This is a genomic window from Botryobacter ruber, from assembly GCF_003347595.2.
GTDB classification, from domain to species: domain Bacteria; phylum Bacteroidota; class Bacteroidia; order Cytophagales; family Hymenobacteraceae; genus Pontibacter; species Pontibacter ruber_A.
The window spans coordinates 1-57,671 of the sequence record NZ_QCZK02000027.1; the positions used below are offsets into that span (position 1 = coordinate 1).

Here is a 57,671-nt window from a genome sequence, read left to right on the forward strand (position 1 = left end):
AGTCTTAAAGTGTGAATGAGTTGAGACAATTAGTGAGAATACCGTAGCGCCAACCAAACCTATAGTGCATAAACGCACCATAGCTAAGCCCGTTAAATCCGGCATTGGGATTATTTTCAAATTTTAAAATGGCGGGTATTTCAGGCTTTTTGGGCTGGTAGGCATCAAAGGTCACTAAAGCGGCAAAAAAAGAAAAAAAGCCAAAGGCATGAATCTTTGATTTAGGGCGTTAAGTCTTGCTGCGGCGGTGCCGGGAGAAAGTCCTTCAACTTTCGGACGGGAGCGTCCCTGCAAGACTTAGGAGGAGCCAAGTTAAATTTTTTAAAGGAGAAAGTCAAGGAATTTAACATGGCTACGGTGGCTTGTTTTCTTTTTTTGCGGCAATAGAGAGACCAATGATTGGATGTCTTTTTTGGCCAGCCTGAGCCTGCCGCCCCTGGCAACGTTGTCGATCACCCAATCAACAGCTTTGCCAGTGGCTAAATCCGCCATTTAGAATTAAATTTAAGAGGAGAAAATAACCCAACGCTCAGCTTTGTTTTTCCCTTGAAATTCCCTTCATTGAGTACTCAAAAAAGGAAAAACAAAGCACGGATAACTACCCGAAGAAGGCATCAATCCTCACTAAACCGACAGGACGCCTCCTTCCAACGTATGTTACGGGAAATAAGGAATCATAAAAGAAGAATATTTTTTTATAGTTTATAGTAACTTTTAAGTTACATTTACTGTTGAAAATATAGCAGATGGAGAAAATTAGAGAAATCATCGCTTACAAAAACTACTTTGAAGATTTCTTGAAGGAGCAACCCGTTAAGGTGCAGGACAAGATTTTCAAGATTTTGGAAGCGATAGAAACACTTGAGCGAGTGCCTCAAAATTATCTGAAGCACTTAGCAGGTACGGACGGCCTATATGAGGCAAGGGTGCAGCTCGGTTCTAACATCTGGCGAGTGTTCTGCTTCTTTGATGAAGGCAAATTGGTAATACTACTGAATGGATTTCAGAAAAAGACGCAAAAAACACCAAAGAAAGAAATTGACAAGGCACTACAATTAATGGCTGAATATTATGAAGGGAAAAAATAAACAAAAAGAAGTTAGTTCTTGGGCAGACATCAAAAACAGAGTGTACGGAGTTAAGGGAACAGAGAGACGCGATAACTTAGATAGGGAGTTCGAATCATTCAAGATAGGACTCGAATTAAAAAAGGCGCGTGAAGCAAGGCATCTTACCCAACAGGAATTAGGCGAAATCATTGATAAGAAAAGAACTTATATTTCAAGAGTTGAAAACGATGGGAGTAACCTTACGCTCAAAACCTTATTCGATATTGTTGAAAAAGGCTTGGGCGGAAAAGTAAAAATATCTATTGAGCTTTAAAAGAAGAATTACTACCCCGTAACCCTATACTGCATTAACTCTCGCTTCACTTCGAGCACATGCAGTACAAGCCGTTGGCAATAATTCTAAAGCATGGAAATTAAATTTTTCTCACACTCATTCATGAATGGCTAATGAAAAATGAAAGAATGAGTTCAAGTACATTCATGCAAGGTATGATGATTCCGCCTTTACTGATGGCATTTATCCTTTTTATAGGCTTTATCACTTTCGAACGGTCAAATTCAGATGATTCATTAAAATATATCTATATGTTAGGTGGTATAGAAGTATTAACACCTTTTATTTTAGTCACTCTTTACTTTAAATTAAGAGATGTTGAAAATGGAAAGGCTAAAGGGTATTTGTATTCCTCATACTTCTGGATACTGTCTTTACTGATGATGATTTGGTTCTTATTTATTTATAATTAATCATCCGAATCAGTAGAAGAATAATACTTGCCAACAAAGTTCAGCCTTTGTGCTCGGCTTCGCCTCGCCCATCGGCTGCACAATCACCGTTACCCACAATAGGAACTATTAAAAGTTTACACATAAGGAAACTTTTCTCTATCTTTGGAGGTATCTAAAGATAAGCACTAAATGCAACAAAAATTTGAAGTTGACTTGCTGGAGGAAGCTTTCAAGTATTTGGAATCGCTTGAACTGAAGCACCGGGAGAAAATACTTCAGAATATCCGGAGAGCCCAGTTCCACACCGACCCCAAGCTGTTCAAGAAGCTAACGAATGAAATCTGGGAGTTCAGGACTCTTTATGCCGGGCTGCAGTACAGATTTCTTGCCTTCTGGGATAAAACTGACAAGCAGGAAACACTTGTACTCGCTACGCATGGTTTCGTCAAGAAAACCAGCAAAGTAGACAAAAAGGAAATTGATAAGGCCGAACGTATTCGGGAAATCTATTTTAAAGAAAAGTAATCATGAAAAGATATTCATTAAGCGAAGCCGAGGATAAGCTTATCGGTGTAAAAGGAACGCCAGCGCGTGACAATTACGAGTTCGAGCTTAAGCTGGAACTGATTGGGGACATGATTCAGGCAGCAAGAAAAGAAAGAAACCTGACGCAGGAACAACTTGGGCAACTAGTGGGAGTGAAAAAAGCCCAAATATCCCGACTTGAGAATAATGCGACCAACGTAACAATAGATACCATTCTTAAAGTCTTCAATGCACTTGAAGCAAAGGTTAATTTCAAAGTTGAACTTCTCAACAGGCAAGTGAGAGTCGCCTAAAAGAACCAAAGTGGGTAACCCAGTGCAGCCTTAACCCTTGCTACGCTACGGGCTTCGGCTGCACTAATCCGTTAGGCTGCATTTCAAATAATAAAATTACAAAACTTTTTAGTGTTAAACTTAATACTTACTTTTGGCGTTAGTAACGCAATAAGTGAGCATGATTATATCTTTTGGGTCAAAGGAAACTGAAAAAATCTGGAATGGGGAAAGGGTAGCGAAGCTGCCTATGGAAATCCAGACGATTGGCAGACGTAAATTAAGAATGCTTAATAACTCTCAAGACATTGCTGACCTTCGCATTCCTCCCTCAAACAGATTAGAGAAGTTAGCTGGAAACTTGAAAGAGTTCTACAGTATCAGGATAAACAGCCAGTGGAGAATCATCTTCCAATGGAGTAATGGCCAAGCATCAGAAGTAGAAATTATAGATTACCACTAAGAAGAAAGAAATGGAACGATTACCCAATATTCATCCAGGAGAAATACTGCAGGAAGAGTTTCTTGTTCCTTTAAACATTACAGCCTACAGGCTTGCGAAGGACATTGGAATACCGCAAACCAGAGTGTCTGAGATTATCAAAGGGAACAGACGCATCACAGCAGATACAGCCTTAAGATTAAGTTACTACTTTGGCAACTCCCCTAAATTCTGGCTCGGGCTCCAAGACGACTACGACTTGGAAGAAGAAATGACAACAAAGCAAAAAGAGCTGGAAACGATAAAGCGCTTTGAGAAAAACGCAGCCTAACCAAGCACTGCTTAAACCTTCGCTACGCTTCAGGCTCATGCAGTACAAACCGTTTTGCGGCATATAAGTTATGAAAAGAAATAATTGATTCTTTCGTATCTTTGAAAGAAAATGCCAGAGTTAAGCAGGTTCTATGGAATCATAATATATATGTTTACCAAAGATCATAATCCACCCCATTTTCATGCAAAATATGGGGAATTTATTGGTGTTGTAAATATTAAAACTGGAGAATTGATAGAAGGCGAATTGCCTAGAAGAGCTTTGCGTTTGGTTCAGGATTGGACAGAATTACATAAAGAAGAATTAATTCTCAATTGGGATTCAGCTCAATCAGAAAACCCAGAATTTAAGCGTATAGAACCCTTATCCTAATGAATGATGATACACTTAATTAAAGAGATAGTTGGCGTTGAGCCTTTTAAAATAACGGTACGTTTCAACACAGGAGAAGTAAGGCTTATTAACTTAGCTGATAAGTTAAATGAATGGGCAACTAGTCCGCACTCAAAATTTGCTGAACTGAAAAATTACGAAGTATTCAAGCAAGTAAAACTTGATAGAGATTTTGAAACTTTGGTTTGGGAGAATGGTATTGATCTATGCCCCGATGTTCTGTATGAAATTAGTACAGAAATTAGCAAGAAAAACGTGGCATAACCCAGCACTGCTTAAACTCTCGCTTCGCTTTGAGCTTAGGCAGTACTAACCGTTAGGGTTTATTATAGTAATCAAATTGAAAAATAAGCTTCTGGTGCAGTCCAAGATTCAGAGCCAGTAGCAGGAGCCGCAGCGACAGCCAGCGATTGAATAAAATGGTTTCTGCTGCTCCAACCAACTTCCGCTTCACAGGCTGCCCGAGTGACGGATCAGCAGGTGTAATATAATTTACGCAGTCCGTGCAGATTGATTTAAATTGATAACAGTCCACGTTCAGCTGCCAGCGCGACACATCGATTCCCCACAGCATGTTAGCCTCAGCGGCTGCCGCTGCTTCAACTGTAGGGTCGTTATTGTCCGTGCCTTTTCAGGGCTCGTTGGCGAAGGCCTGCAGGCTGACAAGCAAAGCACACCGAAAGCACCTTCCGTGTTTTGTGATAGAGCGAAACATAAAACATAATGGCGGCTAAAAAAATACAAGAACTACGCAATAATAGACCGAAAATCAAACGCTAAAATCCATTTGCTGCTTTTAATTTTTGTAAGTCGGTAACGGGCGCGTTTCTTGTGCTGCAGAAGAAGCTGCAGGCGCTGTTAATTTTTTGAGTTGTTGCTGCCGCGGCTTCAGTATTTCGGAAATCAACTTATTTTAGAATCAGATTTTGCGTCCGTATAAAGAGGTGCTGCATGCCAGTAGCCAAACCAAAACCCCTGTCTACCCAAAGATGCCAGTCCGGAAATGTCATTTCACCGGGAGTGCCTTTTCACAGAAATGAAGCAATTGAATCCGTCTGTATCAGAGGAAAAAGGCTAAATTTTACTGGATTAGGTAATTTTTTCATAATCTTAACTAACATTTGGTATCATTTGTAGCGCATATTCCCTAACAAGTAGTAACTTATAGCGTTAAAAATGTAGGCCACACCAGCCTCTTCCCGTCAAACAATATTCTTCGTCTTCCTAATGTTAAACCCGGCAGATGAAGAGGTCACTTACTGTATAAAGCATGAAGTTAAACCAAGAAATGAAGCGCCTCTCCTGGCAGGCAGGAGTACTGACTTTTTCCCTCCTGATCATCACCTGCACCACGCAGAAAAGCACTCCCCCGCCGGAACAAGCGGACACAAAAGCAGCCTTTAATCCCACGCCAAGCCCCGCCTTTCTGTCGCCTGAAGAAAGCCTGAAAACATTCCAACTGCCCAAGGGCTATCGCCTGGAACTGGTGGCGAGTGAGCCGATGGTAGAGGAGCCAGTGGCCATCGCTTGGGACGGCAATGGCCGGATGTATGTGGCCGAAATGCTTACTTACATGCAGGATGCCAACGCTTCGGGCGAGCAGGAACCTCGCAGCCGGATTTCGCTTCTCGAAGACACCAACAACGACGGCAAAATGGACAAAAGCACCGTGTTCATCGACAACCTGCTGCTGCCCCGCATGATCCAGTGCGTAGGGGACGAGCTGCTGGTAAACGAAACTAACACGATCAACATCTGGAGCTACCGCGACACCAACAACGACGGCAAAGCCGACCAAAAGAAGCTCGTTTACGAAAATGCTGGTTATAGGGCAAACGGGGCCAACATGGAGCACCAGCGGAGCGGGCTGGACTGGAACCTGGACAACTGGATGTACATGACATATGAGACAATCCGCCTCCGGTACACCCAGGGCACCATGCGGGCCGACACCATCGTGAGCGGCTCCGGGGGCCAGTGGGGGCTCACCCACGACAACTACGGCCGCCTGTTCTACTCCAGGGCAGGGGCCGAGATACCCGCACAGGGCTTCCAGCTAAACCCTGTGTATGGTTCCCTCGATTTCCAGGATCAGTACAGCAAGGAATTTATGGCCGTATGGCCTATTATTGCCACCCCCGACGTACAAGGCGGCCGGTATCGGTTGCGGCCCGACAAGACCCTGAACCACTTTACGGGTGCCTGCGGCCAGTCTATCTACCGGGGCGATCGCCTGCCTGCCGACCTGGCGGGAGATTACCTGGTGTGTGAGCCGGTGGCCAGGGCTATCCGACGGGCTAAGGTTCTGAACGTAAACGGGAAGCGGGTGCTGGAAAATGCTTACCAGCAACAGGAGTTTATTGCCTCCTCCGACATGAACTTCCGCCCTGTTAACACTGCCACCGGTCCCGATGGCAATCTCTATGTGGTGGATATGCACCGGGGCATTATCCAACAGGGCAACTGGACCAGGCCAGGCAGTTTTCTGCGCCAGCAAATCGATAGCCTGGGGCTGGACAAGAACGTTGGCCGGGGCCGTATTTACCGGCTGGTGCACGAGGGCCACAAGCCAGGCCCAAAACCTGCCATGCTGCGCGAGAAGGGCACTCAACTGGTGCGTCACCTGGATCACCCCAATGGCTGGTGGCGGGATAACGCGCAAAAGGAACTGGTAGCCAGCGGGGATCAAACGGTGGTACCTGCCCTGAAAGCAATTGTAGCCGGGCAGCGTGCCTCACTGGCGAAGGATCCCAGCCACCTGGCCCGAATCCATGCTCTTTGGACCCTCGACGGGCTAGAAGCCATAGAGAAGGAGGTACTCCTCCGAGCCATGCAGGATGAGCACCCGCAGGTACGCCGTGCTGCCATCTGGATAAGTGAGTCCTTTCTGAAAAAAGGGGATTTGCAGCTGATAGAGGCGGTGAGCCAGTTGAAAGATGATGCCGATCCGGATGTGCGGGTGCAGGTGCTGTTGTCGCTGTATGGCAATAAAGCGGAGCAGGCGAAAGCGCTGGTGAAAAGGCTGGTAGAGGAGAATGCCACAAACGAAATGATAGGCGCTACCAAGACTGCTCTCGATAAAAACGAAGACGTGCGCACCTTCGGTAGCCGGCTGGGCCGGTTGGCCGCCACTGACCGTAATTCCATTCTAAACGGAGCCGTTACCTTTAAGTCGCTATGCGCCAGCTGCCACGGCGGAGACGGCAAAGGAATCGCGATTGGGGGGGCTTCTATGTCTGCTCCTCCCCTGGTAGGATCAAGACGGCTGACTTACCCGGAGACGAAAACAACGATCCGCATCCTGCTGCACGGATTGGCAGGACCGATAGATGGCAAAACATATTTGGGTGTAATGCCACCCATGGAGGCCAACAGCGATGAGTGGATTGCCAATGTCGCCAGCTACCTGCGTTATGAGTTTGGCAACAGGCTTCCCCAGGGAGCATCGCCTACCGTTAAGGCAGCTGAGGTCAGACAATTGCGGGAGACCCACGCCGGCCGTAAAAAAACCTGGACGCTGGAAGAACTGCAGCTGGTAAGCGCCGCTGAGAAAGCAGCTGAAGGTACTACAGGTCGGTAGAACCAGTGCGAAGGAGGAGGTCCTTTCTATTAATAGTCACAAAAGAAGAGACTGAAATGCACTATATCCTAAAATTAGAAAATAGTGTTATTGCGAATGGTTCGTAACAGGGAAAAACTTTCTCAACGAATATAAGCAGCAATTATAAATAAATTTTTCAGATAAATGCTCTTTACAGTTTTTGCTTCTGTCTCTGTAATTCATAATTGAGCAGAAGCAAAAACTTATTTATCTTCTGGACTAAGCTTAATTTAAATTTCCGAGAATCTAGCAGAATCTGCTTTGCACCATTCACAACAGACTTAGCTCAAGACTTTAGTGGTAGTTGCATAATTAAAAGAAAAATGTGCACGGAAGTTGGGAGCTCAGCAGCAGGAGCTTGGAGCAATGGAAAAAAAGGAGGTAACTTGAGCAAGAGAAAATCAAACCCTAACCCAGCACTACATAAACTCTCGCTCCGCTTCGAGCACATGCAGTACAAACCGTTGCCACAACACAAAAATGACCCTAAAAAACCACAAGGCTATCCTGATTTCCATGAGTGGCGTGCGCGTGCATAACACGAGGCTTATGGAGCTTGGACTGACGTTGCCTGGATTTGTGGAACGTAGCAATGTTATCGCAAGTCTGCCAAGTTTAGGATTACTTTCGATAGCGGCCTATACGCCTGCTAATTGGGAAATTGAGTACCTGGAGCTCGACCAGTTGCATGACGAGGAAATAAACCAGCTCATAGACCGGCAGCCCGACCTGGTTGCCTTCTCAGCCCTGACAGCAAGAATTAACGAAACCTACCTTCTATCGGCAAAATTCAGAAAGGCAGGAATTACCGTCGTTATCGGTGGACTGCATGCCTCCGCACTGCCTGAAGAAGCGATGTTACATGCCGACAGCGTGATACAGGGCGAAGGGGAGCTAATCTGGCCCGTGCTGCTACAGGACTTTGAAAACCGGAATTTAAAGCCGCTCTACAGTTCCCTGAAGGACAAAGCCTATGTGTGTAACCTGAATGAATACAAGACACCCCGGTACGACCTGCTTGATATTGCCCGCTATAACCGGCTGACCCTCCAGACAACAAGGGGCTGTCCGCTGAATTGCAGCTTTTGCGCAGCATCACGCACAATCAGTTCCTACAAGAAAAAGCCCATCCGGCAAATAGAAAAAGAACTTGATACACTGCATGAGATCTGGCCCAGGCCTTTTATTGAACTGGCAGACGATAACACCTTCGTTGACAAAAAATGGTCGAAAGACCTGCTGCGGCTTTTCAGGAAGTACAAAATGAAATGGTTTACCGAAACAGACATTTCCATTGCCTATGACGATGAACTGCTTCAGCTGCTAAAAGAATCGAATTGCGCGCAGGTGCTCATTGGCCTGGAAACAGCTACACAGGAGAGCCTGCACAAAATAGACAGAAACAACTGGAAGTACAGGCAGTTCGACAATTACTACAAAGCCATTGATAAAATTCAGTCCTACGGCATTTCGGTAAACGGCTGCTTCATTCTTGGCTTCGATACCGACACCACTGCCACTTTTGAGCGGACGGAGCAGTTCATTAAAAACAGCAACTTATCGGAAGTACAGATTACCATTTTGACACCGTTTCCGGGCACAGGTTTATACAGGCAGCTAAAGCAGGAAGGCCGGCTGATTTCCGAAAACTACTGGGAAAAATGCACCCTGTTCGACGTAACCTACAGGCCAAAGAACATGACGATGGAGGAGATGACGGAGGGATTTCAGAAGTTGATGCAGTCTATTTACAGCCCGGAAGAAGTTAAAAAGAGAAAACAAAAGTTCAGAGATTTAATCAAAAATAAGTATACATTGCCCTTATGAAAATTGCCAGGGACATTGTCAGGCTACTGACTTTTAAGATGACACGCGACGAGTTGTTGCAGCTCAATTACCAGCATTTAATCGTTGGTATAATCGGCACCTGGCTGGTGGGCATGGGACGGTACTGGGATGATCCGGGAGCGCATTTGCTCCAGCACCTTGGCCTTGGCTCCGTCATCTATATTTTTGGAATGGCACTCTTTATCTGGCTGGTGATAAAACCTTTCTTTGTTGAGAAGTGGTCGTATTTTACCGTTCTGACTTTTGTAAGCCTGACCTCATTTCCGGCAGCTTTTTATGCAATACCTGTAGAGCGTTTTTTCTCCGTGGATGTTGCCGCCAGTATAAATGCCTGGTTTTTAGCTATTGTAGCAGCCTGGCGACTGGCCCTGCTTTATTCCTTCCTGCGTAAGTTTACCCGATTGGGGCACCGGTATATCCTGGTCGGAACACTTTTACCGATTTGCGTTATTATCGTAACCCTCACGGCGCTGAACCTGGAAAGAGCTGTTTTCAATATTATGGGGGGGATCCGCGAAAATACAAGTAAGGATGCTGCCTATGGCGTACTTATCTTCCTGACATTTTTGTCTTCACTGGCTGCCATACCATTAGTGGTAGGCTATGCCGTTGGCGTTTATCATAGGTGGGAAATTGTAAAAAAGAAAAGATACACAAAGTCCTGACATGGTCCTCGTGCAGTTAATACTGTATTGGGGTGCAAAGGCTATGGTGGCAACTGCAGAAGATATTTCCATAGTAGATTGGCCAGGGGAGAAGGGAGGATGTAAACAACCGCAAACGCAGAGGCTACAGGGGCAAAACTCAGGAGCTTCTGGTAAGGAAAAGGTTAGAGATACAGGCAATAAAAAGAGGCTGTCCGAATGGGGCAGCCTCTTTTTATTGCCTGATGTTGGTTAAAATATACAACTTACACTAAGCTTGTTGCACCTATTTCCAGCCGCCACCTAATGCCTGGTAGATATGGACCATGGCATTCAGTTGCTCCATTTTCGTTTCAATCAGGTCGAACCTTGACTCCAGGGCATCCCGCTGCGTCAGCAGAACCTCCATGTAATCGGCCCTTGCCGAGTTGAACAGTTCATTCGAAATGCTAATGGACTGGGTAAGTGCCTGTACCTGCTGCGCTTTCAGATCATAACTTTTTTCCAGGTTATCAAGCTTTGCCAGCTGGTTGGCAACTTCTATGTACGCTTTCAGAACAGTACGTTCGTAATTGTATACCGCCTGAATCTGTTTGGCATTGGCACTAAAATAAATGGCTTTTATGGCATTCCGGTTGATTAAGGGTGCCGTTATGTCGCCAGCCAGCGAATACAGCAACGATTCAGGTGTTTTGAGCAGGTAAGACGGATTAAATGCCTGAAACCCTATGCCTGCCGTAATAGCCAATGACGGGTAAAAATTCGCCCGCGCTACCTGCACATCCAGTTTGGCTGCCGCCAGGTCCAGTTCAGCCTGCCTGATGTCCGGCCTGTTTTCCAGTAATTGGGCAGAAACTCCGGCATGAATGGGAGCTGGCGTTAAACTGCTGAAAGTCTCGGGATTCCGTTGGACATGCTGCGGGTACCTTCCCACCAGGAAGTTAATCCTGTTTTCGGTTTCTACTATTTGTTGCTGAATGTCGTACTGCAGGCTTTTGGTGCTGAGTACCTGTGCCTCGAACCGGCGTACGGCCAGTTCGTTTACCCGGGTAGCCTGCTTCTGCACCTTCACTATTTCCAGGGCATCATTCTGGATGTCGATGTTCTGCTTCACAATAGCCAGCTGGTTGTCGAGCGCCAGTAGTTCGTAGTACGAGCCAGCGATTTCGGCAACCAGGTTTGTCACCATAAAATTCTTCCCTTCCACAGAAGACAGGTACCGGGCTACGGCCGCCTTTTTGGCATTGCGCAGCTTATGCCAAATATCCACTTCCCAGGTGGCAAAAGCGCCTGCAAGAAAATCCGGCAGCGGCTCCGGCATTTCCCTGTCCTTGTCAATGTTGGTGGTGGCTTCCATAGCCCCGATGTTGGTGTATCGCGGCACTTTATCAAGACCGGCGGCTCCCTTCAGGCCGACAAAGGGTAAGTACTCACCTTTCCTGGCCCGCACTTCGTTTCTGGATATCTGGATTTCCTGTAGCGTGATGTTCAGTTCCTGGTTATTTTTCAGGGCTGTATCAATCAGGGCCGCCAGGTTTGGGTCCGTGAAATAATCCTTCCACTGCACCTGGGCGGTATTGGTGGTATCCTGCGCGTTGCTAAAACCTGCAGGTAGGGCAGCGTTCACTGATTTTTCTGGTACTGCCGGAACCTTGCAGGCCGTAAAGCCAAAAGACATGCCGATAGCTCCCAAGCCAATATATATTATTCTTCTAAGCATTGTACTCAACTTTTTCGGTTAAAAGTTTTACATCTTCATTGTCTCTGTTCCCCATTCCCTCGGATAAAGGACTTTCATGTTCATCGTTTATCAGGTGACGGCCATCAGCCAGGTGGGCAAAAATGTAATAGAGCCCGGGCACGATGATGACACCGAAAATGGTACCGAACAGCATACCGCCAAGAGACGCAGCACCAATAGTGCGGTTACCGATGGCGCCTGCCCCCGTAGCAATAATTAACGGTATCAGGCCGGCAATAAAGGCAAATGAGGTCATCAGGATAGGGCGGAAACGTACTTTGGCTCCTTCTATGGCGGCATCGAAAATGGAGGCTCCTTCCTGGCGTTTCTGCACGGCAAACTCCACGATCAGCACCGCGTTTTTGCCTAACAGACCCACCAGCATGATGAGGCCGATCTGGGCATAAATGTTGTTTTCGAGCCCCATCAGCTTAAGCAGCATAAACGAACCGAATACCCCCACCGGCAGCGAAAACACTACCGCCATCGGAATAATAAAACTCTCGTACTGGGCCGCCAGCACCAGGTACACAAACAGTACCACGATAATGAACACGTACAGCGCCTCGTTCCCCCTGCTGGCTTCGTCGTAGGAGAGGCCTTCCCAGGCGATGTCGTAGCCTTGTGGCAAGGTCTCACGGGCAACTTCACGTACGGCCTCGATGGCTTCTGCAGTCGTGTATCCTTTGGCTGGAAGGCCTTGGATGGCTGCTGAATTGTACATGTTGAACCGGGTAACTTCGTTAGGTCCCTGCGTTTTCTTAAGTTTCATAAACGCCGAGTAAGGCACCATTTCGCCTTCTTCATTTTTGACGAACAGCTTCATCACATCGGAGGGCAGCCTTCTGAACTGGGGGTCGGATTGTACATACACCTTGAAGAACTGACCAAATTTAATGAACCCTTGCTCGTAGGTACTGCCAATTAAAATATTGAGGTTTTCCATGGCGGTCTCGATGGATACTCCTTTTTGCATGGCCAGTTTGTTGTCAATCTCTAACTCGAACTGCGGATAATTGGCGGCGAAAAAGGTAAACAAGCCGGTTAGTTCTTTTCGCTTTTTCAAATTATCCATGAATTCCTGGTTGATCTTATCAAACTCGTGGTAATCGGTGTCGGTCGTTTTATCGAGCAGGCGCATCGAGAAACCACCTGAAGAACCAAAGCCTGGGATAGCTGGTGGTTCGAAGAACTCGACAATAGCCCCCAGGCCCTGCGACTTCTCTTCCAGTTCTTCCATGATTTCTTTTACGGTATGGTCGCGGTCCGACCAGGGTTTCAGATTGATGAGGCAGGTACCGGCATTGGAACCCCGGCCTTCAGTCATGATTTCGTAACCTGCCAGCGATGACACGGATTCCACGCCTTCAATTTCTTCACATATTTTCTGAAGTTTCTGCGATACCTGGTTCGTTTTTTCGAGGGTAGAACCCGGAGGAGTCTGGATGATGGCGTAAATTGTGCCCTGGTCTTCGTTCGGAATAAAGCCTGCCGGCAGCACCTGGTTTTCGTAGAAAATACCTGCACCGAAGGCCAGCAATACCCCGAATGTAAGCCATCTTCTGCTGACGATGGATCTGAGCAAGCCAACATACTTTCCTGTCAGTTTATCAAACCCCCGGTTAAAGCTATCGAGCGATCTGGTGAGGATGTTTTTCTTCCGTTCCTGCCCATGATGGTTCTTCAGCAACATGGCGCAGAGTACCGGGGTGAGGGTAAGGGCTACCAAGGCCGAAATCACAATGGAGCTGGCCATGGTAATGGAGAACTGGCGGTAAAAAGTACCTACCGGTCCCGACATGAACGAGATAGGCAGGAACACCGAAACCATTACAGCCGTGATGGCGATAATCGCCCCACTGATTTCCCCGAGCACTTTCTGCACAGCCCTGTAAGGCGTTAGGTGCGGCTCTTCCTCCATTTTGGCATGTACGGCTTCCACTACCACAATGGCATCATCCACCACGATACCAATGGCCAGCACCAGTGCAAAGAGCGTTACCAGGTTGATGGAAAGCCCGAAGAGCTGGATGGCAAAAAATGCCCCCACCAACGATACCGGAACTGCCAGGATAGGTATAAGGGTAGAACGCCAGTCGCCCAGGAAGATAAACACTACAATGGCAACGAGTATAAATGCATCGCGCAGCGTATGAATCACCTGCTCGATGGAGGCATCCAGGAATTGGGAAACGTCGTAGCTGATTTTATAATCCATGCCCGGCGGAAAGGTGGTTTTCATTTCTTCAAGCTTGGTTTTTACCTCTTCGATTACCTCGCTGGCATTACTGCCATAGTTCTGCTTTAGCACAATAGCTGCCGAAGGGTGACCGTCCAGGTTGGAATAAATATCAAAGAATTCGCTTCCCAGTTCTACAGTGGCGATATCCTTCAGGTGGATGCTTTCACCTTCTGCATTGGCCCGGATAATAATGCCTTCGTACTCTTCCGGTTTGTTGTACCTGCCTTTGTAGGTGAGCACATATTCCAGCGACTGGGCGGCTATACCGGAACTCTGTCCCAACCTGCCCGGGCGGCCGATAATACTTTGCTCCCCTAAGGCCTTCATCACTTCTTCCACAGAAATGTTGTAGGCCCGCATGCGGTCCGGGTTCAGCCAGATGCGCATGGCATATCTCCGGCTACCCAGAATTTGCGCCCGCGCTACCCCCTTGGTCCTCTGTATTTCCGGAATCATCTTGACGGTAGCGTAGTTGAACAGGAATTTTTCGTCCATGCGCTCATTCTTGGAGTACAGGTTGACGTACATGAGCATACTGGGCTGGATAGGTGTAATTACAACTCCTTCTCGCTGCACCAGCTCCGGCAGGAGCGGCATCACCTGGTCTACCCGCGTTTTCACCCGGACAACCGCATCGTTGGGGTCGGTGCCCGGTTCAAAAATAATGCGGAGCGTAGCCTCGCCGGCACTGGTGGCATCCGTAGCAATATAGCGCATGCCTTCCACGCCGTTGATAGCCTGTTCCAGGGTAATCAGCGTAGACTTTACCAGTACATCGGCACTGGAACCGGGATAGGCGATGAAAATATTAACGGTGGTAGGAGCAATTTCCGGGAACTGGGATATAGGCAGCTTCTTGATAGCCAGCGTGCCTACAAAAACAATCATAACCGATATTACAATAGCGAATACGGGCCTATGTATGAATTTACTAAACATATTATTTGCTTTTAGGATACGGGGTTATTCTGCATACAAGTCCAGCTGCGACAGGACCGTTTTGGGCTCCAGGAATTTGTAGTGGATTTTTTCGTTTGCCCGCACCAGTCGTAAGCCTTCCAGCAGGACTTTATCATTTTCGGTCAGCCCGGCCTGGACAACATAAATGTGGGGCATTTCCGCTCCGATGGTTATTTCCCTTGTTTTTAACACATTGTCTTTGTCCACCACATACACATACTTTTTGTCCAGTACTTCAAAAGTAGCTTTCTGAGGGAGCAGCAGTGCGTTCTTCAGCGGAATACTCATCCGGATGTTACCTGTTTCGCCATGCCGCAGCAGCCCGTCCGGGTTAGGGAAGGTTGCCCGGAAAGGGATGTTGCCGGTCTCGTTGTTGAAGTCGGCCTCAATGGTTTCAACCACTCCCGGGTGCTCGAACAGCTTGTTGTTGGCCATTAACAGGTTAACTTTTACCGGGGTATCTTTTTTGGCGCTGGTTTTATAATCCAGGTATTCCGCTTCCGGCACATTGTAATAGACCCACATGTTGCTGTTGTCGGACAGGTTTGTCAGGAGCTCTCCCTCTTCTACCAGGCTTCCCGGCCGTACATGGAAGCGGTCGATGATGCCATCAAAAGGAGCCCTGATCTGGGTAAACTGCAGGTGCACTTTGGCTAAGGCTGCTTCGGCTTTTGCTTTATCCAATTTTGCCTTGGCCATGGCCAGCTCGTTTGGAGCCACAATGTTTCTGTCTGCCAGTGACTTGGTGTTCTGGTATTCTATTGCAGCGTAATTGGCTTCCGCCTGCGCACTTTGCAGTTCGGCTTCGTAGAGGTTAGGCATAATCTGGAAGAGCAGCTGTCCTTTTTTCACGAACTGGCCTTCGTCTACAAAAATTTTTTCCAGGTAGCCTCTTTCCTGCGCTCTGAGTTCTATGTGGCGAATAGAGTGGATCTGACTGACGTAATCCTCGGTAATGGTCGTATCCATTTTTACCGGGCTGGTAACCAAAAAAGTGGTTTCGTGCTCCTTGTGTTCTTCTTCTTTGGAGGATGTACAGCTTGCATGGCACAACAAGGCAAACACTCCCATAAACATGAGAATTTTCTTCATGATACTTCAGGTTTTAAAATAAAGAGGTATTGATTGTGATTATATAATGAGGAGGTAAAAACAACAGACGTGCGTAGCCGCTCTAGCTGCTTGCTACAGGACGCAGAGTTTTAAAAAATAAGAAAGAAGAGGATCAGGCAAACAAGGCGTTGCCTGCCTGGGGTACTAAAATCATATCCGGAACACCTGGAGTAGGATATGCCACCGATAGGATGTAAGGTGAGAAAAATGCTTATAGAACCGGAAGCCCTGGCTAAGGTAGCGGAACAGAATCCCGGAGATGAAGGCATAGATAACAGCAGTCAGGAATTTACTGTTCTCTAAAAACTTTTTAAAGGATAGTAGTTTATCTTCCTCCGCCTCAATTTCGGCGGCATCTATCCGGTGATTTCTCTTTTCCGAATAGGAGGAAGTACTGAAAGATATGTTCCGGTCTTGTTCAGTTTCCTGGCTGGCATAGGCAGACTCGCTCAGACTGCTGGCAGGAGAACCGGAAATAGCTTGTTGGGAGGAATAGGCAGAAAGATGACTGTATCCGCTTAAGAGCAGAAAACATAACGTTAGAAGATATTTAACAATAACTTTCATCATCTGGACCGCAAAGCTACTTGATATTATTGACACAAGCAACAGTGTGCGGTAAAAGTGCAGAATTAATTTTAGTGTGCTTACCGGTGCGAGGGTGTAAGTTCAGTTTTATCGTTCACCTTTTGCTGCGCCGCTGGCTGCTGCGCTGGTCCCCGAACATAATTTTCAAATCAGGAAAAGCTTTATATGACCTGAAATTTTCAAAAACCTCTCATTTACTTATTCGTAGTGAACCCTATTGGTTTTTGGTATTCTGTAGAATAAATTTTGCTAAATGAAGATAATGGTCTGGAAAGTACTTTTGCTCGTGTCGTGCATTGCTTGGGGGGTTCCATTACGGGCTCAGGACAACCGGCTCAAAGGGGTAGTCGTGGACGGAATGAATAATCCGCTTGCAGGAGCAGAAGTTGAAACTACAGGAAAAGGAAAAACCCTGACCAACGAAAGCGGCGAGTTTTCGGTAGCATGTACCGGTACCGCAGAAATAAAAGTTTCCTATGTAGGCTACCAAACCGTTACTCAGAAAATTGCCTGTACCGGCATAGCTAACATTACACTTTTCCCCGTTGCCCGTAACCTGAACGAAGTAGAAGTTACGGCAACGTCAAGCCCGGGCAAATCGCAACTGGAGCAACCGTTTTCTATCGTCAGGCTGAGAGAAGCCGAGCTGAAGCGGGCAACAGGTTTGTTTCTTGATGATGCCATTAACACAAACGTTCCGGGCGTGCTGATGGAGAGAAGAACGGTTTCCGGTGGTCAGCAGTTGAACATCAGGGGGTACGGGAACGGCATCGGAATTCGCGGGATTAACAGCAACTTCGATTCACAGGGACTTAAAATGTACCTGAATGGTATTCCGGTTACTGACGCCGAAGGCATTACCGTTATGGACGATATCGACTTCGGTTCTATCAGTAGTGTCGAAATAAGCAAAGGTCCTTCCGGAGCACTTCATGGCCTGGCTATTGCCGGGGTGGTGCACTTACAAACGCAGCAAGCAGCAAAAGCTAAAACCTCGGTAGGGCAGGAGTTTATGGCCGGCAGCTACGGCCTTTTTCGTTCCACCACACGAGTAGCTATCGGTGGGGAGAATTCGTCTTTGCTGGTGAACTATGGCAGGCAGAAATTTGCTGGGTTTATGCCCCATACGGCTTCTCACAAAGATTTTGTTAATGTGGTGGGGGATTTTAACCTGAACGATAAACAGCAGGTAACGTCTTATTTTGGCTTCAGCGACAGCTATGACGAACGAAATGGCGAATTAACCAAGACGCAGTTTGAAAATTTTGATTACTCGGGCAATGCCCGGTACATCAAAAACAATGCTCATTCTGCCGTCCGGACTTTCAGGGGAGGAATTAGCCACCGCTATTCATTTACGAAGGGAATTTCCAATACGACATCATTCTTCGGTTCCTCTCAAAATATGGACAATAGTTCTGCCGGTGGCTGGACAGACAAACTGCCCTTAAACTATGGCTTGAGGTCCAGTTTCGATAGTCAGTTCAGGCTTTCCGAAAGTACCACATTGTCGGGAATTACGGGTATCGAAATGCAGAAGATGAACGGACTGACCATCGGTTATGGGATGGCTGCCGACAGTACGAACCTGAGCGGTTATAATGTTATTACCAGCACCAGGAGCAACCAGAAAACCGCTAACTCCACCGCTTCTTATTTTACCCAATGGACGTTAGGCTTACCCAAAGGCTTTAGCGTAACTGCCAGGGTTGGGGTAAGTAACATGGTTATCCGGTTAGAGGATCAGTTGTGGGCACTCGCAAACAATCATCCTGCTAACCAGAACAGGAAAGTGTATTCAGCAAGTTACAAGAACCTTGTTGCACCTGCTTTTGCCGTTAATAAGACGATCAGCCAGGCAGCTTCGGTCTATGCTTCTTATTCAGTTGGTTACAAAGCGCCTGTCAGTTCAAATGTCTTGATTGCCACAACAGGACAGTTGAATACGGGGCTGAAACCTGAAAAAGGAACACAGCTTGAAATAGGAACAAAGGGAAGTTTGTTGAGTAACCGGTTATTTTATACCGTTGCCCTGTTCAATGCCAGGTTCAAGGAAAAGTTTACCACGATAGCAGTTCAGGATCCTGAGCAAACGGCCACTCTTTATACCTACGTTGCGAATGGAGGAGATTTAGTTAACAAAGGCGCAGAACTGCTGGCGAAGTATACTATCATTGATTCTAAATATAAAGCTCTCAGCCTGGTACGGGTATTTGCAAACCTCACGTATTCTGATTTCAAATACAATAATTTCCGTTTTCAGCGCATTGGAAAAAGTGTCAGTAACGCAGACAGTACCATAACGGAAGATTATTCAGGTAAAGCAGTAGCTGGTGTCGCCCCCTGGGTATACAATGTTGGTCTGGATATAGACACCAAACCTGGTTTGTACGGCAATGTTACCTACAATTACAGGAGTGAAATGTTTTACACGTCCGATGGCTTAAATCAGACCAACCCCTTCTGCCTTGTAAATGCTAAGTTAGGCTTCCGGAAAACTATTCATCATGTTGGTGTTGAGGCATATGCAGGCGCCAATAACATTACCGGATCGCAGTATTATTATATGGTGTTTGTAAACCAGCTGCCGGATGCTTACATCCCTTCGCCAACCGAAATAAACTATTTTGGTGGAGTGAACCTGAAGTACATTTTTTAGCGATAGCCTTCAACTGCTGTCCCGGTTAACGGACGCTACATGCCTTTCTGCATCAGGTGGCTTAAATCGCCGGCCCTGAACCAGCGGTAGCCGTAGGCGTCGAGGGTGATGCGGTGCACGCCTTTTTCATTGGCCGTACTCTCATAGTTTACCATCAGGTCCACCAGTTTTATATCTTTTCCCTGCTTCAGGTCGAGGGATATCTCCTGGGCTTTTTCTGCGAAGTTGTGCAGCACCACCAGGTTGCTACCCTGCCAGCTGTAGCACATGGCTAAAACATTCGGGTGTCCGATGTCCAGGATCTGCCATTTTCCCCAGCCAATTTCGGTGCATTCCTGGCGCAGGCGGATCATGTCGGTCATCCAGTTGAGCAGGGAATTCGGGTCGCGGCGCTGGTTTTCTACGTTAACATGCTGGTAAGCATAAGGCCCTTCCGAAATAACGGGGTGTACCAGCTTGTCAGCTTTTGAGAAGCCGGCCTGGTGGTCGGCGGACCATTGCATGGGGGTGCGCACTGCGTCGCGCTCCTTCAGGCTCAGGTCGTCGCCCATGCCTATTTCGTCGCCGTAGCGGATAACGGGGGTGCCGGGTAATGAAAACATCAGGCTGTAGGCCAGCTCAATGTGCTGCCGGTTGCCCAGCATGGTAGACAGCCGCCGCCGGATGCCCCGTTCATACAGCTGCATGTGTTTCTCGGGTCCAAAACGGGCAAATACTTTCTCGCGTTGCTCGTCGGTCAGGCGGCCCAGGTCCAGCTCGTCGTGGTTGCGCAGAAAGTGCGCCCATTGCGTGGTGTGGTGCTCGTTGCGGGTGGCTTCCAGTGCCTTGACCAGGGGCTCCACATCGGAGGTGGCCAGGGCGTAAAACAGGTACTGGTTCACGTAAAAGTTAAACATCAGGTGAATACCGTCTCCCTCTTGCCCGAAGTATTTCTGCGTATCCTCGGGTAACACGTTGGCTTCTCCGAGCAGTACGGCATCGCCACGGCGCCACTGTACGAAGCGTCGCATCTCGCGCAGGTAGTCGAAACGAATTTTAGCTCCAACTTTCCCCGGACCCTGGGTTTCGAGGATAAAAGGAACGGCATCTACCCGGAATCCTGCCACGCCCAGTTCCAGCCAGAACCCCATGATACGCTCGATCTCTTCCCGGACTTCCTTGTTATCGATGTTCAGGTCGGGCTGAAAATCGTAAAAGCGGTGGAAGTAATAGGCTTTTGCTTTGTTGTCGTAGGTCCAGGTAGAAGGCTGCACACCCGGAAACACCATGCCTTCGTCCCAGTCTTCGGGTTTTTTCTCGGACCACACGTACCAGTTGCGGTGCAGGGAATCTTTGCTGCTGCGGGCATTCTGGAACCAGAAATGCTCGTTGGAAGTATGGTTCACCACCAGGTCGATGATGACTTTAATGCCCCGCTTATTGGCCTGGTGCATAAACTCGACGAAGTTACCGGTGGAGCCATGGCGCTGGTCCACGCCATAGTAATCGCTGATATCGTAGCCGTTATCTTTATTCGGGGTAGGCTGGAAAGGCGCGAGCCAGACGGTGTCTACGCCCATGGCGTGGAGGTAGTCGAGGCGGCGGGCCAGGCCTTCAAAATCGCCGGTGCCGTCGCCGTTCAGGTCCATAAAGGTTTCCAGGTCGAGGCTGTAGATAATTGCGTTCTTGTACCAGAGATCTTCTATCATGCGTAACAGCTGTCAGGTTGTAAAAGGAAATCGTATTTGGCTTTTACGGGTGTGGCTGTTGCAACAGCTATTTTTAGGCAGGAAATATTTCAGTTTTCTTATGCACTCCGGGAAAGCCAACAAAATCAATAAGGAAGCAGCTGCAGCGGGAGTGGTGGCAGGTGCAGTAAACTTTTTTTGTCTGAACTGTGATTTTTGTGATTTAAATGATGAACATGAAAGGTATTCTGGTGCAAGTTTAGCTGGAGGATTTTCAGCTTAGCACGCTTTCATCTTAAAGTAGCCGAATAAAAAAATCATAACAATCACTTAAATCACAAAAATCACTGTTCAGACAAAAATCTACACCTGTACCGCAATCTTCAGCACCACTTTCCGCACTTCCGTTTCCGAAGCCATGGGCGCATGCACATCGTTTGGGAAGAAGATGGTGAAGTAACCGGCTTCCACGTTAAACCAGCTGGTGGCTTTGTCGGCGTAGAACATTACATCCCGCTCCTCGGTATAGGGTTCAGACGGGTCGCTGCATTTCTCGATGTCTTCCCAGCCCATGTGGTCGGTGCCGGAAACGATGTACTGGATGTCGATGTACCTGCGGTGCGATTCCATTTTGGCCTCTTCCTGCGGCACACCGGTGCCTTCCGAAATAATGGCAAACAGGTCCATGCCCTGCAGCTCGTACTTTCCTACATCCATTGCATCCAGTTCGTTGTCGTGCAGAAACTGGAACGCTTTTTTAAACAAAGGGTGCATCGAGTAGTAACGCGCTGCATTGTTCAGATTATCTAAAACCATGACGTTTGTTTTTGATGTTTAATAATTGACTTTGATGAAAACCGGAGGAGCCGGTATAGCCCGTGCAGCCAAAACAGCCATTACGTAAGCGGCTCATTTTACCGTAGCTGTAAATTTTTGCAGCGGCAGCGAACAAAACCTATGCTCCTGCATGTTATAAAAAGTTAAATAAAGGCTTAATTTTACAGAAATTTAAACGATTACCTTGATATATCCAGAGAATTTTGAAATAAAGATTGGCTTTGCCCAGGTGCGCGAAATGCTGTCGGACCTGTGCCTGAGCCCGCTGGGGCGCCAGTTCGTGCACCGGATGCAGTTCCTGACCCGCCACGACCTGATCCTGCGATTATTACAGCAAACAGACGAATTTAAACAACTGCTGGAGTCGGATGCCGAAATTCCGCTGCAGCATTATTTTGACGTAACGGCTCACCTTGACCGGGCAGCTATTGTGGGCGCTTTCCTGGAAGTGTCGGCAATTTACGAGATCAAGATGTCGCTGCGCACCATCCGCGGCTCCCTGAAATTTATTTCGGGCACGGAAGAAGGCAAGTTCGAAGCCCTCAAAGCACTGGGTGCCAACGTAACGGTAGAGCGCTCGCTCATCGCGGCATTAGACAAAGTGGTAGACGATGCCGGTGCCGTGCGCGACGATGCCACCCCGGAATTGCAGCGCCTCAAGCGTGACCTCATCCATCAGCAGAGCATCCTGCGCAAGCAGATCCAGTCCATCCTGAAGCACGCCAAAAACGAAGGCTGGACACCCGGCGATGCCGAACCAACCATCCGTGGCGGCCGCCTGGTAATTCCGGTTATTGCCGAGCACAAGCGCCGCGTAAAAGGACTGATTCACGATGAATCGAATACGGGGCAGACGGTGTACATCGAGCCGGAGTCTATCTTCGAACTTAATAACGACATCAAGGACCTGGAGAATGCCTACCACCGCGAGCTGATCCGCATCCTGGTGGGGCTCACGAACACGCTGCGCAATTTTATCCCGGAGCTGCGGAAGGCGTACCAGTACCTGGGCCTGCTCGATTTTATCCGGGCAAAGGCAGCTTTCGCGCGTCGTGTGGAAGGGGAGAAGCCCGAGCTGTATAAGTACCCGCACATCAACTGGAAGCAGGCCTTTCACCCCTTGCTTTACCTCTCGCACAGGCAGCTGGGCCGCCTGACGGTGCCCATGAGCCTGACACTGAACCGGGACCAGCGCATCCTGCTTATATCCGGACCAAACGCCGGCGGTAAATCGGTGAGCCTGAAAACAGTGGGACTGGTGCAATACATGTTGCAGTGCGGCATGCTGATCCCGGTGGAAGACGGTTCGGAAGCAGGCGTGTTCCAGGACATCTTCATCGACATCGGTGATGAGCAATCCATCGAAAACGACCTGAGTACCTACAGCTCCCACCTCACCAACATGAAAAAGTTCGTGACGGTGGCCGACAAAAACAGCCTGGTGCTAATCGACGAATTTGGTACGGGTACAGAGCCTGTGTTGGGTGGCGCCATCGCCGAGGCCGTGCTGCAGAACCTGAACGACAGCAAGGTGTTTGGCGTGATCACGACCCACTACACCAACCTGAAAAATTACGCCGAGAAAACGCCGGGCATCATTAACGGGGCCATGCGCTACGATCATAAACACCTGCAGCCGCTTTACCAGTTGGAGATCGGCAAGCCGGGTTCGTCGTTTGCCATCGAGATTGCCCGCAAGATCGGGCTGCCCAAGCACATCGTCGACAAAGCGAGCAGCCTGGTAGGGAAAGACAAAATCCGCTACGACCGCCTGCTCGAAGAGCTGGAGAGCGAAAAGCTGGAGCTGGAAACCAAGCTGCGCGAAGTGGCCACGCAGGAGCGTAAGCTGAAGTCGTCGGTAAAAGAATACACCGACCTGAAGAATTACCTCGACGAAAGCAAGCAGGACATCATGCGCGAAGCCAAAGGCAAAGCCAAACTCTTGCTCAAAGATGCAAACCAGAAAATAGAAGCCACCATTCAGCAGATTAAGCAAAACCAGGCCGAGAAGGAAGCAACCAAAGAGGCGCGCAAAGAGCTGGAGACATTTTCGGCCAAGGTGCGGGAGGAGGAGCCACGGCCAGCCTTCAAACGCAGTGCCGGCGGCAAAGCCCTGAAAGAAGGCGACAACGTGTCGCTGATCGGGCAGGATTCTTATGGCCAGATCGTGGGCATTAAAGGCAAAACAGCTGAAGTGATGTTCGGCGGCCTGAAGACGCTGGTGAAGGTAGACAACCTGGAAAAAGTAGAAGGGCAGCTGCCCAACCTGAACAAAAAAGCGAAGGCAGAGTCAGGCTACAGCCGCGGCCTCGACATCACCCGCCGCATGGCCGACTTCAACAGCACGCTCGACATCCGGGGCGAATACGCCGAAGACGCCCTAACCAAAGTGATGAACTTCACGGACGAAGCCATCATGCTGGGGATCCCGGAGATCAAGATCATCCACGGACGCGGCAATGGTATCCTGCGCCAGATCGTGCGCGACTACCTGTATTCCGTTAGAGAAGTTGCCAGCTTGGGCAGCGAAGCGGAGGAGCGAGGCGGCGACGGCGCAACGTTGGCTGTGCTGAAGTAGAACAGGGAGTTAGAGAGTTTGGGAGTTAGAAAGTTTAGGAGTTAGAAAGGTAGAAAGGTAGAAAGGTAGAATTTGTAGGGGGTTAAAAATATTCAACCCTCTAAGAGAGAGGTAGTTATTTTGTAGGGGTTGCAAATCTTCAACCCTTTTACAGAGAGAGATAAAATGAAGTTGTTTGTGCAGGAGAGGCGGTGCCTGCGTCTCCTGCACGCCTCACAAACAAACACAATCCTGTTATTCCTTAAATCTTCTTCATCATGTGCAGACAAAAAATCCGTGCCATCCTTGAATCTGTTTAATCCGTGATTCAGACAAAAAACACAGAAATCATTTTAATCACCGAAAATCAGCGGTTCAGACAACAGCAGCGGCAATGGTGGCAGGTGCAGCAAATAAAAATGACTAAAAATATTCTGCAGCACCTGCCACCACAGCCGCTGCTCCTCTAAACTTATTGCCGGAACAGTCGCATCCAGACTTTGGCATCTTTGGCGCTGACCAATACGACCACATTTTCGCTTTCCTGCACATAATAATAGCCTTGTGCATCCACCCATTGTTCCCTGGTAGCCGTAACAATCGGTACATACGCTTCGGGAACGGGAGGGATGTTTTGAAACAGCTCTTCTAAATTACCATTAAACGTGAAAATAATCCTGCCATCGTTTGTAACCCTTGAGGTAGCGGTGGGGCCATAATCCAGGGAGGGTGAATTGGTGGCGGGATCTACCAAAACAAAACCTAGCAAATCAAACGAATTTCGGTAAAAATTAGGCCAGTAAACTAAAAAGAACATATTCGGGATGGAGAATACGTTGAAAAGGTCATCGTCATCAGCTGTTTCGAAGCCGCCTGTTGCCCAGTAACTCTGCCCTTCGGGACTCAACAACAGGCTCCTGGCTCCCGCTGCATTTACTACTGCCGGGCTGTTCGCCTCACGGATGCTGCCTGCCGTATTATTTGAAGAAAAACTGATGCTGTTGGTGCCGGCGTTGTACTGGACATTGTTCAGTTCAGTTATCGTGATGCCGTTGGCGGTGAGCGGTTCTACCAGCGTAATGCCAGTTGGCGTAAAAAAGTAATTGGTTGTATACTGCTTCAGCGCATTGTCTTCGCCGTAGCTAAAGGTAATGCTTCTTCTGCGGGTATCCACCGAAAGGTCAAATGCATTACCACCTATGGTGAGCCGCTTGAAGTAGGTTTTGAGCTGGTTCATGTTCTCGAAAACCTGTGCGGTAGCGGCAATGCTCGGAATGAAATTCGCTGCTTCATCGGCTGTGGCCCTTGTCAGGACAAGCCTGCTGTCGCGGAAATTACCGCGTAGCGTAATGGTTTCCGGCGTTACCGATTCAAAAGAATATTCGAAATCCGAATCCAGGCCAACGCCCCGGTCGCCTCCGCTGATGGTTTCGTCGGGGTCGGTGAGGATGTGCAGGTAGTTATAGGTGTCAAATATCAGGGTGGGGCGCTGCATGGTTTTCAGTCGGTACGTGCTTTCTTTTGGCGTTACCGATGCCGCGTTTATATCCGCGGACATGACCACTTTATTATCTTCCTGGAACCGGAACAGGAAACTGTAGGCCCCGCCGCTGCCCGGGTACAGCACCGCCTTCCAGCCATGCTCTGCGCTCACCAACTGCTGCTTATATTCGCTTAATGCCTGGTTCAGCCGCTCGCCCGGTCTTTCCCCGGGTGCAGGGTCATCGTCGTCCTTGCATCCTGAAAAAAAGGAAATCAGCAGCAGACTAAAAAATAAGATCTTTTTCATGCTCATAACGTGCCGGTTAATCTGGAACCAGTGTCTTATAGTGTATTGATTGCGGTCTGTGTCCGGGCCTGTAAACTGTAGAAGTCAATGTTCCAGGTCTCTTTAAAATATCGTACCACCAGCTGCTCTTTTTCCCGGAAATCTTCCCGGGCTTCGGCAGGCTGACTGTTGACGATGGCATCAAATCCTGCTTTTCCCTCGATCAGCATGATCGACACCATTTCTACAAAGTCTTCGTTGGGGCTGCTCCGGGCGTACTCGGTAATAAACCCCCTGGACCGGGCATCTGCCAGCGAGAAATCGTTCCAGCTGGCGGTATATCCGGTGGAAATGTTCTGGAAAGCCTGCGGATACATTACCGTCTGGTGCAGGATGTGCGCAAATTCGTGGTGAATGGTATGCAGCATCTGCCGCACCTCTTCCTTGTCTGATTTCGAAAACTGGTTGATGACAAACAGCAGGATCTTTCGCCCGCCTTCTGCTGTTCCGAGCGTAATGGTGCCGTTGTCGTTATAGGAGGCGCTGCCTATCAGCACGAACTGTTTCGGCGAGAGCCGTTTGATAAAGGTAGAACCACCCTCGGCTTCATAGGGATCGATCCAGGTGTGCTTGATGGCCTCCATTACCGGTATCACCTTGTCTTCCATTACCGGGGCCAGCACCCGGTCGAGCGGCACCTCGTAGCGGTCGAACCTGTATTTTACTTCGATGTTGTACGGAACCACAAAGTTTTCATACAGCCAGTTGTCGAGGGCGCTTTTCTCCCAGTTATCGCCCGTAAAGTCGATGCCGGAAATATCCGGTTCGTCCTCCTCAGAGCAGGAAAAGGCGAGGGTAGCGGTAAGGAACAGCAACAGGAGTTTATAGATTTTATGTGCCATGATCTTTTTTTGCTTAGCGTGGATTCAGTTCTACACCTGCCAGTTTTGCCTCCTGCGGAATCTGCAGTACCCGGCGCGGGTCATCTGCTGCTACTGTAAAGCTCTGGCCGTCGGCGGTGGTGTGCGTAACGGGCAGGCGGTGCCGCAGAATGTCGAACCAGCGTTTTCCTTCCTGCACAAATTCTGCTGCTTTAAAATCCAGTAACGTATTCAGCAGCGCCTGTTTGGTATTGGATGTTTTGTAAAAAGCGCGGGCTTTTGCATCGGTTACGGCATGTGTACTCGGGTTATAATTTTCTATCCGGTGGCGGGCATACATGTTCAGGTCGGCACGCGCTTCTGCAAAACGGTTAAGTTCGATATAAGCCTCGGCCCGGTTGAAGAGCACTTCTTCGGCCGTAAATAACGGGAAGATGGTATAAGGAAAACCGATCTCGGCATTCGGGTCTACGCGTACAAAATGTTCCCGGAACTTGAGGATAAGCCAGTGGTCGGTACCCTGTGTGTAAAGCGGCTGCACCCATTGGGCGCCTGTTACATTCGGGCTCCGGAAGAAGTAATTAACGACAGGCGTGGCAAAGCCATAGCGGTAACGGGCATAGTTGCGGGCCCATAACGACGAAGCCTCCACCAGCAGCAGGTTCGCGTTCTGTGATGCCTGCGTGTAAATAGCCAGTCCTTCGTTGGCGGTCAGTTTGCTGTACACGCCAACCCAGGGCCGCAGGTTGGGCTCTATGCTGCCCCCGCCAAAGGTCTGGTTCGCATGGTCGATCACTTTCTGGTATTCGCGTTTAAACAGGTAATACCGGGTAGCAAAGGCATGTGCTGCCGCTGTGTTAAAATGGTATTTGGGTACACGGTAGGCGTTGTTGTTCAGCAGCGGTAGCCCCGTTGTCAGGTCCTGCTCAATTTTTTGGTACACATACGACACCGTGCGGCGGTCATACTGCGCCAGCACCACTTTTTCGGGCTCCGTTACATAGGGGACACCGGGATCGGTACCAGCAGTAGCCGGATCATATACCTTGGCGTATAATGTTACCAGCATGAAATGGGCGTATGCTCTTGCCACCAAAGCCTCACCTTTCTGGGCGCTGTAGGCTTCGGGGTTCGGAGCTTTGCTGATGGCTTCCAGGGCATGGTTGGCAGCGGCAATGGCAGCATAGCAGGCATTCCAGTAATTATCCGGGGAGCCTTGGGCTTTGCTCTGCACATCCTGGTAAAAGTAAGGGTTGCGGTTGGTTTCGTCTATCACAGCACCAGACACATTGCCTTTGTCCTGCGCCAGGTCCGACATGGCTTCGGTAAAGGTGGCATAATCGGCCTGCGGATAGGCGGTTGCCAGCAGCTCCTTAACTTTTTCCACGGTATCGAGCTGCGTCCGCTGGTCTACTGCCTGGTCCAGGTAATCGCTGCAGCCGGAGAAAGCGAGGGTACTGCTAAGGAACGTATAGAAAAGATATTTTTTTATCATACAGGAAAAAAATTAAAAGCCGGCTTTGAGTGACAAGGTAAACTGACGGGGGATGGGCATGGCCACACCGCCCGAGTTAAAGAACTCCGGGTCCTGCCCGTTCAGGCGGCTGTCGGCATAAATCAGCCAGATGTTGTTGGCCACTAAACTCACGGACATGCTGTTGACGCCCAGTTTCCCGGTAAAGTTTGTTGGCAGGTTATAGCCCAGCGACACCTGCTTCAGGCGTACAAAGTCGCCATCCACCACGCGTGCCGTGGAGTAGTTGTAGTTGTTGTAAGGATAGCCGTTGTTTAAAGTAGTTGCGGTGAGGCGGTCTAAAATAGAGGGCACATTGGTTGTGTTTTCATCTCCGGGCATTACCCACCGATGCAGGAATACCTCCGGCATGGCGTCCAGGTCGGTATAGCTTGTCTTGAACGTCTGTGTTAACCTGATTTTGTTTCCCGCGCTGTAAGTGACCAGACCGGAGAGTGTAAAATTTTTGTATTGCACGGAATTAAACCACCCGCCGGTTACCACAGGGTCTACCGGACCTTCATAAATCAGGTTGTCGGTCTTGTCGCTCTGCAGGTAAACATTAGGACTACTTTCGCCATCTTCGTTTATTAAGATCGGGTAGCCGGCACGTGGATTCAGCGCTTCAAACGGGATAGAGTAGAGGCCGCGGTAGGGGAAGCCCTGCCTGGGGCCGCCTTCCGGAATGACCAGCGACCAGATATCGGGATCGCTGCGCAGGTTGGTGATCTTGCCTTTGTTGTAGCCGAAGGTAAACTGGGTGCGCACTTTCAGGTCCTGGTTGTCGACTACACCACCCCCGATGGTTGCCTCTACACCATGCGATTTCATGTCGGCGTAGTTGGCGATCTTGTATTCTTCGCCGCCAATGCCCGAGGTCCGGATACGGCCAATGAGATCGAAGCCATTGCGGAGGTAACCGTCCAGCGTTATCTGCAGCCGCTCGTTGAACAGGCCGGCGTCGATACCTACGTTGGTTTCGTACTGCTTCTCCCAGGTCAGCTCCGAGTTCTCCAGGTTCTGGATAAAGATGATCGTTTCCACTTCCGATAGGTAAGGTCTGCGGGCGCTGGCGCTTTGCAGTACCAGGCTGGAGTTGGTGGCATTACCCATGCTGGCGGTAAGGCCGTACGTGCCACGCAGCGTCAGTCGCCTGATCTTGTCCAGTTCCTGCATAAAAGGTTCGGTATCGATGTTCCAGGAGCCGCTCACGTTCCAGGTGGGAAGCCAGCGGGCAGTGCGCGATTCGCCCAAAAGGTTGGAACCGTCGTAGCGCACGGTGCCGTTCAGGTTGTATTTGCCTTTGTAGGAGTAAGCCGCATTAGCCATGTAAGCCAGAAACCGGTCGTAGCGCAGGCTCATGTTGTAGTAGTTGAAGTTTCCTTCCACGCCCTGTTTGATGGCATTCGGATCTATAAAAGGCACTCCGCCTTTGTTGTACTGGTAGCCATAGCCCGTAAAGCCTTTGTTCTGCCTGTCGGCGTACCGCAGCTCCTGCGATGCAAATAGTCTGACGGTGTGGTCGTTGGCAAAAGTCTGGTCCCAGTCGAGGGTGTTGCGGAGGTAGTAACTGGTCAGGTTGTCGTCGTTGGTGGTGTAGATACCGCCCTGTGGCAGCACGGTAACCGGTTGCGCTTCTGGGTTGTCCGGATTCCGGTACAGGAACTTGTTTCGTTCCTGGATGGTCGCATCCACGCCTTCGCCATAAATGGTGCCGGCACGGTACGCCTGGGCCATGTTGGACTCTTCGGTTACCTTATGCTCCCGGTTTGTTTTGGCATAGCGCAGGGCGCCGGAAAAGTTGTAGTTCAGGTTCTTCAGAATCTTGTAGTTGACATCGGCCTGCAGTTTCAGGTCGAGCAGGGAAATATCGAGGGTGTTGTTTTCAAGTTCATGGAGGATGTTGAATGGAGCAAAGCTTCTGCGGAAAAATTCCCGGTTGCCGTTCTCATCGAAAGCTGTGAGGGTGCGGCTGGTGTTGATGACATAGCTGAAGGGGTTGATATCGAAGTCGCGGCTATAGGCACCCGTAACCGGATCGCTGACACGGCTCACTGTTCCCGGTGCCTGCTGGTCGCGGATGGAGCCCTGCGAAATTAAGCCGATGGACAGCTTGTCCGTAACTTTAAAGTTGGCTCGGGCATTGCCGGTAAAGCGTTTCACCTGGTCGGCTACAGTCCAGCCGTTATCCTGCAGGTAGCTGGTAGAAAAATAGAGTTGCGTTTTTTCGGTACCCGACGAAATACTCAGCGAGTGCTCCTGCATAAACGAATTCCGGAACAGCACATCAAACCAGTCGGTGTTGGCACGGGCGTAGCGTTGCAGGAATCCTGCTTTGGCTTCGCGTGAGTTTTCCAGCCCGAAGGTGCCGTTCGTTTCGTCGTAGGTATGAATCAGTTCCGCCATTTTCGTGAAAACGCCGCCATTCTGCACCCGAGACACATCCGAATAATTGAGCCAGCCTTTCTGCTCCATTTCCAGGTACACCGCCATCTGGTCTGCCGAGTTCAGGATATCGAAATTGCGGTAGCTGGGCTTCAGGTAAGTGGAGTAGTTGCCGGTATAGGAGACAATTGGTTTGCCGATCTTTCCTTTTTTGGTCGTAATCACCACCACGCCGTTCATGGCGCGGGCACCGTACATGGCCGTAGCCGAAGCGTCTTTTAATATCTGGAAACTCTCGATATCGTCCGGGTTCAGGCCGGCAACCGAAGAACCGATCAGCGTGGCCGGGTCGCCGGTAGAGAGCTGCTCGTTCGATACGTTTACCACATCCTCCAGCACGATGCCGTCCACGACCCACAGCGGCTTATTATCGCCGGTAATGGAGGTGGCGCCGCGCACCCTTATTTTTGGCGCCGCCCCAAAGGTGCCCGAAACGTTCTGCACCTGCACACCTGCCACCCGTCCTTCCAGCATCCGGCTGACATCGTTGATCCCTTCCCGTTTCGCATCCTCGCCTTTCAGCAGCGCAGCCGACCCGGTAAACATTTTGCGGTCGATGGTCTGGTAGCCTGTAACCACCACTTCCGTAAGCGTGCTGGCATCTTCCTGTAAGGTAACAGCAATGGTAGCTCTTCCCTCCACATTTACTTCCTGCGATTTATAGCCGATCAGGGATACGACCAGCACTGCATTCCGGGGCACGCTAAGCTGAAAGCTACCGTCGATGTCGGTAATCGTGGCATTACTCGTCCCTTTTTCGATGATGGTAATGCCCGGCATGGCTTCGGGTGCGCCACCGGTGGCAGGCTGCACTTTTACGGTGCCTTTCACCGTGATATTGTCCTGCAGGATGGCGGCGGAAGGAGCCCTGTAAGCCCCGGTAGCCTGAGCGGTAACTACCGGACAGGAAAGGGCCACAAACAGGGTGAATAACTGGTGTTTCTTTATGTACAAGTTTTTAAACATACAGGATGAGGCTGTACCGGAGCATGTTATAAGTTACGAAAAAATAGCATGAAGTAACAGGGTAAACTTACTTCCTTTTGGGAACCAGGAAAGGCTATTCACGTCAGAAACCCTGTAACTGAAAAAGAGAGGCTGCCTTTCCAGCAGCCTCACCCATACATTAGTCCAGTGTTATCTTCTTAACACTCTCCTCTGTTAAGTTGTAGTACTTCGCAACTTCCTCGTAATTATTCAGATCGATGTTTGGTTTGGCAACCCTTCCGTTAATGAAATCACCAGGAATAATAACTAACCTGAAATAGTTATTCTGCGTTATTGCTTGCTGGTCTTCTGTGCTCAGCAACGTCAGATCCAGTTTTGTATCGATGTAAATACCGATGTCCAGGAAGCTATGTAAATATTTAAACCAAACATCATAGTCGGTATTGTTATGGGAAACCTGGAATGAAGTAGGCATTGGAGCCCAGTACAACAAGGGCGTACCATCTTCTAATTCATCAACCGCTACCAGGTTGTACATCATAATAACATCAGACTCAGTTACATCTATTCCCACTTCCTGAAGCTGCTGAAGATCCAGAAATACGATGTAGTTTCCATTTTGATTGCGTGTGAAGTTAACAGGAAATTCAGCTACCATAGCTTTCGTGGAGGGGCCTGCAGGCCCTGTCGGTCCTGTCGGTCCTTCTGGTCCCGGAGGTCCTTCGGGGCCTTCCGGACCTTCGCATGCCTGGCCGAACGCGAGCGCCAGCATCATAAAAAAGTATGCAAGTCTTTTCATGGGGATTTTTTTCATTAGTGAAGGGTTTTAGATGAACAATTGCAGAAAGCTACCATAAATATATTAAATCTTTAATATTAACTGAAATATCTTACCGGAACAAACAACTACGGTGCATTTCCGGATTATTATTGCTGCACTAACGGGTGTATCTCAGCTCAAGGCCACTACTAAACGTGACATTTAACGTGTTGGCATTAAGCTGGGAAATGGTGGCTAACTGCTCATTGCTTGTATTTTTATCTAACAGCAGTTTGCTTTCGTTTTCAGCAAACTCCCAGGTTCCTGTATCAGAGCTTCCGTCATACGTATCGGTATAATTGCCATTCGTATCAAACCGCAATGTATTCTTTGTTATGTCAAACCCACTGTTTTTGGCTGATTCGGTAATATCAGTGCCCTGGGAATAAACAGCTGTTCCGTTCCAGGTGCCACCGGTAAGCATGTCTCTTCTGGAAGGTTCAACTTCATCGTCTTTACAACCGGTAAAGGATATTAATATCAGGATAAAAAAAAGGAATGGGTTAAGAAGAATTTTTTTCATAGTCATGGGTTTTAGAGTTGATAAAAAATGAAAATGTACACAACAGCGGGATTGGCCGGTTAACAGGAATGCTGCTGCCTGGTAATTTCCCTGCAATCTTACTTTTTAACAAAATGAACATCCACAGGCAGGCTACCCGGGAAACCAGCTATATTGACAGTCGTCGAAAACTGAAGTTTATCTGCACTTAATTCTTTTAATGAAAGGGTTTCGTTCAGGCCAAACGTTGTGAGCAGGTCGAAAAAAACGGATGTCTCGTTATCTCGGAATTCCCAGTTGCCGGAAACCGGAATTGTCTGGCCATTCTCCACATACGAAGCATTGTAGGTTCCGTTTCTGTTAAACGTCAGGGTCATGGTTGTAATGTCGGGTAGCAAACCCGAAAACAACGGGTTTGTGGCAACATCAGTACCCAGTACCAGCACCTGCTCTCCCTGCCAGCTGTGGGCGGTAATCATGTCGGTTTTGGAGGGCTCTTTATCTTCCTCTTTTTGGCAGGCAGAAAAGCTGAGCAGGAGAAGCACCAGGAACAGGGAGGAGAATAGCCAATAGTTTTTCATAGCAACAGCAGCTGGATGAATACTTCATTCAACTTGGTTTTACGGAATAGTGAATATTAGGATAGCCTTATATGTATATTCGCGCAAATTTTATTTCCGGAAGTACAAAATAAATGCTTTGCTGAAGCCTGCTTTTGTGAAACAGCAGCAGGATGAGGGAACCTGCTGCCGTAGCCGGAGGGGAAGAAAGTAAGCGGTCAGGCATTCGGCTACGCAGAAGTTTTTGCGTGCTATGGCTGCGAAATTTGAATTGTGCAGGTGTTGTAGCAACAGGGGAAAAGCTGTTCCGGTTGTAGAAAAAGTTTACTGCAGCTGCCACCACATCCACTGCTCCTGCATGCTACTGACCGGGTATTAAATGATGTTTACTTCCGGCTGCAAGGCTATGCCAAACTTTTCTTCAACGGAGCGGATGATGGCGTAGGCCAGTTCCTGCAGTTTGTTGCCGGTGGCGCCGCCATAATTCACAAGCACGAGCGCCTGGTTCTTATGCACGCCGTAATTCTCGATCACTTTCCCCTTCCAGCCGCACTGCTCAATCAGCCAGCCTGCCGGCACCTTCACCGTGGTTTCCGAAACCGGGTATGAGGGCATGTCCGGGTACTGCAGCTTGAGCGTCTCGAAGAGGAGGAGGGGAATTTCCGGGTTTTTAAAGAAGCTGCCGGCATTGCCTATTTCTTTGGGATCGGGAAGTTTGCTCTGGCGGATGGCGCACACAGCTGCGCTTACATCCTGTATGGTTGGCTCCGTTACCTGCATCTGCGCCAGCGTATCTTTTATGGCGCCGTAGGAGGTGTTGAGGGTATGGTGTTTGTGCAGCTTAAACGTAACGGAGGTGATGATATACCGGCCTTTGGCTTCGCGTTTAAAAATGCTGTCGCGGTAGCCGAAGCCGCAGGCGTTGCCGGCAAACGTATGTAAATCGCCCGTTTCCACTTCCACCGCCTCCAGCTCATGAAACACATCTTTGAGCTCCACGCCATAAGCCCCAATGTTCTGCAGGGGCGAAGCACCCACCGTACCGGGTATAAGGGAAAGGTTCTCCAGCCCGCCCAGGTTCTGTGCCAGGGCATACAGCACCAGGTCGTGCCACACTTCGCCGCCGCCAGCCTTCACAAAAGCCACTTCATCGTCTTCGTGCACTACCTTAATGCCTTTAATGCCGTTTTGCAGCACCACGCCGTCAAAGTCTTTCGTGAACAGGATGTTGCTGCCACCGCCCAGGATCAGCTTCTCTTTCAGCTTTACCTCAGGCAGCTGCAACAAAGCCATCAGCTCTTCCACGCTGCTGAAGCGGGCAAAGAGGTTGGCTTTTACATCGATGCCAAAAGTGTTGAATGGCTTAAGAGAGTAGTTACGGAGCAGCTGCATTGGTTAAGGTAAAAAGGTAGAAAGTTTAAGAGGTAGACAAGGTAGAAAGTTACGAAGAACATTTTTATGTCATCTCGACCGCAGGGAGAGATCTGCTAGCTTCATGTTTTCTGCTTTACCAGATCTCTCCCTGCGGTCGAGATGACATTTTGATTTGCTATTTATATTAGAGACACAATAAATAGATATCTGATGTTAAAATTCAACAGTATAAAATTAGCTCGATTTACTCGAGATACCAAAGTCTTCATGTTTCTAATGCTATTCTGATTTCCCATCTACCTTTCTACCTTTCTACCTTTCTACCTTTCTACCTTTCTACCACCTAAACTCCCAAACTTCCCTCAGTCTTCAAAAAACTTAATGCGCCCGGCAATTTTGATCATCAGCACCAACGCGACAACGGCAATTCCAAGCCACATAAAAAAGCGGGTGTAATTCTGGAAGATGAGGTCACCGATAAGGAAGAGGGTGGAGTAGACCATGATGGCGGCCAGGGCCCAGCCGGCCAGCAGGTGGTACACCTTCGTGCGGGGCTGCGGCAGGTCCAGCGATTTCCGGACAGGTCGCCAGGCGCCGTCGGGTGAAACGCGTTTGTAAAAGTCCTGCAGCTTGGCCAGCGGAACAGGGGCGGTAGCGAAGGTGGCAACAAGCCAGGCAAGGGTTGTAAAGCCAACGGTCAGGAAGAAGCTATCAGGAAACTCCCAGCCCAGCACGTGCCGTGCGATAGCATAGGCAATAAAAGGGGCAATAGTAGCCACAATCTCGCTCCAGGCATTGATGCGCCACCAGTACCACCGCAGGATCAGCACCAGCCCCAGACCGGCACCCGCTTCCATGATAAAGGCCCACACGGCGGAAATGGACGTGATTTGTGTCGTAGCTGCCAGCGACACCAGCATGAGCAGGATCGTGGTAATGCGGGAGGCGGTTACAAGCTGCTGCTGGCTGGCGTCCGGTTTGATAAAGCGGCCATAAAAGTCGTTGATGATGTAGCTGGCGCCCCAGTTGAGTTGCGTGGAGACGGTACTCATATACGCCGCGAAAAAAGCAACCAGCAGCAGCCCCTTCAGCCCTGCCGGCAGGAAATCTTTCATCGCCATCACAAAACCGAGTTTCTTATTTTCCACCGACAGCTCCGGGTACAACACCACCGCCGACAACGCGACCAGAATCCAGGGCCAGGGGCGGATGCAGTAGTGTGCAATCTGGAAAAAGAGCGTGGCGTAGAGCGCGTGCTTTTCGTTTTTGGTACTCATCATGCGTTGCGCAATATACCCGCCACCACCCGGTTCGTTGCCCGGGTACCAGCTGGCCCACCACTGGATGGTGGTAAACGCCAGAAACGCCCCCAGCGAAAGGGTTAAGGTTTTGGCTATTCCGGCAGCACCGGCCTCCCCGGTGCCAATGTTCGGGAAGTAGTCCAGCGACCAGGACGGCAGTTTTTCTTTCAGCCCGTCTATACCGCCCACCTGGTCGGAGCCTACCACCAGCACTGCCAGCACAATACAGCCAAACATGGCAATCACGAACTGCACCACGTCGGTAATGGCTACACCCAGTAAACCCGAAAGGGAAGAATACACCATCACCACCACCATCGCAATGGCTACATAGAGCAACTGCTCCGAACGCGGCACCTCGAAAAATACTTCGATGATGGACATCAGCGCCACGTTTACCCACCCGATAATGAGGCTGTTCATAAAAATGCCCAGGTAAATAGCCCGGAAGCCGCGCAGAAAAGAGGCAGGCTTACCCGTGTAACGCAGCTCAATGAATTCCAGGTCGGTGATGATGCCCGCTCTGCGCCAGAGTTTGGCGAAGAAGAAGGTAGTGAGCAGCCCGCCCAGCAGCATGTTCCACCAAAGCCAGTTGCCGGCAATCCCGTTTCTGGCGACCAGTTCGGTTACGGCCAGGGGCGTGTCGGCGGCAAAGGTGGTGGCTACCATTGAGGTACCTGCTATCCACCAGGTCAGGTTGCGGCCGCCCAGGAAGTAATTGGCCAGGCTGCCGCTGGCTTTGCCGGTGTAGCTGATGCCGATGCCTAAAATAAGAATGCCAAAGCCAGCCATTACGAGCCAGTCAATCAGGTCGAGGTGCATGTCGTGTGTGGGTTAAATAGCGGTTGATGAAGCAAAAAGTAGGTAAATGTAAACCGAATGCGGCACAAAATAAGCAATCGGGCTGAAACGGGAAACGTTGCTGGCGCTTTTTTATCGCAGCAGAGGCCATGGTGGCAGGTGCAGAATGAAATTAAGGTTTCGGAATGCAGGTAAAAAGATGCAATTTTGTGGCTGATACTGACGAAGACAATGGCTAAACAAAATCCGAACGGCAACTTTAACATCATCGCCACCACCCTTTCCGGCCTGGAAGAGGTACTGGCGGCAGAACTCGAAGCGCTGGACATGGAATACATCAAACCGGGCAACCGGGTAGTTACCTGCTCCGGAAACCTGCGGCAGCTGTACGAGGCTAACATGTGGTGCCGCACCGCCATCCGCATCTTAAAACCGATCCGCAACTTTAAAGCACGCGACGAAAAGGACCTCTACCAGCAGGTGCAGAAAACGAACTGGAGCGAATACCTGGACCTGGAACAGACTTTTGCCATCGACGCCGTTGTCAGTCACTCAACGTTTGAGCATTCGCTTTTTGTAGCGCAGCTTACCAAAGACGCCATTGTAGACCAGTTCCGGAAAGCGACCGGCCAGCGGCCTTCCGTGGACCGTATCCGTCCCGACATCCGCCTTAACCTGCACATGCACGAGAACATGGTCACGCTCTCGCTCGATTCGTCAGGCGATTCGCTGCACCGCCGTGGCTACCGCCTGCAGACCAACGTGGCGCCGCTGAACGAGGTACTGGCCGCGGGCATCATCGGCTTGTCGGGCTGGGACCGTAAATCCACCTTCATCGACCCCATGTGCGGCTCCGGAACCTTCATGATTGAGGCGGCCCTGATGGCGCAGAATATCGCTCCCGGTTTATTCCGCCGCGACCCGTTCGCGTTCGAGAACTGGAAAGATTACGACGAACCCCTGTTCGAGATGGTCTGGAAAACAGCCGAAGCCAAGGAACGCACTACTCCCCAGGCACAGATCATTGGCTACGACATCGACCCCGACTATGTGGAAGCAACCCGCACCAATATTGCCAATGCCGGACTGGAAAAAATCATCCGGATAGAGGAAGCAGACTTCTTCAAAACGGAAGCGCCTGCCGAAAGCGGTGTACTGGTGATGAATCCGCCTTACAATGAGCGTATTGTGACGGAAGATATAAACGATTTGTATAAGCAGATTGGCGACACCCTGAAAACAAACTACCAGGGCTTCAATGCTTTTGTTTTCACCGGCAACCTGGACGCTGCCAAGAGCATCGGCCTGCGTGCTTCGCGCCGCATTCCGTTGTACAATGGTGCCATCGAATGCAGGCTGTTGAAGTACGAATTGTACAAGGGCAGCAGGAGGGAAAAGGAAAGTTAATGGTCTGAACCTGGATTAAAGCAGATTTTTGGATTTCGCTGATTTTTGATTAACCGTCTTCTTTTCTAATGGATCAGCGGTAATAAAAAAGCCCGGTAGTATTGCTTACAAAAGTCAATACTACCGGGCTTTTTACTGTTAAATCCATTAAATCTGTTTCAATCCTGGTCCTGGCTACTCCTCCACAAAAACAGGTTCTTTCGGGGCGGGTATTTTCAGGTCTTGGTTAAAGGCCGGAAATAGCTGGCGTGCGCTGTCGTTGGTGAGTTGGGCGGTATCTACAAAATACCAGTTTTTTCCCGCGTCCTGCGACACTGCCAGCAGGAAAGATTCCTGCGCCATATTGCCTGCATTCAGTTTCAGAACTATGGTTTGCGGCACCAGGCAATGCAGCTCGTTGGCAGCTTTATAGACTTTTTCCGGAGTCCCCAGCTTCACCGACACCAGCGTGATGCCCTGGTTTTCCAGTTGTTGTATTTCTTTTTCAATTATTTCGGCCATCTGTTCCTGCCCGCCCATTATTTCCACAATTTTGGGATAGGTAAACTTTGCCAGCGCCTGGTAATTGCCGCTTATGGTAGCCTCAGCCATCTCCTCACCCTGCTTTTGGATCTTACGCTTGTACGGGTTCTGGGCCACGGCAGCAAGCTGTAAGAGCAACAGGAAAGCGAGGAGAAAGGCGGATCTAAGCATGTTATTTTATTCGGGTAATCTGCGCACCCAGCGCATTCAGGCGGCCGTCGATGTTCTGGTAGCCGCGGTCGATCTGCTCTACGTTATCTATCACACTGCGTCCTTCAGCCGAAAGAGCGGCAATCAGGAGCGCCACACCAGCCCGGATGTCGGGCGAGGTCATGTTGATGCCACGCAAAGGCAACTGCTTGTTCTGCCCGATAACGGTAGCACGGTGCGGGTCGCAGAGGATAATTTGCGCGCCCATGTCGATGAGCTTATCAACGAAGAACAGGCGGCTCTCGAACATTTTCTGATGCACCAGCACTGTTCCTTTGGCCTGTGTGGCTACTACCAGTGCTACGCTCAATAGGTCAGGCGTAAGACCGGGCCAGGTATGGTCCGAAACGGTCAGGATGCTGCCGTCGATGTAGGTATCAACCTCGTAGTGGTCCTGCTCCGGGATAAAAATATCGTCGCCACGGAATTCCATTTTAATGCCCAGCCTGCGGAAGGTTTCCGGAATGAGCCCCAGTTCTGGTATCTGGCAGTCTTTGATGGTAATTTCGGAACCGGTCATGCCGGCCAGTCCGATAAACGAACCTATCTCGATCATGTCGGGGAGCAGGCGGTGCTCGGTGCCGCCGAGCGATTCCACACCCTCAATTACGAGCAGGTTAGAGCCGATCCCCCGGATGCGCGCGCCCATGCGGTTGAGCATGCGGCAAAGCTGCTGCACGTAAGGCTCGCAGGCGGCATTGTAAATAGTAGTAACGCCTTCGGCCAGCACGGCAGCCATTACAATATTGGCAGTACCGGTAACAGAAGCTTCGTCGAGGAGCATGTAGGTGCCCTGCAGGCGCTGTGCCTCTATCTGGAAAAAGCTGTCCTGCGAGTCGTAGTTAAACGTGGCGCCCAGTTTCTGCAAGCCGATAAAGTGGGTGTCGAGGCGGCGGCGGCCAATTTTGTCGCCTCCTGGTTTCGGAAGTTTGCATTGCCCGTAACGTGCCAGCATAGGGCCGGCAATCATCACGGAACCACGTATTGACCGACCCAGCTTGGCAAACGATTCCGTTTGCAGGTAATCCATGTCGATATTGGCAGCAGTAAACCGGTAGGTATCGGGGGCTAGTTTATCGACTGTTACGCCAAAATTCGTTAGCAGTTCGATGAGCTTATTGACATCGCGGATATCAGGAACATTGGAAATGGTAACCGGTTCGGAAGTCAGGAGAACCGCGCACAGAATCTGGAGCGCTTCGTTTTTGGCACCCTGCGGGTAAATGTTGCCGTGTAATTTGTTACCGCCAATTACTTCAAATGAAGCCATTAATTATTTATTTCTCGGGTTAGAAGAAGTACGAACATTTTTCTTGTTTCGGCCTGAATCGGAACGGCCCTGCTGCTGGTAGCGCTGCGGTTCCTGCGAGGCAGCTTTACCACTACTCTCGAACAGGTTGTTGCTTTCGATGTAGCCCAGGTCCATGTTCAGTTTGCCATTGGACATGTTGCGGATGTCGTTCAGGATAACATCGTCTGTAATACTATCTTTGTTATAAGACCTGTACAGGGTTTTCATCAGTTTGCCCAGCGATATAATAGCAGCGTCGCGCTCCTTTGGGTCCTCCAGCTCGGTGGCACGCTGTATCAGCAGTTCTACGTTTTTGCCATAATGCTTGAAGTTGGGCGTGTCGAGCGGGTAGCTCATGCGCTGCGGCTTGTCGTTGAGGTACTCCATCGCGCTGAGCTCAAACGGAACATCCACATCCAGCTTGGAGCCGGACATTACATAAAGGTGGTTCCAGAGTTTCTGCTGTGAATCCTGGATGTCGCGGAGCTGGGGGTTCAGCTTGGCCATCAGGTTAATGAGCAACTGCGACAGGCGCGTACGTTCCGATCGGTCCTGTATCGTAAGGATGTAATTAACAAGGTCCTGCACGTTTCTGCCATACTCGCGCAGCAGCAATTCTTGTTTAAAGGTAGTACTAGCTTCCATTATAGCGGGGTTAAGAATTCAAAATTAGAAATCTGCGGCAATTAATAGCAGAAATCGGGATATATAAATTTCAGGTTACGGAAATTGTCTGAACTAGGATTAATCAGATTAATGGATTTATCAGATTTCTTCCATTTTTAACTTTGGCATCGATAACAAAGAAATTAAATATTCTAATCCTTGTAATATATCCAGCATTAAAAAATAAATCCTGAAATCCCTTAATCTGATTAATCCTAGTTCAGACAAATATTCATACTAATCATGTATCCTGAGTTTGGCAAAACTCAGCAGCAATGTTTTTTCGCCTACCTCGTCAAAGTTGATGATGGCTTTGGTGCTGTTGCCCTGCGTATCCATTTTAGCCACTACGCCGAACCCGAATTTCGGATGCTCTACCTTCATGCCAGCGGCCAGTTTGGAGGTGTCGCTGGGGGTGAAGTCGGCGGGGGCGGTGTAACTGCTGGCTACCTGCTTGCGCGGTGCGGCGGCCACCAGGCTGCTCTTGCGCTGCAGCACCCGCTCAAACACGCCGCCACCCGGGGTGTCGCCGTACTTGAAGTTAACGAAGCGGCTGTCAATTTCGTCTAAGAAGCGGCTCTTTTCGCAGGCCCGCAGGTTACCCCACTGGTAACGGCTGGTGGCGTAGGTTAAGTATAATTTCTTTTCGGCACGTGTTATGGCCACGTAAAACAGCCGCCGCTCTTCTTCCAGGTCGGCACGTGAGTTGAGCATCATCTGGCTCGGGAAAAGGTTTTCTTCCATCCCCACGATAAACACATTCTTAAACTCGAGGCCCTTGGCGGAGTGGATGGTCATGAGGGTTACAAACTCGCCCTCGTCGTCGGCTTTGGTGTCGGCGTCGGTAATCAGGGCGATGTCCTGCAGGAAGGCCGACAGGCTCTTGTCTTCCTTCTCCGGGTCGTCTACATATTCCTTGATACCGTTCAGGAGCTCCTGGATGTTCTCGTAACGCGCCAGGCCTTCCACGGTTTTGTCGGCGTACAGATCGTCTACGATTCCGGAATGTTTGGCTACGTGTTTGGCAACCTCAAAGGCATCGTTGTGCTCGGCAATGCGGGCGAAATCTCGGATGAGGATGGAGAAGTTCTCAATGGCCGTGCCAACGCGGTTGCCCAGGAAAGTGCTGGCATTCTGCACCACTTCCCACACGGTATGGTTGCTCTCGTCGGCGGTTACAAATATCTTCGATTCGGTGGTTTCGCCGATGCCGCGTTTCGGGTAGTTGATCACGCGGCGCAGTGCCTGCTCATCGTTCGGGTTCACGGTCAGGCGCAGGTAAGCGATCAGGTCCTTAATTTCCTTGCGCTGGTAGAACGACAGGCCTCCAATAATTTTGTACTTGATGTTCATGCGGCGCAGCGCCTCTTCCATGGCCCGCGACTGCGCGTTGGTGCGGTAGAGGATGGCGAAGTCGTCGTAGGAGAGGTGGTTGTTCATCTTCTCCTCAAAGATGGTGGTCGCCACCAGTTTGCCTTCCTCGTTGTCGGAGTTGGCTTTGATGACCTCGATCAGCGGACCTTCCTCGTTGTCGGTAAATACCTCTTTGCGTAGCTGTGCCTGGTTGTGTTTGATAACCGAGTTGGCAGCATGCACGATGTTTTTGGTAGAGCGGTAGTTCTGCTCCAGTTTAAACACCTCCAGCTCCGGGTAGTCGCGTTCGAAGTTGAGGATGTTCTGGATATCGGCACCCCGGAAGGCGTAGATACTCTGCGCATCGTCGCCCACCACCACGATGTTGCGGTTCTGGGCCGCCAATTTGCGCGTGATGAGGTACTGCGAGTAGTTAGTGTCCTGGTACTCGTCCACCATCACGTATTTAAAAATATTCTGGTACTTGTTCAGCGCGTCGGGATGGTCTTTGAAGAGCACGTTCGTGTTGAACAGCAAATCGTCGAAGTCCATGGCGCCGGCGGCAAAGCAGCGCTTGGCGTACTGCTCGTAAATCTTGCCGATCTTGGGACGCATAGCTGCTTCATCGTCAGCCTGTATCACCGGGTCGCTCAGGTATTGCTTTACCGAAATGAGTTTGTTCTTGGCAGAGGAGATGCGGCCCAGCACCAGGTTAGGTTTGTAGAGCTTGTCGTCCAGGTTCATCTCCTTTACGATGTTCCGGATAAGCGTTTTGCTGTCGTCGGTATCGTAAATGGTGAAGCTTTTCGGGTAGCCGATCTTGTCGGCTTCGGCCCGCAAAATGCGCGAGAACACGGAGTGGAAGGTACCCATCCAGATGTTCTTGGCTTCGTTGCCGATGACCTTCTCGATCCGGTGCCGCATTTCTTTGGCAGCCTTGTTCGTAAAGGTCAGGGCCAGTATGTTGAACGGGTCCACGCCCTGGCTGATGAGGTGGGCAATCCGGTACGTAAGAACTCTTGTTTTGCCGGAACCTGCTCCGGCTATAATCATGGCAGGGCCTTCGATGTGCAGTACGGCCTTGCGTTGCGACTCATTTAATAAACTAATGTAATCCATTTCTTCTCCTGGGCGTGCGTCTTAAAACCTCTGCAAGTTACAAATTCCATTCTGTATTCAGAACCGGGCAGGAAATTTACCTGCGGCTCCGGACTGAATCAAAGGCAGAATGAGGTGCGGCAGCGGCTGTGGTGACGGCAGCAGTAACGTTTGTAAGCTACTTTAAGAACAAAGAAATCAGCAAAATGGGTCATCGTGCTCAAATTCAGCACCGATAAATTGATGGGAGGCAGGCTTCCTGTTATCTTTGCAGAGAGATTGTAAAATCTGGTACTGTTTATGTGCAGCTACAGTTAGCGCCCCATTAGCTTTATAGTCGATTATGAAAAATATAGTATCTCTTCTGTTCCTGCTGCTACTGTTTCGGGTAGGAGTGGCTCAGGAGAAAACCAAAAATCCGGCAACACCCCCGCTTGCTGTCGATACCACTGCCGCTGTCGGCTGGCGAACGCCGGAGACGAAGGAAGCGGTTCTGCTCTACATTTCGTTACAGCCGGAGGCGGCTTATGCCAAATTCAGGGAAGCAGCTGCCAAAGACGATCCCGATGCCTTCTATTTTATGGGCCGCCTGCAGCAGCACGGCGAGCTGAAAGCCAACCTGAACCTGAACGACACCAGCAAACTGAAGAACCCGGAAATTTATTTTGCCGCCCGCCGCGATTCGGCCCGTTATTTTTATGAGCAGGCCATTAAAGGCAACAGCATGCTGGGGCATCTGGGCATAGCGGAACTGATGACGCTGCGAAACCAGGAGGACGAGCGCCTCTTTACCCAGCACATGCGCAGTGCGGCTATCGATATAAGAGAGCGAGCCATTGACGGCGATGCCTTCAGTTGCCGCATCCTGGGCAGCATGTACTATACCGGCTATGGCGTCTGGAAAGATAGGGAGCTGGCGATACGTTATTTCCAGAAAGCCGCCGAAAAAGGAGACCTGGTATCGTATGGCTACATCGGGAGCCTGTACCAGGAAGGAGAGGGGGTGCCGGCAGATATGAAGCAGGCGGTGAAGTGGTTTAAAAAAGGCGCCGAAGCCGGTGAACGCGAAGCCAGCTATTCCCTGGGCCTGTATTACGAAGAAACAACCGACGGCAACGCCAACATCGAGGAGGCGAAGAAGTGGTACCAGGTCGCGATGGAAAAGGGCAGCCAGAATGCCTATGAGCAGCTCAAGTACCTGGGCCTGGCTCCGGAAACGCGCCTGATCATTGGGGCTATGGACCGGAATGCGCATCTGGTGGAACGGGCGCTGGAGCAGGGCGCCGACATCAACAGCGGTGCCAATCCTGCCGGTTTCGACCTCGATTTCAGGGGCCGCACGGCGCTGATGCACGCCGTGTACCTGCCACACCTGCTGGAAGGTTACGGAACCGTGTACGACCCGGATAAAAGGGTGCAGACGGTGAGCCTGCTGCTGCAGAAAGGCGCCGACATCAACAAGACCGACCAGGACGGGAAAACAGCCCTGCATTATGCCGTCAGCGGCACCCGCGTTACTACCGAAACATTTGAGCAGGAGCAGCTCCAGTTGCTCGACACGCTGCTGCAGCATGGCGCCGCTGTCAATGTGCAGGACTCGCTGGGCAACACGCCGCTCATTTACGCCATGGAATTCAACAAAGGCTTCGGCCTCCGCGACGTCGAAATGCTCATTAAAGCCGGTGCCGATGTTAACGTGCAGAACAAAGAAGGCAAAACGGCCCTGATGGTCGCCTGCGAGAAAAACTACACGAACGAATCAGTGCTGATCCTGATCAGCGCCGGCGCCGACGCCACCCTCCGCGACAATAATGGCAGAGCCGCCATCGATTTTACCAAAAAAGACAACATCCGCAATATCCTGTTCGCCGCCGGTTCGCCGGAGCCGAAGGTGAATCCGTAGCAGGTGTTTTATGAAGGAGCAGAGGCTATGGTGGGTGGGGCAGCAGAATGTTTGGGAGGTGTTTATGTAAAATGCTCTAGGTGTATTTTGTAACTACACCTAAATATTAATATCTTTCATACTACACCGCCAGGAAAAGACCATGAATTCAAAAATAAAAAAAGTATTACTTTTATTATTCCTGCTCATTTCAGCCAAATGTAGTGCTCAATCTGGTGAAGCAATAATTACATATGATCCTGTTGAAATAGATATAACTAAACCAAAATTAGATCGTGTTCTCATAGGTAAAGGAATCATAAGAATAACTTTTAATAATGTTAACGATTTATCAGTTGTGGAATCTGAAGTCATCCGGTTATCTATTACAGATTTTATTTCCAATAAAACATGTTTAAATTTTTTTGGAGGTAAAAATTTGAGCATGAGTGAAGCCGAACAAGTAAGTTTTTACGAATCCAAACTGGATTCAATTTTCAAGAGACAAACCTATAGAGTTGTAAGTAAAAATTTTAAAACTTTTATCCCAAAGGCTGACTATCCATTTATGTTTAAGGTACATCCCGTCAATACTTCTTCAAAATGATATTCCCCGCTGGCGCGGGCTTGCAGCCCGTGCCTTCATTCTAGCTCAAACTTCATTCTGCACCTCCCACCACACCCTCTGCTGTTACACAATTGCCACTCACCATTCATTTAAACTATTTTCTCCGTAACTTTGTCTTCTGGTAAAACAAAAACAGATGATAGTCCTTCAGAATACAGTAATTAGCGACGATATACGCGATAATTTTTTTGTCTGCAACCTCGAGAAGTGTAAGGGGGCCTGCTGTGTGGAAGGCGACCTGGGCGCGCCGCTGGAGGTAGAGGAACTGGAGATACTGGAAGAGAATTACGAAAAGATAAAGCCGTACATGTCGGGGGCCGGTAAGCTGGCGGTAGAGCAACACGGGCTGTACGAGATGGACTTTGAGGGCGACTATTCCACCACCATCATCGAAGGCCGCGAATGCGCCTTTGCCCTTTACGACAACGGCATCCTGAAGTGCGCCATCGAACAGGCTTACCTCGACGGCAAAATCGACTGGAAAAAACCGATTTCCTGCCACCTGTATCCCATCCGCATCACGAAGTACGACGGTTTCGATGCGCTGAATTACGACCGCTGGGGCATTTGCAGCGCGGCCTGCAGCTTTGGCGAAGACCTGGGGGTGCGGGTGTACCAGTTCCTGAAAGAGCCGCTCATCCGCAAGTACGGCGAAGGCTGGTACAGCGAACTGGAGCAGCTGATGGAGGAGGAGCTAGAGAAGGAGAAATAGTTGCTCCCAACCAATAAAACAAAAAGCTCTGGCCGATAAGTCAGAGCTTTTTGTTTTTTATTGGAGTATGCTAACTTACAGCGTACTGAAATCGAAGCTTTCGAGGTAGGCAGTCGTGAAGTTGCCTTCTTTAAAGCCTTTGTCTTCCATCAGTTTCAGGTGGAAAGGAATGGTTGTTTTGATGCCTTCGATGATGAATTCGTCCAGAGCACGTTTCATCTTTACCAAGGCCTCCTCGCGTGTCTGCGCGCTCACGATCAGCTTGGCGATCATGGAGTCGTAATTTGGCGGGATGGTGTAGCCGGAGTAAACATGCGAGTCTACACGAACGCCATGGCCACCTGGCAGATGCAGGTTGGTAATCTTGCCCGGTGAAGGACGGAAACCGTTCTTCGGATCTTCGGCATTGATGCGGCACTCGATGGCGTGCATCTTCGGGTAGTGGTTTTTACCGGAGATCTTTAAACCCGCAGCCACTTTTATCTGTTCCTTGATCAGGTCATAATCAATCACTTCTTCAGTAATCGGGTGCTCCACCTGGATACGGGTGTTCATCTCCATAAAGTAGAAGTCGCGGTTTTTGTCGACCAGGAACTCGATGGTACCCACACCTTCGTAATTGATAGCGGCAGCACCTGCCACGGCAGCCTTACCCATTGCTTCACGCAATTCGTCGGTTATGAAAGGCGAAGGCGTTTCTTCTACCAGCTTCTGGTGGCGGCGCTGGATGGAGCAGTCACGCTCCGAAAGGTGCGCCACCTGGCCATGCTGGTCGCCGATCAGCTGAATTTCGATGTGGCGTGGCTCCTCGATATATTTCTCCAGGTACAGGCCTTCGTTCCCAAAAGAAGCTTTCGCTTCGGCACGGGCATCTTTCCAGGCTTTTTCAAACTCAGAGTCGTTGCGCACGATGCGCATCCCTTTGCCACCGCCACCGGCAGTTGCTTTCAGGATAACCGGGTACTTGATTTTTTTAGCGATTTTCAAGCCTTCGTCCAGGCTGCTCAACAAGCCATCGGAGCCGGGGATGGTGGGTACGCCTGCCTTTTTCATGGTGTCCTTGGCCGACGCTTTGTCGCCCATGGCGTTGATCATTTCGGGCGTGGCACCGATGAATTTGATATTGTGTTCCGCGCAAATCCTTGAGAACTCCGCATTTTCCGACAGGAAGCCATAGCCCGGGTGGATGGCATCGGCATTCGTTATTTCAGCAGCCGAAATCAGGTGCGGGATGTTCAGGTAAGATTGCGCACTGGGTGCCGGACCGATACATACAGCTTCATCGGCAAAGCGCACGTGCAGGCTTTCCCTGTCGGCAGTAGAGTATACCGCCACAGTTTTAATGCCCATCTCTTTGCACGTACGGATGATGCGGAGCGCAATTTCACCGCGGTTGGCAATAAGTATTTTTTTAAACATGGACTTTAATGTGCTGATTTTAATGTGCTAATGAGTAAATGTGCTCATGTGCTGATGTATTAATGCGCTCATACGGTATTTTGATGTGCTAATTCGGTGATGGCTCAGTTGTTCAACTGGAAAATTGTTGTAAAGAGTAGTGAATGACTCACTGGTAACAACCACATAATCCAGCAACCAGCACATTGCTACATTAGCACATCAGCACATTAAAACATCAGCACATTAAATTATTAGCACATTAACTGGGATCTACCAGGAACAGAGGCTGATCATATTCTACCGGCGAAGCATTGTCTACCAGCACTTTCACAATTTTGCCTGATACTTCAGACTCAATTTCGTTAAACAGCTTCATGGCCTCGATAATGCAGATCACCTGTCCTTTCGAAACCTCGTCGCCCACGTTTACAAAGGAAGGAGATTCCGGGCTTGAGGAGCGGTAGAAGGTACCGATCATAGGGGCTTTTATGGTGGTGTACTTGCTCTCGTCGCTGGCGGCCTGTGCAGGGGCGGCAGGAGCTGCGGCTGCTGCAGGAGCAGGTGCCGGGGCAGCCTGAGGGGCGGCAACCGGGGCAGGCGCATGTGTATGAACAGGGCTAACACCCGAGTCCTTCACATACTTTACCTTCTGGTCCGGATCGCGTTTTACCGATATCTTAAATTCTTCTGTTTCGATGTTGACTTTATTCAGGCCGGATTTGGCAATAAAGTCGATGAGGTCCTGGATTTCTTTAGCTTTCATGTGTTATTTTACTCTTTCTGCGTAAGAATAAGTGCGTGTGTCTACTTTTATTTTTTCGTCCTGCCCGATGAACAGCGGCACCTGGATGGTAGCGCCTGTTTCAACGATAGCCGGTTTTGATGCGTTCGTGGCCGTGTCGCCTTTGATTCCCGGTTCTGTATAGGTAATGGTCAGCTCCACAAATGGCGGAATTTCGCAGGTAAGCGGTGTTTCTGTTTCAGCATGGAAGAGAATGGTTACTTCCTGGCCTTCTTTCATCAGGTCGGCAAAAGGTACCATTTTTTCGTCCAGAACCACCTGCTCAAAGGTATTCATGTCCATAAAATTGTACCCCAGGTCGTCTTTGTAAATGTACTGGTGCGGACGCTGCTCTACGCGGGCGGTTGTTATTTTGTGGCCGGCTGAAAAAGTATTGTCAATTACTTTTCCGGTCTTAATGTTTTTAAGTTTTGTTCTGACGAAAGCCGGTCCCTTACCTGGTTTTACGTGCTGAAATTCTGTTACTACATAAAGGTCGTTGTTGAACTCTATGCACAAGCCATTCTTAATATCAGCTGTGGTTGCCATAAGTGTGTTTTATTCTCGGTAAATTTTTAATGAAAGGTTAAAAGTATAGCGCAATTCTATGTCTTGCAAACAAAGTTAGCTATTCTGCTCAAATTGTTTTAAAAACAGTTCGGTTTTACATGCATTCCATGCAGGATTTGTTTCATTACGTGCCTGCTAACAGAAAAGATGGTTTGCGGCATCGTAAAAACAAAACGAATAGTGGTGCGACGGCTGCAGGCCACGCTGTGGGCGGCAAAACTGATTTCAAAAACACAAAAAGAGCGCAGCTGTTGCCTCCGGCTTAGCTGCGCTCTTTTAACAAAAATCTTTCGTTCCTAATTTACCAGGTGCCGATAGGCGAAGGCTGTAACACGAAGTCGGGTTCAGCATGAGCTATGTATTCGTGTTTATGAAAATAGTTGGCCATTTCCAGTGCGTTGCCATCCGAATCTTTGTCGGCTTCCAGTAAATATATTTTAAGATCCGGAGAAATTTCTTCCACAATGCGGGTTTTGGTTCTTTTAGTTAAGCTTTCCAGCTGCTGGTAATTTGCCTTTTCGGTTAGCGTAACAATAAAATGCCCGCCAATCCCCCTGAATCCTTCCGAAACAATAAAGGTCGGATTGGCATAGCGAACCAGGCTGCTTTGTTTCAGCAAGCCCAGCAGCTCCTCTACCTGTGCGCACGACAGGTCGGGTTGCAGTTCAATTATTTCCGGGGAAGTATAGTCGAGTGTCTGGTAAGCATCTTTTCCTTTGATGTAAGTGCTATGCGATGCTAAAAATTTTTCTTTTTCCGCAGCTTCGAGCCCGGGTACAAACCCAATGATAACAGCCGACGTGGAAACCGTTCCCAGCACTTTCTTCTTGTTTTCATAAAAGTAAAAATGCTCGGTGCAGGTGGTGCCGTCAGCAAGTGTTACGTTGCTGGTATCGTCTGTCGACAAGCTAGGGGATGTGTTTTGTTTTTTGCAGGAGAAGAAGGTGAGGACCAGAAAAAGATATAATAAATTGAATGTTTTCATGTTGGAGAAACTAATGAATTCTGAAAAGTGTGAATGAAAAAATGAAAATTTAATTTCCTTGTTTTTACCTGTTTACTCCTGTTTCAGTATTAATGTTTTGACATTGACAACAGAAGCTGCAGGTTAATTTTAGTTTCTCTTAACGTAAACAAGCTATAATTGTTGGTGCACCCAAAATAGCACTTTGCGATGTTCAACCAATTTGTGCCAGGTTCTGCTGAACCAGCGGGTGCTGTTTCGGTCTTTGCTGAAGATAGCAGAAACAACTGGCAGAATAAAAATAGCTTTTATAACGTGAACTCGGGAGTTAAAAAAATACACTAACAGTAACAGTTCATTCGTTACCCTCTTACCTACAGTTTCATCGTTAACTTACGCGCTCCTCGGCTGGGGAAGGGGCCCTATTTAAGCGCGGCCGCGTTTTCGCTTCCGTCGCTGTCTACATGAACCTGCCCTCGCTCCGCTGCGGGCTGCTGAGCAAAGCTCAGCACCGGAACATGTAGAAATAGAGGGCCCCTACCCCCGGCTCCTCCTGCGAAAACTGGAAAGGTTATATGCTTCGATCTTAAAACAATAACTTGACCTGTGCAAATGAATAACTTTCAAATAATAAACCTGTTTTAATTCCCGAGTACTCGTTTTTTAGAGCAGCAGTGGCTGTGGTGGCTGGTGCAGCAGAATTTTTACAACCAACTGGAACGCTACTAGTGTCTGAACATACAGGAGCAGCGGGTATGGAGGCTGCAGCAGCAAACATTTTTAGACTTCAAAAAAAGGTGTCTCAGCGAAAGGAGGTGTGTGCTGCCTGGCTGTAAGTGCTGGTACAGGCAGGGTAGGAGCTGCCCGGGAAAAGCACCCTGGATTCCTGATGGAGCAGAAGCGGTGGCCGGAAATGAAGTAGCCCTGGCTGGCAGGGCTACAACAAATCATCTCCGAACAATGAACCGAGCTTTATACGTACTGGCGTTTTGCCTGCGGCACAATGCTGGTGAGGTCTTTAATTTTTACCGGCTTCCCGGATTCGCAGCTGTTACGGGCCGCAATGCCTGTCAGGATGGAAAGGGCGCCATCCCGCACACCGGCCGCCTGGTGGTACGGATCTTCTTTCACCCCGCCGAATATCCGGTCAGCCATTAGTTTGTCGCCGCCCCCGTGACCGCCTTTGATGATCGGCAGTTTGATGATTTCGCGCTTGCCGAAGTTTTGGGTAACGATGATTTCCTCGTAATCTTTTTCAGTCAGCGGATTGCTTTCTTCCACCCATAGGTCAATCCTGCCTTTTTTACCGTTAAAGGCAATGCGGTAGCCTTCGTAAGGGGAGTAGGTGGTAAGGGAGTAGCTGGCCTGCACGCCGTTGGCGTATTTAATGGTGGCCGCCATTTTATCATAAATGTTTACGTCTTCCCGGAACACGCAGCCATCGCGCAGGTAACCGTCGTGCTTCTCGTTATCGACATACAGCTCCATGAGCTGCTGCTTTTTGGTGATGTCGAAGTAGAAATTACACTGATCTTTGTGCGGACAGGGGCGGCAGTTGGTGTGGCGGAACGAATTGTTTTTGCCATAGAAATCCAGCGAACCGTAGGCCGACACCTCTTCCGGGTCCGACTCCAGCCACCAGTTGAGGAGGTCGAAATGGTGCGTAGCTTTGTGCACCCACAGCGTGCCGCCTTTTTCTTTGAGCCTGTGCCAGCGCCTGAAGTAATCGGCGCCGTGGCTGGTGTCGAGGTACCAGTGAAAGTCTACGGAAGTTACGTCGCCTATTACGCCGCTTCGCAGCAGTTCGTAAATTTTGGCGCGGTGTGGCGTGTAGCGGTAGTTAAAGGTAACCGTTACTTTTTTGCCGGTGCGCTTTTCAGCATCTATAATGGCCTGGCACTTGTCTTCATCGGTGGTCATGGGCTTTTCGGTGATGATGTTGGCGCCCATCTCCATGCCTTTGATGATGAATTCGTCATGCGTAGAGTCCACGGTCGTCACCATCAGCGTATCCGGCTTTACCTCCTTCATCATTTTCTCGAAGTCGGTATAGGTCGGGCACTTAAAGCCGGTCGCTTTCTTGAAATATTTTACACGCCCCGGGTTTATGTCGCACAATCCAACAAACTCGACCCTGTCCGAATAAGCCTCTTTTATTTTGTGTGACCACATGCCAAGCGCACGGACGCCCGTGCCCACGATGGCAATACGCATTTTACTGTCGGCGGCAAAGCCCGCCAGGGGGCTAAGGGCCACGGTACCTGCCAGGGCGGCAGATTTAGTTAGAAAATTTCTTCTGGAAATAAAGGTACTTTTTGAGTTCATATAACTTGTTCTTATGCTGGTTTGTTAGTTGCGCAACAATAATTTCAAAATTGGATCAATGCCCGGCCCTTCTGTGGAATTGCACCACCAGGAAGCAGTGAATGGCGTGATTAAATTACTAACATTCGTTAATAAAACAAACGATTGCGCAATTTTTTCTGTCGCGATAATAATTCTGTTTCAGATGAGGACAAATTATACCTTGATAGTATTTATGCGGTTCCACAAACTATCCGACCCTTTGTCATCCCTTTAGGAGATCTTGTGGGCGAACTGCAACTACGCTAGCTACCGGAGGACTTGTAATGGAAGCTACATTTTACTATCTGGTATAACTTGTGCAGGAGCTATAACAGCAGGCGGGGAATGGTGCCTGAAGGGACAGGGCATAAAAAAAGCGGCACATGGCCGCTTTGCAAATTTTTACGATGGATGCTTATTTAGGATCGTACGCCCATTTCAGGTAAATGGCACCCCAGGTAAAGCCGCCGCCGAAGGCTGCGAGTACCAGGTTGTCGCCTTTCTTTAGTTGGCTTTCGTAGTCCCAGAGGCAAAGGGGAATGGTGCCGCTGGTGGTGTTGCCGTATTTCTGGATGTTGAGCATCACTTTGCTGCTATCAACGCCCATACGGTTGGCAGTAGCCTCGATGATACGCTTGTTGGCCTGGTGCGGTACCAGCCAGGCAATATCGTCGCCGGTCAGGTTGTTGCGCTCCATTACTTCTGCCGACACGTCGGCCATGCCTTTTACGGCGAACTTGAACACCGTCTGGCCTTCCTGGTAAGCAAAATGCTCCCGGTTTTCTACCGACTCGATGGAAGCCGGTCTGCGGCTGCCACCTGCTTTCATGTGCAGGTAAGGAGCACCGGAACCGTCCGATTTCAGCACTTCGTCCAGCACGCCGTAGCCTTCGGTATTAGGCTCGAGCATAACAGCGCCGCCACCGTCGCCAAAAATAATGCAGGTAGTACGGTCGGTGTAGTCTACAATGGAAGACATTTTATCGGCACCCACCACAATTACTTTCTTGTACTGCCCGGACTGGATGAACTTGGCACCTGTGGCCAGGGCAAACAAAAAGCCGGAGCAGGCAGCCTGCAGGTCGTAGCCAAAGGCATTTACAGCACCCACTTCTGCTGTGATCAGGTTGGCAGTTGCCGGAAATACATAGTCCGGGGTAGTAGTGGCGCAGATTAAAAGCTCAACCTCCTCCGGTTTTGTATTTGTTTTTCTGAGCAGTTCCTTTACTGCAGGTACAGCAATATGCGATGTGCCTAAGCCTTCTCCTTTTAAAATATGCCTCTCTTTGATACCGGTACGGGATACAATCCATTCGTCGTTCGTTTCCACATATGTTTCCAGTTCCTTATTGGTAAGAATATAATCCGGTACGTAGCCACTGATACCCGTAATAGCGGCGGTAATTTTACTCATAGTAAAAGGGTGTGGTTAGGTGAAATATTATGCAGGCAAGTTAGTAAAAAAAAATTGGTATAAACTGACAGTCCTTTAAAAAGCGTAAAGGTGCAGCTTATACCAAACTGTATTATTTGTGGTCGAAACCCAAATTACGAAACACTGTATATTTTTCTGAAACGCTCGGATATTTCGGAAGAAACCATTTTCTGGGCCTGCAGCACCATATTGCATATGGCCAGCGGGCTGGACACGCCGTGCCCGATAATGGCATTTCCGTTGATACCTAAAATAGGCGAACCGCCGACAGCTTCGTAATTAAATTTATCGACAAACGGATCGTGAATGTTTTTCTCGTTCAGGATGTCGTAAATGGATTCAGCCATTTTCAGGATAATATTCCCGGTATAGCCGTCACATACGATCACATCTGCCTTGTCGTTGAAAAGGTCCCGCCCTTCGATGTTGCCGATAAAGTTAATGTTTTTGTTGGCTTTGAGGCGCTGGTGGGCGGCCTGTGTGTTCACAGTGCCCTTGCCTTCCTCTTCACCCAGGTTCATGAGACCCACTTTCGGGTTCTCAATCTCCAGTACATATTTGGCATAAACGGAACCGAACTCGCCGAACTGTTCCAGTACATCCGGCTTGCATTCGGCGTTTGCGCCAACATCCAGCATCACGCCAAAATCACCTTTCAGCTTTGGTACCAGGCTGGCAATAGACGGCCGGATGATACCTTCGATCGCTTTCACGCTGAACATGGCAGCAACCAGCATGGCCCCGGTATTTCCTGCGCTGCAGAAAGCATCCGCTTTCTGCGCTTTCAGAAGTCCGTAACCAACTGCAATGCTGGAATCAGGTTTTTGGGTAAGCGCTTTGGTGGGGTGTTCCCCCATCTCGATTACCTGGCTGGCATGAATTACTTTAATGCCGTTTCCTGAATATCCGTATTCTTTTAGCAGCGAATGGATGATATCTTCCTTACCAATCAGCAGGATATCCGTATCCTGTTCTAGCTGCTCAGCGGCTAACAGTGCACCTTTAACAACTGCTTCTGGTGCATGGTCGCCGCCCATAGCGTCTAAGGCGATCCTCATGTACTGGGTCGGTTAAATTATACAGAACAAAAATTAAAGCAGGCTATTGCTTAGCGGGCGTTCGTTGTATAATTTTTGATAGCCAGTTTGCCTTTATGGTACAAGTCGCCTTCAACCACATACGCATGGTGGTACAGGTGCGGCGTGTCCGTAGTAGGACAGATGGCAATGGCGCTCTCAGAAAGTTTTTGGTGAGTTCTTCTCTTATCTCTTCTGGTCTTCGAAATCTTGCGTTTAGGATGTGCCATTTTTAGTTATAATTATCTTTTGTTTGTATTTGGTTGATTTTTAATTGTTTAATTAAGATTGCGGAGGGCGTCCCAGCGAGGGTCGATATCCTCGTCGTCATCGTCGTCTCCGCCGGTGCCTTCGTCTTTTGCCGCGTTGCGCGAAGAGTAGATCAGGATATCCTGTTCGTTATCTTCTTCCTCGTCGAGCTCCTCCACAAAACGCGGATGCAGCTTTTTCATGGGCAACGACAGCGCCACGAAATCGTACAGGTGCTGCGCCACGTTTATCTGCTGCGTGTCGTAGGCAATCTGCCAGATGTCGTCGTCGATTTCGGCATCTTCCGGACCGAACTTCATGCGAAAGGTTTCCTGAATATCGATTGGCTGATCGAATTCTTCCAGGCTCCTGTCGCAGGTAAGCTTAACGTGTCCTTTAATGTCAAAGTGGAAGGTCAGCAGCGACTCTGTCTTGTCCAGTTCCACTTTGGCCAGCAGGTTTCCGCCCAAGATGATTTCCCGGCCGAACAGGTCGAAAAATGAATCATCCATCTCAAACTCGTAATAGTGTTTTTTATTACTGAGTTTGGCTATGCCGATTTCATAATCTCTTAGCTTCTTCACTACCGACTTTTTATTTCAAGACGCAAAATTAGTATTAATTTCCGATATAAAAAATACCACACCTGCATATTATACCGCCAGCTGCGGATGTTCTTTCCGCTTCCGGACAATGTCGCTGGCAGTAAACACTGCTTCGCGGAAAGAGGTTTCATCTGCAATAAGCTTACTGGCAATATTATACGCTGTGCCATGGTCGGGCGAGGTACGTACAACCGGCAAACCGGCTGTAAAATTTACGCCTGTTTCAAAAGCAAGTGTTTTGAACGGTATAAGTCCCTGGTCGTGGTACATCGACAGTACGGCATCTACTTTTTTATACTGCTGTGTGCCAAAGAAGCCGTCGGCAGGGTAGGGGCCGAATACCAGGTGCCCTTTTTCCTTTAACTGCACCACGGCAGGCCGGATGATTTCGATGTCTTCCTGCCCCAGCAGCCCGTTTTCCCCGGCATGCGGGTTCAGGCCCAGCACCGCCACCCGCGGCTTCAGTATACCAAAATCCTGGCGTAACGATTCCAGCAGGATAGTTAGCTTCTGCAGCAGCAACTCCACCGACAGCCTGGCCGGCACCTCCTTGATCGGGATATGTCCTGTAACGGTTGCCACCCGAAGATCGTTGCTCACCAGCAGCATCAGGCTTTCGGGCGCATCAAAATAGGAGGTAAGGAATTCGGTGTGACCCGGAAAGCGGAAGTCCTCTGCCTGTATGTTGTCTTTATTTATAGGCGCTGTCACCAGCCCGTCGAGTTTACCTGCTTTTACATCTTTACAGGCAGCCAGCAGCGAATCCAGCGAGGCTTTGCCGGATGCAGGCGTGGGTTTGCCCAGTTCCAGCGGCAAATCATCCTGCCAGCAGTTGATCAGGTTTACCTTCCTGTTTACCAGGTTATCGGCCGATTCCACCTGCTGGAAGTGGAAGTGCTCCGCGCCCATCTGTTTGCGCAGCTTGCTGAAAAAGTTGGCAGAGCCGTAAATAACCGGCGTGCAGTAGTGCAGGATGCGCTGGTCTGAAAAGGTTTTGATGATGATTTCAGGGCCAACGCCATTGGTGTCGCCGGTACTGATAGCAAGTTTTGGTTTGTATTTGCTTTCCATTTTAACTTATTGGGCCAATGATCTAAGGTACGTGTAGATTAACCGGACGCCTGCGCCTGTGCCCATTTTGCCCCGGTAAGAATCTTCTCCCTGCAGGTAGGCTACGCCGGCAATGTCCAGGTGCACCCACGGATAGCTGGTGAAGCACTCCAGGAACTTACCTGCCGAAATAGCACCCGCATCTGCTGTACCCAGGTTTTTAATATCCGCAATTTCGGATTCGATGTGTTTTTTATATTCGTCCCAAA

At 49.4% G+C, this 57,671-nt stretch carries 49 protein-coding genes (1 of these 49 running past the window's edge); 18 read left to right on the forward strand and 31 right to left on the reverse strand.

The window, feature by feature from the left end; genetic code table 11:
- Positions 1 to 321: 321 nt before the first annotated feature.
- A complete protein-coding gene (locus DCW36_RS22530) occupies positions 322 to 492 on the reverse strand; it encodes a hypothetical protein (protein ID WP_164891062.1) in 171 nt (56 codons plus the stop codon).
- A 254-nt stretch (positions 493 to 746) separates the two neighbouring features.
- On the opposite strand from DCW36_RS22530, the gene DCW36_RS07780 reads away from it, so the two are divergent.
- The 11 genes from DCW36_RS07780 to DCW36_RS07830 all read left to right on the forward strand — a co-directional run bounded on the left by DCW36_RS07780 (position 747) and on the right by DCW36_RS07830 (position 9,900).
- A complete protein-coding gene (locus DCW36_RS07780) occupies positions 747 to 1,088 on the forward strand; it encodes a type II toxin-antitoxin system RelE/ParE family toxin (protein WP_114783229.1) in 342 nt (113 codons plus the stop codon).
- Positions 1,072 to 1,383, forward strand: coding sequence for a helix-turn-helix domain-containing protein (locus DCW36_RS07785; protein WP_114783230.1), 312 nt, complete (start codon positions 1,072 to 1,074; stop codon positions 1,381 to 1,383). The genes DCW36_RS07780 and DCW36_RS07785 overlap by 17 nt, the downstream gene beginning before the upstream one ends.
- A 605-nt stretch (positions 1,384 to 1,988) precedes the next feature.
- Positions 1,989 to 2,324, forward strand: coding sequence for a type II toxin-antitoxin system RelE/ParE family toxin (locus DCW36_RS07790; protein WP_114783231.1), 336 nt, complete (start codon positions 1,989 to 1,991; stop codon positions 2,322 to 2,324).
- Positions 2,325 to 2,326: 2 nt separating this feature from the next.
- Positions 2,327 to 2,638 (forward strand): helix-turn-helix domain-containing protein, encoded by a 312-nt coding sequence (locus DCW36_RS07795; protein ID WP_114783232.1) that lies wholly within the window; start codon positions 2,327 to 2,329, stop codon positions 2,636 to 2,638.
- 160 nt (positions 2,639 to 2,798) lie between these two features.
- Complete coding sequence (locus DCW36_RS07800; RefSeq protein ID WP_114783233.1) at positions 2,799 to 3,080, forward strand: type II toxin-antitoxin system RelE/ParE family toxin; 282 nt, start codon at positions 2,799 to 2,801, stop codon at positions 3,078 to 3,080.
- A gap of 10 nt (positions 3,081 to 3,090) precedes the next feature.
- On the forward strand, positions 3,091 to 3,390 hold the full coding sequence (locus tag DCW36_RS07805; protein ID WP_114783234.1) for a HigA family addiction module antitoxin: 300 nt from the start codon (positions 3,091 to 3,093) through the stop codon (positions 3,388 to 3,390).
- 111 nt (positions 3,391 to 3,501) lie between these two features.
- Entirely contained in the window at positions 3,502 to 3,765 is a 264-nt protein-coding gene (locus DCW36_RS07810; RefSeq protein WP_114783235.1) for a DUF4160 domain-containing protein, read from the forward strand.
- A 3-nt stretch (positions 3,766 to 3,768) separates the two neighbouring features.
- Positions 3,769 to 4,050, forward strand: coding sequence for a DUF2442 domain-containing protein (locus DCW36_RS07815; RefSeq protein WP_114783236.1), 282 nt, complete (start codon positions 3,769 to 3,771; stop codon positions 4,048 to 4,050).
- A gap of 1,006 nt (positions 4,051 to 5,056) precedes the next feature.
- Positions 5,057 to 7,366 carry a PVC-type heme-binding CxxCH protein gene (locus DCW36_RS07820; RefSeq protein ID WP_240676094.1) on the forward strand — a complete coding sequence of 770 codons (2,310 nt, stop codon included), beginning with the start codon at positions 5,057 to 5,059 and terminating at the stop codon, positions 7,364 to 7,366.
- 501 nt (positions 7,367 to 7,867) lie between these two features.
- Entirely contained in the window at positions 7,868 to 9,214 is a 1,347-nt protein-coding gene (locus DCW36_RS07825) for a B12-binding domain-containing radical SAM protein (RefSeq protein ID WP_114783238.1), read from the forward strand.
- Positions 9,211 to 9,900 (forward strand): hypothetical protein, encoded by a 690-nt coding sequence (locus DCW36_RS07830; RefSeq protein ID WP_114783239.1) that lies wholly within the window; start codon positions 9,211 to 9,213, stop codon positions 9,898 to 9,900. The genes DCW36_RS07825 and DCW36_RS07830 overlap by 4 nt, the downstream gene beginning before the upstream one ends.
- A 265-nt stretch (positions 9,901 to 10,165) precedes the next feature.
- Here DCW36_RS07830 and DCW36_RS07835 read toward each other — a convergent pair whose 3' ends face one another.
- The 4 genes from DCW36_RS07835 to DCW36_RS07850 form a co-directional block, all read right to left on the reverse strand.
- Entirely contained in the window at positions 10,166 to 11,599 is a 1,434-nt protein-coding gene (locus tag DCW36_RS07835) for a TolC family protein (protein ID WP_114783241.1), read from the reverse strand.
- A complete protein-coding gene (locus DCW36_RS07840) occupies positions 11,592 to 14,801 on the reverse strand; it encodes an efflux RND transporter permease subunit (protein WP_114783242.1) in 3,210 nt (1,069 codons plus the stop codon). Before DCW36_RS07840 ends, DCW36_RS07835 begins: the two co-directional genes overlap by 8 nt.
- A gap of 24 nt (positions 14,802 to 14,825) precedes the next feature.
- A complete protein-coding gene (locus DCW36_RS07845; RefSeq protein WP_114783243.1) occupies positions 14,826 to 15,914 on the reverse strand; it encodes an efflux RND transporter periplasmic adaptor subunit in 1,089 nt (362 codons plus the stop codon).
- 171 nt (positions 15,915 to 16,085) lie between these two features.
- The gene (locus tag DCW36_RS07850) at positions 16,086 to 16,505 is read right to left on the reverse strand and encodes a hypothetical protein (protein ID WP_125185464.1); all 420 of its coding nucleotides are present in this window, start codon (positions 16,503 to 16,505) and stop codon (positions 16,086 to 16,088) included.
- Between the two features lie 271 nt (positions 16,506 to 16,776).
- Between DCW36_RS07850 and DCW36_RS07855 the strand changes: the two genes are divergently transcribed.
- Positions 16,777 to 19,182 carry a TonB-dependent receptor gene (locus DCW36_RS07855; protein WP_114783245.1) on the forward strand — a complete coding sequence of 802 codons (2,406 nt, stop codon included), beginning with the start codon at positions 16,777 to 16,779 and terminating at the stop codon, positions 19,180 to 19,182.
- 35 nt (positions 19,183 to 19,217) lie between these two features.
- On the opposite strand, the gene DCW36_RS07860 is transcribed toward DCW36_RS07855, so the two are convergent.
- The gene (locus DCW36_RS07860; protein ID WP_114783246.1) at positions 19,218 to 20,870 is read right to left on the reverse strand and encodes an alpha-amylase family protein; all 1,653 of its coding nucleotides are present in this window, start codon (positions 20,868 to 20,870) and stop codon (positions 19,218 to 19,220) included.
- Here DCW36_RS07860 and DCW36_RS07865 point away from each other — a divergent pair.
- Positions 20,869 to 21,132 carry a hypothetical protein gene (locus DCW36_RS07865; RefSeq protein ID WP_125185465.1) on the forward strand — a complete coding sequence of 88 codons (264 nt, stop codon included), beginning with the start codon at positions 20,869 to 20,871 and terminating at the stop codon, positions 21,130 to 21,132. The two genes, DCW36_RS07860 and DCW36_RS07865, sit on opposite strands and share 2 nt — an antisense overlap.
- 80 nt (positions 21,133 to 21,212) lie before the next feature.
- Here DCW36_RS07865 and DCW36_RS07870 read toward each other — a convergent pair whose 3' ends face one another.
- Positions 21,213 to 21,665, reverse strand: a complete 453-nt coding sequence (locus DCW36_RS07870) for a YhcH/YjgK/YiaL family protein (RefSeq protein ID WP_114783247.1) — start codon at positions 21,663 to 21,665, stop codon at positions 21,213 to 21,215.
- 205 nt (positions 21,666 to 21,870) lie between these two features.
- Here DCW36_RS07870 and DCW36_RS07875 point away from each other — a divergent pair, with 205 nt between their 5' ends.
- Complete coding sequence (locus DCW36_RS07875) at positions 21,871 to 24,264, forward strand: endonuclease MutS2 (RefSeq protein ID WP_114783248.1); 2,394 nt, start codon at positions 21,871 to 21,873, stop codon at positions 24,262 to 24,264.
- A gap of 451 nt (positions 24,265 to 24,715) precedes the next feature.
- Here DCW36_RS07875 and DCW36_RS07880 read toward each other — a convergent pair whose 3' ends face one another.
- The 9 genes from DCW36_RS07880 to DCW36_RS07925 form a co-directional block, all read right to left on the reverse strand.
- A complete protein-coding gene (locus DCW36_RS07880; protein WP_164891063.1) occupies positions 24,716 to 26,032 on the reverse strand; it encodes a DUF4302 domain-containing protein in 1,317 nt (438 codons plus the stop codon).
- 35 nt (positions 26,033 to 26,067) lie between these two features.
- The gene (locus DCW36_RS07885; RefSeq protein ID WP_114783250.1) at positions 26,068 to 26,913 is read right to left on the reverse strand and encodes a zinc-binding metallopeptidase; all 846 of its coding nucleotides are present in this window, start codon (positions 26,911 to 26,913) and stop codon (positions 26,068 to 26,070) included.
- Positions 26,914 to 26,926: 13 nt separating this feature from the next.
- The gene (locus tag DCW36_RS07890; protein ID WP_164891064.1) at positions 26,927 to 28,387 is read right to left on the reverse strand and encodes a RagB/SusD family nutrient uptake outer membrane protein; all 1,461 of its coding nucleotides are present in this window, start codon (positions 28,385 to 28,387) and stop codon (positions 26,927 to 26,929) included.
- 12 nt (positions 28,388 to 28,399) lie between these two features.
- Positions 28,400 to 31,804 carry a SusC/RagA family TonB-linked outer membrane protein gene (locus DCW36_RS07895; RefSeq protein ID WP_205702890.1) on the reverse strand — a complete coding sequence of 1,135 codons (3,405 nt, stop codon included), beginning with the start codon at positions 31,802 to 31,804 and terminating at the stop codon, positions 28,400 to 28,402.
- 172 nt (positions 31,805 to 31,976) lie between these two features.
- On the reverse strand, positions 31,977 to 32,597 hold the full coding sequence (locus DCW36_RS22535; RefSeq protein WP_164891065.1) for a hypothetical protein: 621 nt from the start codon (positions 32,595 to 32,597) through the stop codon (positions 31,977 to 31,979).
- Between the two features lie 139 nt (positions 32,598 to 32,736).
- Positions 32,737 to 33,141, reverse strand: coding sequence for a lipocalin family protein (locus tag DCW36_RS07910; protein WP_125185466.1), 405 nt, complete (start codon positions 33,139 to 33,141; stop codon positions 32,737 to 32,739).
- 98 nt (positions 33,142 to 33,239) lie between these two features.
- A complete protein-coding gene (locus DCW36_RS07915) occupies positions 33,240 to 33,701 on the reverse strand; it encodes a hypothetical protein (protein ID WP_114783254.1) in 462 nt (153 codons plus the stop codon).
- A gap of 354 nt (positions 33,702 to 34,055) precedes the next feature.
- Positions 34,056 to 35,072, reverse strand: coding sequence for a UDP-N-acetylmuramate dehydrogenase (gene murB / locus DCW36_RS07920; RefSeq protein ID WP_114783255.1), 1,017 nt, complete (start codon positions 35,070 to 35,072; stop codon positions 34,056 to 34,058).
- A gap of 344 nt (positions 35,073 to 35,416) precedes the next feature.
- Positions 35,417 to 37,177: a sodium:solute symporter family protein gene (locus tag DCW36_RS07925; protein ID WP_114783256.1), complete on the reverse strand. Its 1,761-nt coding sequence runs from the start codon at positions 37,175 to 37,177 to the stop codon at positions 35,417 to 35,419.
- Between the two features lie 210 nt (positions 37,178 to 37,387).
- On the opposite strand from DCW36_RS07925, the gene DCW36_RS07930 reads away from it, so the two are divergent.
- Positions 37,388 to 38,563: a THUMP domain-containing class I SAM-dependent RNA methyltransferase gene (locus DCW36_RS07930; RefSeq protein ID WP_114783257.1), complete on the forward strand. Its 1,176-nt coding sequence runs from the start codon at positions 37,388 to 37,390 to the stop codon at positions 38,561 to 38,563.
- A gap of 174 nt (positions 38,564 to 38,737) precedes the next feature.
- Here DCW36_RS07930 and DCW36_RS07935 read toward each other — a convergent pair whose 3' ends face one another.
- From DCW36_RS07935 to DCW36_RS07950, 4 genes are all read right to left on the reverse strand, one after another.
- Positions 38,738 to 39,256, reverse strand: a complete 519-nt coding sequence (locus DCW36_RS07935; RefSeq protein WP_114783258.1) for a hypothetical protein — start codon at positions 39,254 to 39,256, stop codon at positions 38,738 to 38,740.
- 1 nt (position 39,257) lies between these two features.
- Positions 39,258 to 40,565, reverse strand: coding sequence for a UDP-N-acetylglucosamine 1-carboxyvinyltransferase (gene murA / locus DCW36_RS07940; RefSeq protein WP_114783259.1), 1,308 nt, complete (start codon positions 40,563 to 40,565; stop codon positions 39,258 to 39,260).
- Positions 40,566 to 40,568: 3 nt separating this feature from the next.
- Positions 40,569 to 41,231: a DUF4290 domain-containing protein gene (locus DCW36_RS07945; protein ID WP_114783260.1), complete on the reverse strand. Its 663-nt coding sequence runs from the start codon at positions 41,229 to 41,231 to the stop codon at positions 40,569 to 40,571.
- Positions 41,232 to 41,489: 258 nt separating this feature from the next.
- Complete coding sequence (locus tag DCW36_RS07950; RefSeq protein ID WP_114783261.1) at positions 41,490 to 43,724, reverse strand: ATP-dependent helicase; 2,235 nt, start codon at positions 43,722 to 43,724, stop codon at positions 41,490 to 41,492.
- Between the two features lie 322 nt (positions 43,725 to 44,046).
- Here DCW36_RS07950 and DCW36_RS07955 point away from each other — a divergent pair, with 322 nt between their 5' ends.
- From DCW36_RS07955 to DCW36_RS07965, 3 genes are all read left to right on the forward strand, one after another.
- Entirely contained in the window at positions 44,047 to 45,606 is a 1,560-nt protein-coding gene (locus DCW36_RS07955; protein ID WP_114783262.1) for an ankyrin repeat domain-containing protein, read from the forward strand.
- Positions 45,607 to 45,748: 142 nt separating this feature from the next.
- Positions 45,749 to 46,192, forward strand: coding sequence for a hypothetical protein (locus DCW36_RS07960; RefSeq protein WP_125185468.1), 444 nt, complete (start codon positions 45,749 to 45,751; stop codon positions 46,190 to 46,192).
- A 157-nt stretch (positions 46,193 to 46,349) separates the two neighbouring features.
- Positions 46,350 to 46,925, forward strand: a complete 576-nt coding sequence (locus DCW36_RS07965; RefSeq protein WP_114783263.1) for a DUF3109 family protein — start codon at positions 46,350 to 46,352, stop codon at positions 46,923 to 46,925.
- Positions 46,926 to 47,000: 75 nt separating this feature from the next.
- Here the strand turns inward: DCW36_RS07965 and accC are convergent, their stop codons facing one another.
- The 11 genes from accC to DCW36_RS08020 all read right to left on the reverse strand — a co-directional run.
- On the reverse strand, positions 47,001 to 48,344 hold the full coding sequence (gene accC, locus DCW36_RS07970) for an acetyl-CoA carboxylase biotin carboxylase subunit (protein WP_114783264.1): 1,344 nt from the start codon (positions 48,342 to 48,344) through the stop codon (positions 47,001 to 47,003).
- 241 nt (positions 48,345 to 48,585) lie between these two features.
- On the reverse strand, positions 48,586 to 49,089 hold the full coding sequence (accB, locus tag DCW36_RS07975; RefSeq protein ID WP_114783265.1) for an acetyl-CoA carboxylase biotin carboxyl carrier protein: 504 nt from the start codon (positions 49,087 to 49,089) through the stop codon (positions 48,586 to 48,588).
- A 3-nt stretch (positions 49,090 to 49,092) separates the two neighbouring features.
- On the reverse strand, positions 49,093 to 49,656 hold the full coding sequence (gene efp / locus DCW36_RS07980) for an elongation factor P (protein ID WP_114783266.1): 564 nt from the start codon (positions 49,654 to 49,656) through the stop codon (positions 49,093 to 49,095).
- Positions 49,657 to 49,978: 322 nt separating this feature from the next.
- On the reverse strand, positions 49,979 to 50,662 hold the full coding sequence (locus DCW36_RS07985) for a hypothetical protein (RefSeq protein ID WP_128396959.1): 684 nt from the start codon (positions 50,660 to 50,662) through the stop codon (positions 49,979 to 49,981).
- Positions 50,663 to 51,613: 951 nt separating this feature from the next.
- Positions 51,614 to 52,966 carry a Gfo/Idh/MocA family oxidoreductase gene (locus tag DCW36_RS07990; protein ID WP_114783268.1) on the reverse strand — a complete coding sequence of 451 codons (1,353 nt, stop codon included), beginning with the start codon at positions 52,964 to 52,966 and terminating at the stop codon, positions 51,614 to 51,616.
- Between the two features lie 436 nt (positions 52,967 to 53,402).
- Positions 53,403 to 54,401 (reverse strand): beta-ketoacyl-ACP synthase III, encoded by a 999-nt coding sequence (locus tag DCW36_RS07995; RefSeq protein WP_114783269.1) that lies wholly within the window; start codon positions 54,399 to 54,401, stop codon positions 53,403 to 53,405.
- Positions 54,402 to 54,535: 134 nt separating this feature from the next.
- Positions 54,536 to 55,480 (reverse strand): phosphate acyltransferase PlsX, encoded by a 945-nt coding sequence (gene plsX / locus DCW36_RS08000; RefSeq protein WP_114783270.1) that lies wholly within the window; start codon positions 55,478 to 55,480, stop codon positions 54,536 to 54,538.
- 50 nt (positions 55,481 to 55,530) lie between these two features.
- Positions 55,531 to 55,728 (reverse strand): 50S ribosomal protein L32, encoded by a 198-nt coding sequence (gene rpmF / locus DCW36_RS08005; RefSeq protein WP_114783271.1) that lies wholly within the window; start codon positions 55,726 to 55,728, stop codon positions 55,531 to 55,533.
- Between the two features lie 48 nt (positions 55,729 to 55,776).
- Entirely contained in the window at positions 55,777 to 56,331 is a 555-nt protein-coding gene (locus DCW36_RS08010; protein WP_114783272.1) for a YceD family protein, read from the reverse strand.
- Between the two features lie 69 nt (positions 56,332 to 56,400).
- The gene (gene pdxA, locus DCW36_RS08015) at positions 56,401 to 57,423 is read right to left on the reverse strand and encodes a 4-hydroxythreonine-4-phosphate dehydrogenase PdxA (protein ID WP_114783273.1); all 1,023 of its coding nucleotides are present in this window, start codon (positions 57,421 to 57,423) and stop codon (positions 56,401 to 56,403) included.
- Between the two features lie 6 nt (positions 57,424 to 57,429).
- Positions 57,430 to 57,671: the 3' end of a leucyl aminopeptidase family protein gene (locus DCW36_RS08020; protein ID WP_114783274.1), read on the reverse strand. The gene runs 1,192 nt beyond the window's last position; only the last 242 of its 1,434 coding nucleotides appear in the window; its start codon lies off the right edge, out of view — the gene reads right to left on this strand; the stop codon is at positions 57,430 to 57,432.

What these genes read in the sequence shown, in the direction of transcription:
- plsX (WP_114783270.1), bottom strand. Translation starts at nt 55,480, where the DNA reads ATGAGGATCGCCTTAGACGCTATGGGCGGCGACCATGCACCAGAAGCA.
- DCW36_RS07840 (WP_114783242.1), bottom strand. Translation starts at nt 14,801, where the DNA reads ATGTTTAGTAAATTCATACATAGGCCCGTATTCGCTATTGTAATATCG.
- murB (WP_114783255.1), bottom strand. Translation starts at nt 35,072, where the DNA reads ATGCAGCTGCTCCGTAACTACTCTCTTAAGCCATTCAACACTTTTGGC.
- DCW36_RS07915 (WP_114783254.1), bottom strand. Translation starts at nt 33,701, where the DNA reads ATGAAAAACTATTGGCTATTCTCCTCCCTGTTCCTGGTGCTTCTCCTG.
- DCW36_RS07830 (WP_114783239.1), top strand. Translation starts at nt 9,211, where the DNA reads ATGAAAATTGCCAGGGACATTGTCAGGCTACTGACTTTTAAGATGACA.
- DCW36_RS22530 (WP_164891062.1), bottom strand. Translation starts at nt 492, where the DNA reads ATGGCGGATTTAGCCACTGGCAAAGCTGTTGATTGGGTGATCGACAAC.
- DCW36_RS07985 (WP_128396959.1), bottom strand. Translation starts at nt 50,662, where the DNA reads ATGAAAACATTCAATTTATTATATCTTTTTCTGGTCCTCACCTTCTTC.
- DCW36_RS07850 (WP_125185464.1), bottom strand. Translation starts at nt 16,505, where the DNA reads ATGATGAAAGTTATTGTTAAATATCTTCTAACGTTATGTTTTCTGCTC.
- accC (WP_114783264.1), bottom strand. Translation starts at nt 48,344, where the DNA reads ATGTTTAAAAAAATACTTATTGCCAACCGCGGTGAAATTGCGCTCCGC.
- murA (WP_114783259.1), bottom strand. Translation starts at nt 40,565, where the DNA reads ATGGCTTCATTTGAAGTAATTGGCGGTAACAAATTACACGGCAACATT.
- DCW36_RS22535 (WP_164891065.1), bottom strand. Translation starts at nt 32,597, where the DNA reads ATGAAAAGACTTGCATACTTTTTTATGATGCTGGCGCTCGCGTTCGGC.
- DCW36_RS07820 (WP_240676094.1), top strand. Translation starts at nt 5,057, where the DNA reads ATGAAGTTAAACCAAGAAATGAAGCGCCTCTCCTGGCAGGCAGGAGTA.
- DCW36_RS07780 (WP_114783229.1), top strand. Translation starts at nt 747, where the DNA reads ATGGAGAAAATTAGAGAAATCATCGCTTACAAAAACTACTTTGAAGAT.
- efp (WP_114783266.1), bottom strand. Translation starts at nt 49,656, where the DNA reads ATGGCAACCACAGCTGATATTAAGAATGGCTTGTGCATAGAGTTCAAC.
- DCW36_RS07945 (WP_114783260.1), bottom strand. Translation starts at nt 41,231, where the DNA reads ATGGAAGCTAGTACTACCTTTAAACAAGAATTGCTGCTGCGCGAGTAT.
- DCW36_RS07835 (WP_114783241.1), bottom strand. Translation starts at nt 11,599, where the DNA reads ATGCTTAGAAGAATAATATATATTGGCTTGGGAGCTATCGGCATGTCT.
- DCW36_RS07965 (WP_114783263.1), top strand. Translation starts at nt 46,350, where the DNA reads ATGATAGTCCTTCAGAATACAGTAATTAGCGACGATATACGCGATAAT.
- pdxA (WP_114783273.1), bottom strand. Translation starts at nt 57,423, where the DNA reads ATGGAAAGCAAATACAAACCAAAACTTGCTATCAGTACCGGCGACACC.
- DCW36_RS07870 (WP_114783247.1), bottom strand. Translation starts at nt 21,665, where the DNA reads ATGGTTTTAGATAATCTGAACAATGCAGCGCGTTACTACTCGATGCAC.
- DCW36_RS07805 (WP_114783234.1), top strand. Translation starts at nt 3,091, where the DNA reads ATGGAACGATTACCCAATATTCATCCAGGAGAAATACTGCAGGAAGAG.
- DCW36_RS07930 (WP_114783257.1), top strand. Translation starts at nt 37,388, where the DNA reads ATGGCTAAACAAAATCCGAACGGCAACTTTAACATCATCGCCACCACC.
- DCW36_RS07800 (WP_114783233.1), top strand. Translation starts at nt 2,799, where the DNA reads ATGATTATATCTTTTGGGTCAAAGGAAACTGAAAAAATCTGGAATGGG.
- DCW36_RS07865 (WP_125185465.1), top strand. Translation starts at nt 20,869, where the DNA reads ATGCGTAACAGCTGTCAGGTTGTAAAAGGAAATCGTATTTGGCTTTTA.
- accB (WP_114783265.1), bottom strand. Translation starts at nt 49,089, where the DNA reads ATGAAAGCTAAAGAAATCCAGGACCTCATCGACTTTATTGCCAAATCC.
- DCW36_RS07845 (WP_114783243.1), bottom strand. Translation starts at nt 15,914, where the DNA reads ATGAAGAAAATTCTCATGTTTATGGGAGTGTTTGCCTTGTTGTGCCAT.
- DCW36_RS07885 (WP_114783250.1), bottom strand. Translation starts at nt 26,913, where the DNA reads ATGGCACATAAAATCTATAAACTCCTGTTGCTGTTCCTTACCGCTACC.
- DCW36_RS07950 (WP_114783261.1), bottom strand. Translation starts at nt 43,724, where the DNA reads ATGGATTACATTAGTTTATTAAATGAGTCGCAACGCAAGGCCGTACTG.
- DCW36_RS07810 (WP_114783235.1), top strand. Translation starts at nt 3,502, where the DNA reads ATGCCAGAGTTAAGCAGGTTCTATGGAATCATAATATATATGTTTACC.
- DCW36_RS07955 (WP_114783262.1), top strand. Translation starts at nt 44,047, where the DNA reads ATGAAAAATATAGTATCTCTTCTGTTCCTGCTGCTACTGTTTCGGGTA.
- DCW36_RS07990 (WP_114783268.1), bottom strand. Translation starts at nt 52,966, where the DNA reads ATGAACTCAAAAAGTACCTTTATTTCCAGAAGAAATTTTCTAACTAAA.
- DCW36_RS07860 (WP_114783246.1), bottom strand. Translation starts at nt 20,870, where the DNA reads ATGATAGAAGATCTCTGGTACAAGAACGCAATTATCTACAGCCTCGAC.
- DCW36_RS07925 (WP_114783256.1), bottom strand. Translation starts at nt 37,177, where the DNA reads ATGCACCTCGACCTGATTGACTGGCTCGTAATGGCTGGCTTTGGCATT.
- DCW36_RS07815 (WP_114783236.1), top strand. Translation starts at nt 3,769, where the DNA reads ATGATGATACACTTAATTAAAGAGATAGTTGGCGTTGAGCCTTTTAAA.
- DCW36_RS07855 (WP_114783245.1), top strand. Translation starts at nt 16,777, where the DNA reads ATGAAGATAATGGTCTGGAAAGTACTTTTGCTCGTGTCGTGCATTGCT.
- DCW36_RS07995 (WP_114783269.1), bottom strand. Translation starts at nt 54,401, where the DNA reads ATGAGTAAAATTACCGCCGCTATTACGGGTATCAGTGGCTACGTACCG.
- DCW36_RS07785 (WP_114783230.1), top strand. Translation starts at nt 1,072, where the DNA reads ATGAAGGGAAAAAATAAACAAAAAGAAGTTAGTTCTTGGGCAGACATC.
- rpmF (WP_114783271.1), bottom strand. Translation starts at nt 55,728, where the DNA reads ATGGCACATCCTAAACGCAAGATTTCGAAGACCAGAAGAGATAAGAGA.
- DCW36_RS07935 (WP_114783258.1), bottom strand. Translation starts at nt 39,256, where the DNA reads ATGCTTAGATCCGCCTTTCTCCTCGCTTTCCTGTTGCTCTTACAGCTT.
- DCW36_RS07795 (WP_114783232.1), top strand. Translation starts at nt 2,327, where the DNA reads ATGAAAAGATATTCATTAAGCGAAGCCGAGGATAAGCTTATCGGTGTA.
- DCW36_RS07910 (WP_125185466.1), bottom strand. Translation starts at nt 33,141, where the DNA reads ATGAAAAAAATTCTTCTTAACCCATTCCTTTTTTTTATCCTGATATTA.
- DCW36_RS07880 (WP_164891063.1), bottom strand. Translation starts at nt 26,032, where the DNA reads ATGAAAAAGATCTTATTTTTTAGTCTGCTGCTGATTTCCTTTTTTTCA.
- DCW36_RS07960 (WP_125185468.1), top strand. Translation starts at nt 45,749, where the DNA reads ATGAATTCAAAAATAAAAAAAGTATTACTTTTATTATTCCTGCTCATT.
- DCW36_RS07890 (WP_164891064.1), bottom strand. Translation starts at nt 28,387, where the DNA reads ATGATAAAAAAATATCTTTTCTATACGTTCCTTAGCAGTACCCTCGCT.
- DCW36_RS07790 (WP_114783231.1), top strand. Translation starts at nt 1,989, where the DNA reads ATGCAACAAAAATTTGAAGTTGACTTGCTGGAGGAAGCTTTCAAGTAT.
- DCW36_RS07825 (WP_114783238.1), top strand. Translation starts at nt 7,868, where the DNA reads ATGACCCTAAAAAACCACAAGGCTATCCTGATTTCCATGAGTGGCGTG.